Origin of the sequence: Vibrio sp. Vb1166 (assembly GCF_033338695.1) — a bacterium.
Classification (GTDB): domain Bacteria; phylum Pseudomonadota; class Gammaproteobacteria; order Enterobacterales; family Vibrionaceae; genus Vibrio; species Vibrio alginolyticus.
Window position 1 is genome coordinate 57,672 of record NZ_JAWOTE010000005.1, and the last position, 55,405, is coordinate 113,076.

Below are 55,405 nucleotides of genomic sequence, written 5' to 3' on the forward strand. Positions count from 1 at the left end.
TTTGATCACACCTTACATGATCTTGCCTGTTGGTTTCGGCGGTATTTTCTTAAACAACATTCTGTTAAAGAACCTACATGACAACGGTTTGGAAAACGTGGTTGCAAGCCAAGTCCCAACCGCCATGTTACTGCCTGGTGCAGGTATGCTGTTTGGTCTATTACTGGCTATCTTTGTTAGCTATCGTAAACCGCGTGTCTACAAAGAAACTGAGTTGACTGTCGTTGACGAAACCGATCACGTCATTAATAAAAAGCACATCTTAGTTGCGGCACTTGGTATTGTCGCTGCTTTGGGTGTTCAGCTTTACACGGGTTCAATGATTATCGGTGCTCTAGCTGGCTTTATGGTATTCACTTTCGGCGGCGTTATTGCATGGAAAGAGACGCACGACGTATTCACTAAAGGTGTACACATGATGGCAATGATTGGCTTCATCATGATTGCAGCGGCAGGTTTTGCAGCAGTAATGAAGCAAACTGGCGGTGTTGAAACACTAGTACAATCGCTATCAACCAGCATCGGTGACAATAAGCCTCTAGCTGCACTACTGATGCTGATCGTTGGCCTATTAGTAACAATGGGCATTGGTTCATCGTTCTCTACGATTCCAATCCTTGCAACTATCTATGTTCCTCTTGCGCTAGCATTCGGTTTCTCGCCGATGGCAACGATTGCACTGGTAGGTACTGCAGCGGCGTTAGGTGATGCAGGCTCTCCAGCTTCTGACTCTACATTAGGCCCTACATCTGGTCTAAATGCCGACGGTCAACATGAGCACATTTGGGAAACAGTCGTTCCAACCTTTATCCATTACAATATCCCTCTAATCATCTTTGGTTGGATTGCAGCAATGGTGCTTTAATACTATTGTTTGGATGGATATACATTAGTTACGAAAAAGCCGCTCAATGAGCGGCTTTTTGTTATTCATAACTGTGGTTATTGCGCTGGCATATTGTCAATAATACGCTCACGAATCAGCTTCAAGGTTGGCTCTGTCGACAGGTAATCGATGGCAATCGGAAAATAAGCGTCGTTAATTTTAAGAACCAAGCTAGGGTAAGAGCTCACACCTAGGCTCTTTGCAAGGCTCAATTGATCTTCGAACACACCTTCTAAGAAAGAGCCATCCATGTCATTCTTGAATTGCTGAACATTCAAGCCAATTTCTCTCGCTAGTTGCAAGTGAGTGGCTTCTTCATGAGGAGGCATCGCACGTAAGTAATACGCATGCTGAATCGCTTCTAGCATCTGCTCATAAGAGTCTTGAAAGCCTGCTGCAATAACCGCACGACAAGATTGGTAAGTGCTTCTAACTGGCGTACAAAGCTTCCAGAAATCGTAGTTAAACTTAGTGCCTAACTGGCGCTCAATCTGCTTCCAAATACCTTCGAGTTTTTGTTGCATCTCGGGCGGCATCGGTAAATTAGTATCTGGCGCAAGACCACCAACCACATACTCAAACTGAATCACACCTGGCAGTTGCTGTTTTAGTTTATCCAGCGTTGGTTTGTAACCCCAACACCAACTGCACATTGGGTCATGCACGTAGTAAAGCTTTATATCCACTTTAATAATTAAACCTTTAAAATCATTTATTTAAATCAAACAAAAACATTAAGTGGCGATTAAGTGGCGACACATTTAAATCTAATTGCTTGGTTTAGACTTCGAAGTTAACGAACTGTCCGGCAAAGAAGTAGGCTTTGGCTCTTCTCATGCACTTCACACGAAAACAGAGATTTCTTACCGTTAACTTCAAAGTCATTTCAAAATCTCAGAGTAATTATACAGTCTCATAAATTGAAAAACTTATTTATCTTGGCAATTCGCCTTCAAGCCAATCTATGCAAGGCTTCGTAAGCTTCACAATTGATCGTCTCTTTCCTCTTTTGATCGTCTTTATTTATGACGAAAAACACACTCACCCCAACATTTTCAAACACTTACCAATCACCACCTGATCCTTCCAGATCATTAAAATTGCAATTACCTGAAAATCTTTTCAACTTTTGAAATTTCTAAAATGGCTCTAGAAGCGATTCTTAGAGGTCTTGGGGACTCTCGAACCCCGTTATGGCTAAGGCTTCGCTGATATCTACCGTGTTACGTAGACAGCTGAATTTCGATATTTAAGAATTGCGAAAAGACCAGATAGAAAACGTCGCAGGTGGGGAGGAGGAGTGCGGATTACGTGAGAGAAGTCTTCACTTATGTATGACTGTCAATAGAATGAAGGCTCATAATTCTAACGGATCATTATTACTTGACAACAGCTACTTATGACTCATAAGATAAGAAAAATGAATCATAAGACACTTAAATGGTAACATAATGACTAAAGATGAACGTGGTGACCACAATATCGTACGCGGACAGCGAGAGTACGTAAATTTTGCATCCAATTTGCTTCATTACAGAAAAAAGCACTCATTAACGCAACAGGAATTAGCAGAAAAAGCTCAGGTGAGTCAGCGTCAAATTTCTTTATATGAGTCGGGGAAGTCAATCCCCAACGGAGAAACGGCAGAAAAATTGGCAAATGCGCTAACCGTAGATGTAGAACAACTGTTTTTTAGACGCTCTAAGGACACACACGATTACCTAAAGGAGAAAAAACATAGAGCATTTGCCAATAGACCATTAAGGAAAGTGGAGGCTGCTGTTTTAGATTGGGCAGACATACACTCTGTAAATTACAAAAAGAAAAAAGAGACCGAAGAAACAGTTATCGCTTACGCAAAAAACATAGCCAAAGTGTGCGCATATCGAAATCATAAAATATATGCTCCCAGTGCAGGCTATGACATAGCTACCGTAATCGTTGTAGAGCATGGAAATTCAGAGCTAAATCATGGCTCAGAAGTTGTCTTCAAATACAGAGACAGTAGAGAAGTTGGGATCAGAAAAGTGTTCATTGAAGAAGGAGTTCCGGATAGTCCATTTTTATGCGCTCTTGATGAGAATAGCCCTATCCCACCAATTTGTTATGACGAGCTAAACATACAAATAGTGGGAAAAGTAATACAGACTATTAACTACAAACCATAAACAGCTTAGATAACTTGATAGGTACCTGAAGAACTCCCCTTACTTACAGGTACCTCTGCATTACTTGTCATCTCATCCACGACAGCATTGGCGATCGCTTCTGCCATCTTCCCTGCCATAGCGAATTCACCATCAAGAACAAACCCTTGCGCTTTCAGTTCGTTTTCTAGCTTCTGTTTCAGTGATGCTTTGCTCAGTGCCATCTTACTTACCTGCAAATACGGTGGTTGATACGTCTACGTGAGGTTTACCAACGAACGGACAGATGGTTGCACCGGTACAAACTCCTTTGCCCCCGTTCATCTTTATCGTGTCAGCATCCTCGGTGATATTGTTGGCGGTGGTTGCCTTGTTCCCTTTGACGGTTTCCGTATGGTCACCATCAATTTCAGCAATGCGGTTTTCGAGCACTTTGATGCGTTGGGTAAGGCATTCCAGCCGATCTTCTTTATCTGTCTTCCGTTCAAAGTTTCCATCTTGATCTACTAGGTGGTAAACGCCTTGGCGTTGTTGGTACCGGCTTTCCCCTTCTTTGATACCTGGTAACTTAAAGCCAAGCGGAAGCACACAGCGAATAAAAGGTTTGTCCGGTTGGCCGAACATAAAGCCGATTTCTACAATGCTTCCGATTGCCGGTGGCTCAAGTCTGCCGGCGTATTCACCCACCCCTGGTATTGGAAGTGGTACCGCCTGAAGTGGTGATTTGTCTTTGAACTCCACGCCCTTTTCATCAAGCAGCTGAACGTCCACCGCATAATGCGGGTAAAAGCGATCAGACATGTCGCCCTCTTCTGGCAGCTCAGGTAGCGCAACCACCTTACCCCATCGTGGCAAATGCCAGCGTCCGGTCAGTTCTGGAAACAGTCGAAAGATGATCCGCTTAATTGCATTTACGTCCATGTCAGCTTCACCTCTGTTCCTTGGAAATCAACGCCCACCAAGCGCAGGCCATTTACAATCGCACCCGGTCTTAACTTAGGGCTCGCGGGTATTTTCACGGACTTGGCCGCAGTGTGTCCCGTCATTAGGCTATCAGGAATAGTCACCGGCTTATCTGCCCAGTAAGAGTCTTTCCAAGTGCCCACATAGATTTGGCCGTTACCCTGCTGTTGCCAAAACAGGTCTTCAATACCGAAGGCTTGAGACAGCTCGTCCATCACTCGATAGCCATTACCATCACTGTAAAAGCAAGGGATTGATGTTTTACTGTAGGCCGCTTCTGGTACCACAAACTGCAGTCCGGTTTTGTTGGTCACATCGCTGAGTAATTGCATTAACGTTGGGTGGCGAAGCGTGATATCGAGCGGCTTAAACAACAATGCCGCCAACTCGCGACAAAACAGTTCTGACCACCCTTTTTCTGATGCTTGAACCCGTTCGATGTAACCAAGAAATACCCGCGAGATGCTGTCACCCCACCCGATGTCAACCGCAATGATGGTATTTACCTTTGGAGAACCTTCAACGGAAATCGAGCAGCGACCAGGTGTATTAACATCAAAAAGAATGCGATGATTCTTTGCTTTAATCTTTTGACTACCAAGATAGGCTCGACACACAAATTTGTGGTTTGGCTCCATTACCTCCCCCTATGACAATATTTCGTCTAGTGATTTGAGAAACTTCATGATGCCTGTGAGTTCGACACTGGTATCCGGCGGAACGTCTTCACTTTGACCCGTTTCAACCGGAGTGGTTACCCCTTGCACCTGCTGCTGTGTTGCTGGCTTATCTTCCTGACGCTGTTCAACACGCTCAGGGACAGACAAGTGCTCGACTAACTCAAAAGCCACGTTCCATTGTCGGTTGCTCTCTTGCTCATCGGCTCGAATAGTGCCTTGGAACTTCACCTGGCGAATCTTGAGTGCCGCAGCCGTGTTGTTGCTGATGCGGTAAATCTGGCGGGCACTGTTATCTTGCCCGCCTGCCAAGGTGAAAAGGTTGCTTAGGGTTTCACTCTTATTGAATGGGATCACGCCACTTACGGACAACACTTTGCCTTTGTTGCCCGTTTCAGCTTGGTCAGTCGATGAGGACTGGCCGGACATATCTTGTCCGGCGAGCTGTTGGCGAACGCTAATGCGCAGGTTCTTGAGTGAGATTTGAGTGCCGTTTAGGGTTAGCATCTTTAGTCCACTTCCTAGGCAACTGGCTCGAAACGGCTATCTGAAAGATACCCATTAAACATCATGGAAGGCGTAACACTACCTGTTATCACCACATCTTTTTCAACTAGCACTCCTTGAGAGCTGCGTAAATAACTCGCGGTGTATCCTGCATCCGTTTTTAAAATGCTACACCCTCTGAGATGATGCGGACCAAACTCTGGCTTTCCGGTACTATCAACGGGTAATGGCATGATTTGGCAATTGTGAAACCAAGCGATACCGTCTGAAGCAAATGAGCCGGAATATTGATCATAAGCCACACATGATCCACCGTGAACTTCCAAGTAATGGGATACCGTAATTTCAACATCAAACATGGTGCACTGGCTAATCAAAATACGAAGCTTGATTCTATCCGCACCAATGTTTCTTTCATTAGTATTTGGAGCATATTGAACCAGCGTTTCTGCACCAGGAGAATTACCCTCGTTATACCTTGGATTACGGTTCGCATTAAAAATTCGAGAAACAGACCAAACCGCATTGTGCGCCCCATCCGCAGCATCGCCCGCTTCAGCATTCATTTTGACATACAAATCCTTAGGTCCGTTCACGGCAGATATGTAGGCATTAGGGTTTTCTTTTGAGTAGTTGACGTTGTCGATAATGACTCGCGCAGGAAGTCGAGTCCCTGTAGTAATGGCATTGTTTGAGAAATCGACACAAACAACACCAAACGCCTGATAAGTGAGATGAGAGTCCGGAGCTTCAATCACCACGTCTTTGATGATGATATTTCTTGCCCACTCGACGATATGGCTTGCTCCATAGTCGCCATCACAATGGAACTTAACTATCTGCAATCCAATATCACGCGACATGCTGGTATCCACAATCATTCTCAGACCATCAATTTCTATGGTACCTCGCCATTCACTTGCATAGTCAGGACGCAACTGAACTACATCACTAAAACCGTAATCTTTAGAATTAAGCTTGGTCGACTTTCCAAAGAACTTAGAGCAGTTCTTTAGCTTGAGGTAACCGCCTCCAGAACCAACCAATATCCCCCATTCTTTAAAATGGGTGTCTTCTGCTAAGAGGTCCCAAAGACCGAAGTGCCCATCAAATCGGTTGATTTTACAACTCTTCAACGTCACCCCATTGACGAGGTTCATACCCGCGAAACCATAACCACAATAGGCGTTCAGGTTTTCCAGATATAAGTCCACGACGCCCGTTCCGGAAAGGCCATAAGTGCCATCTGTCCCATCCAAACGAGTCGGTGCTTCTGCGTTGACGTCGATGAGACGAACGTCAGCACACATTGAATAGCTCATTGGAGCACGGATATTTTTTTGGTCTGAATTGGTTTTATCTTTGAAACCAACCAGGTGCCAAATCGTATTGTTGCGCGCTATTTCTAAGAAGATATGGCTAGGACTGCCATTTTGGTCGAGGAACCCTCCCTTAATGGTAATGTAGCACTGCTCCATATTACGATACTGAACGGTCAGTGATTCAGATTGCGTGTAATCAAATCGTAAAGGCTTATTCAACTCACCGTTTTTACCCACTCGGTTTGGCTCTCGTTTATTTTCAAACGTAGATGATGATGGGTAACGCTTGATATGAGGCGTATCAGAATCAATGAATATAAACGCGTTATGAAGAGTCGCCAGTGATGGCAACCAACTTGACGATTCGTAGAACTCACTTTTATTCAGCGGCAAAAGGAAGGTTTCCAGCGGGTTTCCTTCCGCTCGAAATAGGACGGGCATGCTCCAAGTCGCCGGGTTACCAACACTTGAATCAATGATGAATTCTGTCATTCCCCAATCCACATTCGTGTTAATAACCACTAAGTGGCTATCATCAATCAGTGCTTTCCCATCTTCATTCTGAACTGGAACCAGCTTTAGATTCGCGCAATCATGACAGTCTTTAATTTGCTGCATTACCGAAGTTTGACCGTCTAATACCGCACCAAACTGGCGATAATTCAAAGGGCTGCTGACAATTTCAAATTCCCTACCCTTCGAATCGTAGACTAACCCAATGTCGAGATGCGACTTACCCGCTTCTTCAAGCTTAACGTTCCCTGTAAATGTAAATTCTGCTGAACCTTTATCGCCTGGCGAATAGTAGCCTCTGGTGATGACATGTTCACAGTCCAAGCTTCTATCAGTGAATGACGTAAAAGTTGGTAATGACATTGTCATCATTTTCGTGCCACCAATGCCTCGCAAATCACTCACTGTTCCATCAGCCAGCACCTTGGCAATTTTGCACACGAAATGCGAGATATCTTTACCAGTCGATGAATCGATGTAATCGTCTTTCTCTTCGGCCGTGATAACGAAATCAAACAGAGTCACCTGCTCACCTGTTGGTGTACCTTCGCGGTGCGCATCGATGTAGATGAACGAGGGCTTATTGGGTACCTGAATACTTCGGTCAAATTCCATGCTCACTCGGTTACCTGATACATAACCGGCACCCGCTTTGATGTTGTATGCACTGCCTGATGGCGTCACCAAGAAACCATCTTCGATAAACCAGTCTTTGCCGTTCTGGTCGATGATGGATTGCGCCACATCACTGTCCATCTTCTTCATTCGATCAGTGGCGTTGTATTGCCAGCTGGATGCATCCACCGTGATGTTGGTGATTTCCGCGATGTCTTTGTATTCAAGTACGACCGAACGCACCAAGGTATTACCCGCAACACCTGGTTCATCTGCCGTCTTTGGTGTTAGCGCGTGATGGTCAATCGTGACTAATACGCCATATTCAGAGCAGTATGCGCCTGTCCAGTTGAACTCAAACGGACCAACATCGCTGGTCAAGGTGGTGCTGTAAATCACCGAGTCAGCAGAAAGTCGGCCGCGTTGCTCAACCTGCTCTTGATGAACAATGTCGTCAGTTGGTACCACATCATCTGGCTGTGGGAGATCTGGGCGGTTGGGAATATTCGCAAATATCATTTTGTCGATGATAAGCGGCTTTTCTTCAGCGTTGAGCTGTGCCAACAGTGCTTTACCTGCGGCAGTTAAAATTGACTTGTCAGTGGTATTTGCCATGTTTAGTAATTCCTTAACCCTTCACTGTGGCTTGGTAATATTCGCAGTCGACGTTCAGCACACTTGGAAGCATGCCAACGTTGAGCCTGGTCTTAACGTGAGACGTGGTGTATTGCGCTTCGACGTTCTTGCTTCGAGCGGCCAACGGCATTTCAACATAACTGGTGTATTGATATCGGCGGCAAGTGCGCCCGTACTGTCTAATGACGGTATCTAACAACTTAGGGACATTGGTTAGGTCACCGTCGCGGATTTTTACGCTGATCACATCCCAATCCACATTAGCCAAACGCTCATCTTGTCCAATGTGCGGATAACCCAACTTGGCAAACATATCTTCCCAGCCTGCTATCGTGCCCGCGTCACGTGCGAAGCCATAAGCGTGAGCCACACGGGTTCGAAATAACGCTTCCGGCTCTTGGCCTAGGCGTTCTATATCGCGTTGCCAGGCAAGGATATTCACCAGTGCTATTGGTGCAGTAAGTGGGTCATGCTGCTGCAATGGCATTTCGAATGCCGACCTCACATGTTCCCAGTAGTTACGCATGGCTCGGGCGAACTTAGCCAGTTCGCCACGTCCCATCCAGTAACGCAGATTAATCTCAGGAATTTTCAACGGTCACCCCCAGAGAATTAATGCGCGGTACCGTCAAGTTATTGATGATGTCGGCATTATCGAATTCGAGCGATTCAATCTCCGAAAACTGCTCATGCAGCTCTTGCCCTAATCTTGAGAAACTGAATCGAAGCACCGGACTAGTAACTGTTGGCGAGTAATCGGTGTTCTCACGGAAAGCCGCACTAATAAACTGCTCCACTTTCATTTTCAACGCATCTCGGTCTTCCATCGTTAATGAACGAAGTGGCCAAACCCGGCAGACAATATCGTGGGTTGTTTCTGGCATGGCGAGGACTTGCAGATCATCACCATGTCCGTGCTGACCTTCGACACGGATGTACTCATTCAAATCCGCCAACATTTCTGCCGATGGTTCCCCCGTATCTAAAAGGATGAACGCGTTGGCGGTACCTGGACCACGCGGAGCGTTGTGCTCAAAATAGACATTATCGTCATTGATACCTGCGCGACTGGTGAGCAGTGAACGGTAAGCTGCGTCAATGTGCCATCTTGCTACTGCGCTCCATTGGTTACGAATACGTAGGCGGAGTTCGTCATTACTCTCTTTGTCTGCCCCAGCTTCATTCAACCATTCAGCAGGGTTGGTCACTGCGCCAATGCCCGGAATGGCTGTTGGTAAAATGTGGTAATACCCTTCACCTAGGTTGTAAGCCGCGCCCTCGTTCTCTGCCTCGACTTCTGCCATCACCATGGTGTCGTTCTCAGGCATCGTGGTATCAGCAAGCACCTTCACCCGGTAAATCGTGCCGTTAATCGGTTCGGTCTGTACCCACGTATCTTTGGGGATCACCAACGCAGGGCCTTTAACCGCAGAACGTTGAAAAGCGATCATTCCTTTGGCTTTGGTTGCCCCTTTTCGGGTGAGTTTGCATTGCCACGCCAACAAGTCGAGCCATTGGTCTACAGCGGTCGCAACAAACATATTCGGCAAGACATAGCCAACCAATAAGGTATTGATGAGCCACATCGTGACTTTCACTACGGTGGCTTCAATGAGTCGCCAAAATGGAGAAAACGGCGAGTCGTTTGAGATGATGGAACCTTCTTTATCCATCTCCTCTTTGAGTACTTTCTTCCACCCTGCTTCATCGGTTGGGATACCGGATTGCTTCACCAGTTCGGAATAATCCGGTTTTGGAATATCAGTCATTAACGCTCTCCGTTATTCACTATCTCTAATTTCAACTCGCCAAAGTCCATGGTGTCGGCAAACACGTAAATCGTGCCCTCAGTCGGTTCATCCAAACGCACGGTACCCGGTACCAATCGAACATCTTCTTCAACCAGCAATTCCAGCTTGGTGCGGATATCGGCTTTCTTGGATGGGCTTCGCTCAGCGATTAAATCCACCGCTAAGTTACTCTCGATGATGGCGTGTTTGATGTCTTGGGCAATAACCGCTCGGTCTTGAATCAAGATTGGGTTGCGGCCTGCATCGAGCACCACATCCCCGTTCTCAATCAAAATGTCTTGGTATTTGTAATCCGCCATTAGCCTGCCGCCATTTCTATTTCACTCGCCATGTCTTGCGGGCTGTTCATGTAGGTTGGATAAATCGCCACACCACCGTAGTTCGTCGAACTGGTTTGATAGCTGGCAATGTTCTTGGCTGCGCCCCCAGGTTGAATTTGTGCACGAGGCGTAGCGCTTTGAACGGACTTCGATTTCACTTGAGTCGCTTCATCATCACCGCCCAAACCTGGTATCCAATCAATGAGTCCTTTCACGGAATCCCAAATTCCCGCTAGGCTCTGAGAAATCCAATTGAACACTCCGGAAAAAACGTCCTTAATTGAGTTGGCCATATCACCGATAAAGGCAAATCCACTAGTGTCGGTAAAGCCGCTCATGACCCATTGCCAACCTGCCTTGATGAACTCAAACATGGCTCTGAATGGAAGTGTGATTAAAGTGATTGCCCCTTCTAGTACTTGGAACCAGGTTGTGTCACCCAACGAGGCTTTCAGATCATCCCAGTAGAAGATCAGCGCACCCACTGCGGCGATTGCGGCAACGAGAGCACCAGTAATGAATCCTATTGGGTTCGCCATCATTGCGATGTTTACCGCTAGCATTGCAACGCGAAGCGCTGCCATTCCTTTGGTTAGTAAAAAGTTCACCCCTGTAAACATCTTCATGGTGAGCATATAAGTCGCCATGACTTGTTTACCGACACCCATCATTAAGGTAAAAACACCACCTGCTGCTGCTGCACCTAAAATCGCCATGGCAGCAAAACCAATGTACTTGGTCAGGTTCGGGAACATCTCTGTCCATTCGATGATTTCTATCGCACCATCAGCCAAGCTTGAAATCACAGGCAAGAGAGAAGGCAACAACGCGGCACCAAAAGCAGTGCGAACTGCAAACACGCCTTGTTCGAGTCGTTCCCATTGGTCGGTCATCGCTCCGGCCATGTTAATTGCCGTATTTAAGTTACTAGCATCATTTAGGTCTTTGACGCTGGATTGCAGCTCATTCGTTTTGCCTATCAAGTCAGTGATAAGCAGCACGGCTTCATCCGAGCCGAAAGCTTGCTTAATCTGATCAATTTCCAGTGAATCTAACTCACCGAATTGGTTGCGTAGTTTCGACATAATGTCGAACATGGGCAGCATTTTTCCGTTACTGTCAGTAAACGACATACCAAGCTTGTCTTGTGCTTTGACAACACCATTCATAAAAGCTTTGTAACGAGTCCCCGCTTCACTACCAGTCATAGAGCCTTGTAGTAGGCCAAGCACGGCCATTTGCTCTTGAATGGCTACGCCGTGAGTTTTACCTAATGCGCCAACACCTTTAAACGCATCCGACATGCCTTGACCCGTGGTTTTGAACCTCTCGACAGATTTTGCGGTCATACCTGCAACTTGTTCAGCCCAGTTGTCTTTACCAATCCGATCGGCTTGGTCTTTAAAAACCGAGTACATGGTGCCCATGTAGTTGGTAATGGTGGCTGTATCTGCTTTAGTCGCAGCGGCTAAAATAGCCGAGCTTCTTGTGACACCCGCCAGTTCATCACCTGTCATATCTCCCATAGCAGATTTGATATCATACGAAGCCGCCACAAATTCAGTGGCCGACTTACCATATTCAACCGAAAACTTCATTGCGGTTTGGGTAAGGGTTTTTAGTTGGTCATCGGCAACACCAAGTGATTTCACTTCACCTAATGCCCTGTCCATCTCAATTGCTGGCATCAAGGCTTGTTGCAATGCAAAGCCAGCACCCACCATGCCTGCCGCGCCAGCCATCATGGTATGAGTACCCTGACGGTAGGTATTGGTGACATCATGCAAATTGCGTTGAATATTGCCCAGAGGTTTAGAAATCTGGTCAATCAATCCAACTTGAAATCTGAGTGCTTCTGGTAACATCGTGTTCCTTATCAGCTAAACGCCCTGGCAACCCCATTGGCGGTGGCAGCTTGCATGTTTTCCCAATACTGACGCTCTAACCAAATTGCCCTTGCAAGGTTCTCTTCGCTGTCTGTCTCACCCGGCAACCACTTACGGCGCCAGGTAAGCATTTGTTCGAGCTCGTTGGAGTCCATAGCCCGAACAAGGGCATCTATTTTTTTACTTTGATCTGTAGCTTCGGCGTGTATTCCTTGAGAACTTCACCCACAACCTGAATCGCTGCTCCTGGGTTATCGTTCGTCAATTCACGGAAGGCTTCTTTGCTTTCTTCTGTAACGGTGTTCATCAGAAAGTTATGCGCAGAGTTTACGATTTCACCCTGTGCCAAGGCGTTCATGTAGTCGTTGTAATCTGCTTCTGTTGGGACGAACGTGATATCTGCGTCACCAACCGTTAGTACAATTTGCTTGCTCATGCTACATCTCTCTCTTTATCTAGCTTGGTTTCCAAACGGTCGAACCGTCCGTTAATTGAATCTTTCAAATCATCTACGGCTTCCCGTAGTTCGTGCTTGGTGGCGTACTTTTCAGCGACATCACCACGCAGTCGCTCAGTGGCTAGCTCATTGGCATGGATACGACGATCATGATCTCGGGCGGTGTTCTGCCCTTTATCCGTTCTGCCGAAAACCACATTGATGATGGCGATAAGCAGCGCTATCGTTGCCACAATCGCCGATATCCATGATGAATCCATCGCTATTCCTTCTGTGGCACTTCTTTTAAGCGTTTGCCTTGTAAAGCGTTGATGATGTCATCCACGGTTTCTTGCAGAACATCGTTTGTGCTCAGGCCTTTCAAGGTTTCCAAGCCCCATACCACAAGACGTGTGGCGAAGCGTTCAAGGATGATTGACCAACTGATTTGAAAGAACAGACCTTTCAGTACTTCCAACAATGTCTTGCCAACGATTCCAGTTATGAAACTCATGCTGCTTCTCCGATTAGCGATTGATATGCTTGCAGGTAATCTTCTGCGGTTGCTTTCCCTGCGCTCGTGTTCCAGTACTTCTTCGCGTACCGAGCCAAGCCTTCTAGGTCATCGGCTTCAGGCAAGGCTTCCGGGAACCGAATTAAATTGAGTCGTGCGGTTGCCACTGCGAACTCGGGTGAAATCACCATGTAACGAGGGTCTAAGTGCTCAACGGGGCAAAACATCGACAATGCATCCAACAAGTGAGGGCGGCTGTTACCTAACCACTCGACAAGCCAGTTGAAGGTGGCTGGCTCCATTTGGGTAAAGCCCAATGCAGGACCACGCACTTGTTTTGAGTAAGTAAACTTTCCAGACTCATGGGCAATAATCATCAGGATCAGATTAATGGCCGCTTGAGTGTTCATTGTGCCTTTACCACCGGATGCCATGTCTAAGTGGTCAAGGACTGGCTTCATGATTTTCTCAACAAAGAGCTTTGCTAAATTCATCGGGTCATTCGCTCCAATTCGCTTTGACACTGGGTGCAGTAGATGCAACCTGGTACTTTTTGGCGGCGTTTTTCTGGGATTGGGTCGCCACATTCGCCGCATTCATGTGCGCTTTCCCGTTTTTCAATTTGCTTAGCCCTTGCCAGTTGGTTGGCAAGCGCCACTTCTGTGAATTGGGTTTCAATACCGCAGGCATGGTCGATAACATCTGCCATCATGCCTCCTTGTTATTGAACCAAGTCTTCGGTTTCATCCGGACGTAGGTACGGCACACCGTTGATGCTGACAAAGTCTGGGCTTGTCACCTCGAATGGCAGCTTGTGAACTAATGCACTACCGCCATTCGAATCGGCATCAAGTAGGTCAGAGATTTTGATACGACATCCGAAGGCTTCAATTTTGAGCTCATCTTTATCAATCTTGCCGTAGAACAGCGCATCAAAATCAGGCATTCCTCGCCAAGAGCCGGCTTGTTTCGCTGCTTTGCTTAGTAGGTTAAATTGCTGCGTGGTCAGCTCCATCTCACCGCTAGCCTCAACATCTCCGTCGACGTAACCATCTGGCACACCAGAGGTTTTATTGACGGCGGAATTATCGGTGATGGATAACGAGACTTTTTGTGCTTTGAGCTTGTAGTCACCCAAAGAGAAATGCATGTTCTTGCCAGAAATTCTCATGGATTACGCCTCCAAATCTGCAGGGTTAGTAAGATCAAGCGCGATGTTGACCACGATGTATTTCGGGCAGTTATGAGGACGAACCATCAAACCTATCGACACTTTGGTTTTGGTTACCCACTGAATGGTGACGTCACCATCTTCTGGCGGCATGATTTCACCAGGGAAGGTAATGCCGCCAACTTCTGTCGTTTTCGACATATCACGCATATCTTTGCGAAAGTAAGTGCGGTTCAGCTCAATGCTTGCAGGCGTTGAGTTAAGAATGCGGTCGGCAATACGTCGAATCGCTTTGATACGCACACGGCGGTTAAGCTTGTGCACCGGGCGAACGTATTCGAGGTACTGATAATCACCGCCTTTGGCTTCCAATGTGGTTGCGTCCGACCAGTACACCCCTTCTAAATCGGCGTACCATTGCGGCAGTGAGTAACGTGCGTCGGCTAGCGTTGCGATGGTGCTCATCTCTAATGCTTTGCCTGCGCTGTCCGTTGGCATGTCACCCAAGCTCAATACTGAGCCTGTTGCGACACGCATTGGGCTGTCTGCTACCGTGACGTTTCGATCACATAAACGACCAGCCAGTACACCCACGTTATTGCCGTTAAGCTGAGGAACGGGCGTCACGAGGTTTGCAGAAACATCTTTCACCAGGTCAAGCATGGCGGTTTCGTACTCTGCCCACGTTTGGCCTGTATCAGAGGTTGAATCAATGCCCGCACAAGCGGCGAGGAAGAACACCCAACGACCAAGTTTGCTGGTCAGCTCGGTTGCTTTCGACTGCATGTCATCAAACTGAGTTTTGACCGTGACTGGGTCACAAATGGCAATGCCTTCGAATGAGTCAGTCCGGTTCGCCAGATCAACAGCGTCTTGCCACGTATCGTCTGCACCTAAGCCGACAATCGCACCCGTCCAGTTTTGTTTGCCGTTAAGTTGGGCGGCTTTCACGTTCAGACCAAGCGCATCATCGGCAACAACTTCGTCAAGGTTGGTCATGTTATTAATGCGGGTCACTTTGCCTTGCAGTTCTGCCTTGTCAGTACGCCCGATGAAAAGCACGTGACGTTCTATCTCAGGGATACCGCCTTGTGCCAAATTGAGATTGTTAACCTCTACCTTTCCGGTTGCCATTGGTTATTTCCTCTGTTTTGCCTGCTCAAATATCTTGATGAGCTGGCGGTTCACTTCACGTTCTTTACTACCGAGAATCTGACGCTCTGCTAATGGAATATCCCAACTGGTGATATTTGGCTGATTAGAGAGTTCTCGAATAAGCTGTCCTGCTTGTCCGTGGGTGATGGTTGCCATCAACTCACGTAAACTGGGTTTCTTTCGTCCTTTACCGCTTTTTCTCGGTACCGTGTAACCCAGTTCTCTTAGCTTTCTCGCTTGCCCTTTGGTACAAGGTGCTGAGTAATCTGGTTTACCCCATCGCTTTTGCATTTGGCGCTTGGTCATTTTTTGCTTTTGACCAAGGTGGTGCCTTGCTGCGATTTTTGCGGTTAACTTGTTACTCCAAGTCAAATCAAGCTGGTTAGCGTTTCTCACATAAGGCGTTAAGCCCTTTGCCATCCGCTTTAAAACCTTGCCTTTCTTCTTTCCTTTCTTTGGTTGCAGAGCGCGTCCGTTAACGTCTTTTTGGGAGCGAATGCGCTTTCTGGTATTGGTCGTTTCCCAACGGCCAAGGGTTTTCAGTATCCAGACTCGCTTTTTAGGTGGCAGAGCCAGCATGGCCAGCTTTTCCTGCATGTTGAGCACATCGCGCTCATTGACCTTAATTTGTGGCTTCATTCACCAACTCCGCTTCTTCTGCGGTGTAGATTTCAACGGCCTGTACTCGGTAGGTTTCCCCTCGCCAAGTGATCATTCCCGCAGGGTCAGGGATCAGCTCAATCGGCTCCATCATTTCCAGTTCAATGGCAACATCGGCTACTTCACTGCTGATCACATCAACCGAAAGGTCTGGGTCACCTAACTCATCTTCATTACGCGTGGTGTCGTAATCGCTCAGCCAACAGGCAACCAAAGCAAGTAAGCAGCGAGGGTCCAAAAGTCGGTGTGGAAACTCTTCAATACTGACCACTGCGTTGTACTTCCAGTAACACGCGATATAACCGCCGTTCCCTCTGTCTTCACCGTTTGGCACAATGGAGCCGTTTTCCTGCCAGGCATCGATTTTGTTATCGAGCACATTGGAGTTCAGGTGACTGACGATGTAATCCGTCAGGTGCTCAAGCTTGGTTTTGTTGTAAGTGGTTTCGCTCATATCGAGTCAATCCCATTCGCACTGCGACCAAGGAGTGCGCGCACATCTTTGTTACTCTGGGCGAGAAAACGTGCCTCTTGTTCCGGTTCATCCGTTGCCACGCTTTCACCTTCTTTTCGGCGGTCTTGAGTCGCAAACTCTTTCAGCAGCTCGGCGTGAGCCCGACCATAAACCGCACGTTTGTAGAGCATGATTTTCGGATTGCTCAGCACTGGTTTTTCGCCACCGACAATCAGGCTTTCTAATCGTTCTTGAATATTCAGCGCGGCAATGGTCACCGCGTAGTTCAAAGAGTCGTTATCAAACGTATGGGGAACACGGCGTAAACTGCGAAATTCAGCCGTAGATAAATCCGGCCATCCTTCACCTGGTATAGCGATATCGACTGCGCTGTTAACATTTCCGCCAAAGCTCATAACGGTCCCTTGATTAGTTAAATTAGGGCGCCTCTAGCCACTGGGTCGACGGTATCGAGTTAGCCGGTTAGCTTCTCTTACCTCACCAGCCGAGGCGCGGTGGCGTAGGAGTCTTTACAGATTCTTGCCTTCGTTAATGGCGCGAATACGGGCTTCAATCTTCTTAATTTGGGTACCCACCCCCACTTTGCTGTTCTTATCGTGCGCGTGTTGAAGCAGAGCCAAGGCTTTTTCTAGCGTTTCTACGTTGCCAACCGCTGTGGCTTGCGGCTGGCCTTCTTCATTTCGGATTAGGTATAAACCCGCGAACTTGTACCACTTGGCGTGAACCTTCTCGTGCAAGCGCCACTCTTTCTCGACCTTGTCGAACACCTGGGAGAAATAAGGCTCAATGGAATGACCACGTTCGGATTCTTTCTCCGCCCATGCCAACACTTCGTCAGCACAGAACGTCGGCCAGTCACGGCGGAAGTTTTCTGGCGTAGGCAAATCTAGCTCAATGGCTTTCATGCACCACTCAATCGCGGCATCCAGCTCTTTAATGTCGAATAGCCAAACCACCATGTTGGTAAAAATTGGGTTTTCGAACGCTTCGCCACTTTCTAAGTAGGCCTGAACATACGGCTTGTATTTCGGTACCAGCACTTCACGCTTGTGCTTAATTCGATCAGCGATGGCGTTAAATGAGCGCAAATACTTTCGGTCTTCTTCAAACTCAATCAGCTTGATGTGCAGGCTGTCGGTATCTGCACCGGAAACGACTTCCGGTGCAGACTGGTTAGCTTGCTGTTCAATGAGCTTTCGACGCTGTTTTGCTAATGGGCTAACCATAAATCACCCCACCTATACCGCTGGTTCAACAACGGTCACCGCTTCAATCGCAGCGAACTTGTTCAGGTTGCCGATGGCGTAACCTTCCATACGGATATGGTTTTGTTTGAAGCGAAGCGTATCTTCATCGTTCTTTTGCTTACGCCACTGCGTACCTTCCTGCGTGAGTACTTGCAGGTTTTTGGTGTTGGTTACCCAAACCTGATCGGCTGGGAAGAACGGCGCTTGATAGGCTTTCTTACCTGCAATGGTTTTTGCCAGTTGTTGAGCAGCTTTGTGCTCGGTAGGCGTGTTTGCCGCTTCCAGTAAACGGTGCTGCTCTGCTGCGACCAGGTTTGAACCGACGAGAACCACAAGATCAGGGTCTTGGCGGTGCTCTGGCGCAATCGTGGTATTGATCAGGTCTTGAACTAACGAATCTAGGTTTTTGTATGAGTCCGTGGCTGCACCTGTTGGGTCGAGTTGGGCAGAAGCCAGGACTTGGCTCGCTTTCTTCTCTTTCGCGATAGTCAGCCAACCTTTGTTGACATCCTGACCAAGTGGATTTGCGACTGGGTCTGTTACCGTTGCAGCCGATGTACCATTGAAACCAACACGTAGAATATCGAGAGCAAAACGGCGTGAGATGGCATTTTGCATCATCTTCAACCATTCATTTTTAGAGCCTGAGTTCGCCCATTGCGTCATGGTTTCCCAAAGAATGTGCGCACCAGAATCAGTTTTAACCAACTCGTAGGTGTTACCACTTTGGCCTACTTCTACGCTAAAGCGCTCATTGTTGCCGCGGCCTGTTGATAGACCATCGTTACCAACATCAACAACCTGACCTTTGATTTGCTGTACAGGCAGCATCGCGATCATGCCCAAGAAGGCATCTGACTGCATAATTGCCTGACGCAGCTTAGTTTCCATTGGCGGCGTAAGGTTAAACATGGTTTGACCTGCTGACGCGCCTGCACTTGTCAACATTGTTGAAGAGAACTCTTGCAGGTATTGAGTTGAAATTGCGTTCAGCATTAAAACATCTCCTTAGCTGAGAATTTATCGTCAGCGCCAGAACCATCTGGTTCTTGACCCGGAACTTCTTTTGAAAGTTCAGCGAATTGGTTTTCGAGACCGTTCACTTTCTCGATTAACGGTTTTAGTTTTTCGTCCAGAGTGGCAGAGAACAGATCAACGCTTGTTCCCTTCTCTTCTGGCTCTGGCGTTTCTGTTTCGTCTTGCAAGTTGAACTCTTCTTTCAGTTCTTGCTTGAACTCGCCTTTGAATGCAGAAAACTGCTCTTGCAGTGCTGCTTTAAGTTGATCTTCGGTCACGTCGGTGTCCTCTACTTTTGATGGAGTTTCTGGCCCTTCATCGCCAGAAGAGAAAAATTCATTGAATGCCGCGAAAAAGCGGTCTTTGCGCGTGAAACACTCAGAAAAATCGACTTCTTCCAATGCGCTGCACTCTAATTCGGTGGTTTCACCTGATTTGCGAGAGAATTGAAGGAGCGAGGTACCTGTGGAGGCTGGGGAGTCAGTCGCAGCTAGGCCCATTAAATAGCAACGCCCTTCGCCCTTGTAATCGGGATTTGGTTCGATGGATGTAAACAGCTTTTGCTTTTTGCGGTTAGCTTCCAGCAAGTATTCGTTTGGCTCCAGCTTCGCGAACAGACGTAATTTGCCGCCTTCCTCTTCCGCTTTAAGCTCAACAACATTGCCCCAGTTTTCACCGTAACCATAAAATCGACGGTGTTCTGGCCAGATTAGTGCGGTGTACTCTTTTGGGTCATAGCTTGCCGCCATTTGCTCAATCCAATCACGGGTAATTTTGCGCCCGTCTACGGTTGGCCCCTCAGTAGCAATGATTTTCCAGTCACTAATCTTTGGCATTTTGGTACTCAAACTTGTCATTCACATATCGGTGTGAGCAAACAATACGCCTTTGAATAACGGCTTTCAGCCACTTCAATTCCTACCAATTCGGATTTTGCCAAAACTAGAATTTTCAGGAATTTATCTAGGTCATCTGCAAGTTTTCGGCGCGTATGATGCAGCTATGGCATATTCAGATGAAATAAGAGAAGCCGCGAAAAAGCTTTATTTACGCGGTGTTCCTCCGAAAGAAATTGCAGCGCAACTGAACCTTAATAGTGAGCGCATCATTTATACCTGGGCGGAGAAATTCGGCTGGGCTTTGTTGCTTAATGAACTTTCTGTTGAGGAAATGATTAATCGTCGTTTGGCGGTGTTGATAGATAAGGATGAGAAAACCGATCAGCAGCTCAAGGAAATGGACAAGCTTATCGATCACCACGTTAAGCTGTTAAAAGCTCACGCTGATGCAAAAGCCAAAGTAGAGCGGCACCTTTCGCAAGGCAGTTCACCAAAGAGTGATGGTGACTCATCAAAACAAAGCAGCAGTAATGGCAACCGTAAAAAAAACCGTAAGAAAAACAGCATTGAGCACCTGACAGAAGATGACTTTAAAGGCTGGCACGAATCTCTGTTCAAATACCAGCACACGATGCGTAACAACATCAAACAGCGTATTCGTAATATTCTGAAGTCTCGCCAGATAGGCGCTACCTACTATTTCAGTGGTGAAGCCTTAGAAGATGCGATTCTGACTGGTGACAACCAAATTTTTCTTTCTGCATCACGCGCACAGGCTGAAGTTTTCCGCAGCTACATCATTGCGATTGGTAAAGAGTTCTTAGACATTGAGTTAACCGGCAACCCTATTATTCTCTCCAACGGTGCCGAACTGCGCTTTTTGTCCACCAACAGCAAAACAGCACAGAGTTATCACGGCCACGTTTATGTCGATGAATATTTCTGGATACCTAAGTTCGATGAGCTGAACAAACTTGCTTCGGCAATGGCAACGCATAAGAAGTGGCGCAAAACCTACTTTTCTACGCCATCGTCTAAGATGCACCAGGCTTATCCGTTCTGGACTGGTGACCAGTGGCGGAAAGGTAAAGACTCACGCGCCCACGTCGAATTCCCGACCTTTGATGAATTCCGAGACGGCGGGCGACTCTGCCCCGACAAACAGTGGCGTTATGCTGTCACCATTGAAGATGCGGCAAACGGTGGTTGTGACCTGTTTGACATTGAAGAACTGCGCGAAGAATACAGTGATGATGACTTCAAAAACCTGTTTATGTGTGTGTTTGTCGACGGTTCGCTGTCTGTCTTCAAATTCTCTGACCTCGAAAAAGGCATGGTGGATGCCGCCCACTGGCAGGACTTCAAGCCAAATAACAAACGTCCTTTTGCCAATCGGGAAGTTTGGTTAGGTTACGACCCAAGCCGAACCCGTGACAATGCCTGTTTGGTGGTTGTCGCACCGCCTGTAGTCGCGGGTGAACGTTTCCGTGTATTAGAAAAACACTATTGGAAAGGGCTTAACTTCCAATATCACGTTTCAGAAATAGAGAAAGTCTTTCAGCGCTACAAAGTGACTTACATCGGAGTCGACACCACTGGTATTGGCGGCGGTGTTTGGGACTTAATTTCTAAGAAATACCCACGTGAAGCTCACGCCATCCACTACAGCAACGAAAATAAGAACCGCTTGGTAATGAAGATGATTGACGTCGTAGAAGCCAAACGCCTGCAGTTCGATGCGCAGCACAAAGACATTGCCATGGCGTTTATGGCGATTAAGCGCGTCCCAACGGCCAGCGGTAACGCCATGACCTTTAAAGCAGAACGCAGCGAAACGACCGGACACGCCGATGCATTCTGGGCAATCTCTCACGCCATCATTAACGAACCGTTAGATCACTCAACACCAACTAAATCAACCTGGGCCACTGCAGCATGACCGAGCAAATGAACACTTTAGTCAAACAAGAAGAACACGCGCCAGAGTCGGTCTATCACATCGACTCCTCACCAGAGTCCATCGACTCAAACAGTTGGATGACCACCTATTCAGATTTGTTCTACAACGATGCCGATAACTATTGGGAACCACCGATTTCACGCAGCGGCTTAGCAGATATTGCTCGTGCCAACGCCTATCATGGCTCATTGTTGATTGCTCGGGCAAACTACGTAGCCGGACGCTTCCTAAATGGAGGCGCGACCCGCCGCCGACATATTCAAGCTTTTTGCCGTGATTACTTCACCTTTGGCGATGCTGCCTTTCTTAAAATCCGCGATGGTTTCAAACGTGTTGTTCGCTTGCATCCATTACCTGGCATGTACCTTCGCAGACGCAAAAACGGCAATTTCGTCATTCTGGAACGCGACAACCAGCAACGCGAATATAAAAAGGAAGATGTTATTTTCTTGCCTCAGTATGACCCGCAGCAACAAATCTACGGTTTGGCGGATTACTTGGGCAGCATTCAGAGCAGCTTGCTGAATAAAGACGCGACTTTGTTCCGCCGTCGCTACTATAAGAACGGCGCACACATGGGCTTTATCTTCTACGCCACCGACCCAAACCTTAGTGAAGAAGATGAAGAGATGTTGAAGCAGAAGATCGCCAGCTCTAAAGGCGTGGGTAACTTCCGCAGTATGTTTGTGAATATTCCGAACGGCAAAGAGAAAGGGATTCAGCTGATTCCGGTTGGTGATATCGCCACCAAAGATGAATTCGAACGCATTAAGAATATTACCGCGCAGGACATTCTTGTCGGCCACCGATTCCCTGTTGGTAAAGCTGGCATTATTCCTCAAGGCACAACCAGTTTAGGCGATCCAACGAAGATAGGCAGTGAATACGCCAAGGATGAGATCATTCCTGTTTGTGAGTTGATTATGGATGAGGTGAACTCAGACCCAGAGGTACCTAAGCATTTGCGGCTTAATTTCAATCTAATACATGGAGATACTGCCTAACCACCCTCCAAAACTGTATAAAAACACAGCCTTTTGACGTATGATTATTAAGTCAGTCAATAAGCTAGGTGTTTTATATGAGAGTGTTGTGCCCGGAGTGTGGAAGCAAAAGCCGTATCCAAAAATCCAACCGCTTAACCAACAGTCATTCAGATTTGTATTGCAGCTGCAGTGACCCAGAATGTGGACATACATTTGTGATGAATTTGTCTTACAGCCATACGTTGAGCCCATCAGCAAAAACGACAAGCCAACTGGCATTCAACTTGTGTAAGGCGTTGCCGCCAGAGGCACGGCAACAGCTCAAACACCAACTATCTATGTTGTAAATTACTTCGACATAAAAGCAGTACTCTCCGTTTCACAAGCCATCTCGATAATACTCAAGATGGCTTTTTGTTTTTTGGAGTCCAACTGCCCTTTCGCATCCGCCAGTATTAAACCTGCTATGTATGCACCTGCCGCTCGAGTTCGCTCTGTCGCCTCACTATTTGCTACACCATCAATGACGATCTCTAAAGCAGACAACATGATATCGTTTTGATTTTTATCCGACATATCAACACCCTTACTAATCACCACTGAAATATACTGTATATCTATACAGGTTTCCACAGTGGTTTTTTTGACATTCCTTTGTCTTCAAAAATTTTCTTTCGTTTCTGTGAAGTAGGAATAACCTAGCCACTTCTCTACTTGAACCACCTATAACTGGGCTCCTTACTCAAGACGACCGCAGCTTATTGAAGCTTATAAAAGACGACGTACGTAGTAACAAAAGCGCGTATTATTTGACGAAACAGCCAAAATGATGGAGACTTAGCACATGTAAAGTGTTTTATGAAAGCTCTTTACTATCGAAACAACCACTTACCAAAAGTGGAGCTGAGCAAGGACTGCAGGCTACTGTTTCAAATCTAATTTCCCCTTTTTTATTTACTCCCAAATTTATACAACTACTGTTGTACGGAGAAGTGTAGACATGAGCACAAGTGTAGCTGCGAGAGCAAATGCCGCCATGATGAGCGGTAAAAAACTTTCATCTTACGACTTGCCAAAAGAAGTAAAGCGCCAGATAGCTCAACGACGTTATTCTCAAAAAGAGATTAATGAGCGTTTCAAAGCCTACCGAGCATCAAAAGTGGTCTAAGTGCAATGTGGAAGCACAATACTTTTGGCGACATTATAGAAGAAGAGGGCGATTTTGTAGGTTATGTTGCCTACGCCCTCTACAAAGAACAAAAAGTAAAATGGATTCACGCATATAAGGATAAAACGGGTGAATACCCAACACCTACCCAAATAGAAGTCTATTTCAACACATTCCACTCTTCCCAAGACTGCATAAATAAATTCAGAGCAGATGCAGAGCGTATGCTGAACGAATATATTGACTTTTCATTCTCTGAAGAACTAGAAGCTTATCAGGAAGTGGTCAAAGAAGAAGAAATTGTTCAAGCAGTACACAAACCTTTCAAAGTTGCAGTCTGGGAAAACTTAACAGCTGCGTTAATTGCTTCAGCAATCATAGCTGTTGGTTCCGTAATGTACTGGCAAAACTTCGAGCGCGAAGCGATGGAAAGCAAGATAAAAATTTTGGAGAATACTCAGCAAGAGCTACTAACGGAGATTTCTTCTAGACCTCTAGACAAATCGCTTTCAGACTAGCATCACATCAACGGCCAATCATCTTCCACCTCTGGGAAGAACGACAGGTCTGGTTGTTGATACTCTTGCTTTTCTGGTTGGGCTAATGCCTGGTCCCAACCTTCAAAATTCATCCAACGATTGTTTTCTGCAGGTGGGCGGGTAACTTCAACCAGCTGAGCTAGACGAACGTTGCCGTACTCATCGACCTCCGCTGCGCGGATTTGGATACTAGTCTTATCATCAATGCGTAAAGTACTGCCTTTTAGCAGTGCGGCCAGTGCCGTTTCATCAATATTTGGTGGTGAAGTCACCCTATCCTTCATTGGTTCAAGTATTCGGGATAGCTGCTCGCTAACCTGTGACTCGCGATGCTCCGTACAGTTATTGACAGAACTCCGAGAATTAAACCCTAGGTTTCTAATATTGAATATAAGCAGAGCTCTCGCTCTGCTTTCTTTGCGGAAGGGTTGTTTAAAATCAGGTTATTCGTTAACTGAATGGATCTGTCAGATTAGAAGAGAATACGAGCCCATTAAGCTGGTTTTGTTCACACATAGCCTTGAGCCTCTCTGTACAATATAAGTTGCTAGCCCCTTCTAATCTTGATTTAAAGATCACTTTATCTTTCACATCATCATCAATGAATGCAAGAACCTCTAACCCATCAGGGCTTCCATATGAGATCTTCTCTACACACTTTTGTCTATCTTCTTTTCCAAAAGTCAGCGATGTATATAAATACCATTGTTCACCTTGATAGTTGACAGGTAAAAAATCCCCGCTTTCAGATAAGCAACTATTTAGAGCTTCATATGCCCTCGGAGATAAAACAAGATATGTTCGTAACCATAAGCTAATATCAGGCAATACAGAGTTATCGGTTAATACATCTTCAAACTCGACCTCCGCAGGCTTCCAAATATCTTTCAGAGATTTATTTTCAACAGCCTGCAATAAGATTCTCTCAAAATAGTCGAAATCCCCCAACTGGGTAGCGATTTCATCTGGGCCAGAACATACCGACTGAAACTTAGTTAAATCATCTGTAATTTTATAAACCGTCATCATCCTTTCCAAACTTCATTCTTAGCTTCCAAGACCTCTTTAGGGTAGGTGCCACTCTTTAACTCCATTTTGACCCGAAGTAAGTTAGCCTCAAAGTGCTGTTTACTCAGAATACCCTTCGAAAATTTGGAACTAATCCAAGTTTCATAATTAAATGTATGGATCGAACGGTGAGCCGGAGACTTAGGTGCTTCCCAGTTAAAGTCCGTATGCTTCGCATAATTTGTTAACCAAACACCATTTACGGGCGCATTTATGCCAATTTTATGCATGTGCAAATTTAATCTTGCGGCTCTCATTTCTGCTTTTCTAAACCTTCCCGAGCCAGGAATGATATGGTGAGGCTCATGGTTTTTAGTTGGTTTAGGCTCTCCTGCAGCGGTTAGATTATTAGCTAGTTTCGTCGTCGGATGATGCTTTTCAACGAACAACTCTTTCGCATTTTTTTTTAAGTTTTCTGCAGAGTACGATTGCAACTTAGCTTGCATATCTTCAACTCGAGCATGAGCAATGAGTTCAATCCTCATTTTTTTCAAAAACCTCAAGTCTTGTGCTTCAAACTGCAATCGTTTTGCTCTTTGCTGTTCAGTTTCACCCGCAGGTGGAGCCACACGATACTTGCTATAGAAATCGTCGACTAACGCATCAAAACGATCTAAGGCCAACTCAGCTGCAGTTGGATTACTAGGACGATTGGTTTTTCGTCTAACTATACTCAAATTATGCTTCATACTCGTATCCCTCGAACAAACAAAGCCGTTGGATAACATTCACATAACTGACGAGCAAATAATCAATAGCCTTTATGTGGCCTACAGCTCAGATTTTTATGCAAACAATAGCACTTTAAATCAACTTTAAGAAATAGCGGTTCACTACTCTAACCTTTAAGTTCTTATGACGACACAAACCGGACTAACTCAATATTGGAAAAAGCCGCCCCTCAAGATAATCTGCCGTAATGCTATGCCAATAAGAAAGCTCACTTTCATCAACTTCCATGTGTGGTATAGATTCATGTAATAGTGATTGCCAATAGGACTGATTCTCCTTAAATCGCTGATATTCAGATTGATAGAAGTGACTCGCGTCTTGTTTTATATCGCTCAGGTCCAAATCCCTGCAGTTCAATGACCACCCTCTTGCACCAGCAGCCCAAACCATAAACTTGTCTACTTTATCCTTAGCCAGTTCTCCCTCAAACGTAATGCAGAAGCGATTGCTCGTATTCACGTGTACTCCCCTGCTATGCAAGTTCTGACTCAGCTTTTCGGCCTGCTTTTCCAAACGGATGATTCTCTGATAAAGCTTGTTCTGATACTCCTCAGATTTCTGCTGCTTTTTGGCGATCGCTTTGGCCTTGATGGTTTGCTCTTTGGCATTTCGTAGCTTGCGGATTTGCCGCTTAATTGGCTTTTTCCACTGCTCAAGTTTGTAGCCCAACTCCTTAATTATTGCGGTCATATTGCCAGCTTCAAACGAAGCAAGAGTTTCCCAGGCAGGAGCTCTTGAGCACTTCGCGATATTGTATCTATTTCCCTTGATTAGCCCTTGATCAGCATTTTCACCTTTCGCGGCATAGCCAACAGCCTTGATAATGTAGGAACCGGCGGCTTTTGGCTTTTTGATTCGCTCTAGTTTCGCAAATCCATGTCCCCATATTTTTTCAAGTCGCTTAGCCCAAGGGCTAAAGAGATGCTCTGGTACCGTCCAGCGTAGCAAAATATGAACGTGCGGATTAGGCTCTCCATCTTCATTAGCTGGACACTCGGCTACCCATATGTAATGGAAATCAGCAGGCAAGTAAGTCGGGCCAACATCGCCGGGCTGAACATGTTTAGCAACTTTCTCCTGAGATAAGTCGCAGTACTTTCGTCCACTATCTTTATCAACTTGGATGGTATGGTCCGCAACCCAGCCGCGTTGATACATTTTCTTTGCGCCATCAAGAAAACGAGAGACTTCTTTACCTATTGTTGTCTCTAAAGTTTTTTCCATCGAGAACTCTTGCTTGGGCTTTTGTTTAAGGTCGCAATATGGGCCGACTATGACATTGCCCTGGTTCATAGCTTTAACACGCTTACTATCTGAGGTTGGAAACAGCCAGTATTCTCCACCAATATCCGTGATTGGTTGGTCAACTTTCTTTTCGCCACGCTTGGGATGTATTGTCACCATGTTGCGCTTATAGATTATTGGGTGATGCGATCCCATACTGACACACTCACTTCCATCCAACATTCCACCGAATATGGCCATCCGTTGTGCCTTGGTGAAAGTCAGCGTCAGAAAAGTAGAGAAACCACCATGGCAAGCTGCAGTGTAAGCCCCTGCCTCAAAGATTTTAGAAACAGAACGGGACGTCAGCTTTTCCGAGAACCTGTCACCACTGTTTTCCGCAGGCGCAGCACTAGATGGCGTTTCGGTTACCGCCTGAAACTTATAAGTTTCATTCCAAGACCGGTGCATTAGCTGCATTGAAATAGGAATCTTTTTAGGTTCGCCTTGTCCTCGTTTTCCATTCTGATTGAGAATGGCAGGTTTGGAGCGCTCGTTCGTTTCATACAAAGCATCATGGCTAAAGTTGGCGTCGGCATTGCTGATGATACTTTTAGGGCGTAGAGACTTGCTCAGACTCATCAACTGCTTAATTTGCTTGTCTTTTCTGTGGCGAAATTTCTCTGTCGGACTTTTGCGCCCTTTGACTAGCCTATACTCTTCGGCGATTCTCGCCGCCGCTTCGCGGTCGTGTTCCGAGAGGTAATTTACAGATTTATAGAAGTCAGTTCGCTCTTGAAGATCTCGCTCACGCTTAGACTTTCGATTGGGAACGCGGTCATATATCGCTATTTTTTTGACCATTCCGCTATTCAGAAGCGCTTGTTCTTGGTCTGAGTAAATTTTGGAACCTAAAAAACCAGCATTATAGCTGGCGTCATTATTTTTGATTCGGTCCAGGGGCATCACTGCCCCACCGATATAGAGAAGGTCAGATTGGTTCATACTCTATCCCTAATTTTTCTTTCGAAAACTTAACGAATAGTGTCTGTGTATCAGGAGACTTCAGAAAATCTTCGACCTCTTCTAGTCGAATAGTCATCGTTATGCCCCATCCTTCCGGCCCAGCAAAATATGCAATAGCACACTTTTCATATGTCTTTGTTCGTCCTTCCAAAATTTGAATGGCATCATCACCGACACTAACTGAAGTGATCCTTTTATTTTTCATACCGCCTCCAGTTCTTGGGTCGTTACCAACATAAAGCCGCCTTTCCCATTGCCTTTGCTCAAAACGCCTTTGGTTAAATGAGTGCAACTGAGGGATACACACGCTTGTTCGATCGCTTGATCTAGCGAGTCGAAGTCGCCAACCATTACATTGGCAACTTCTTGAGTGTCTTCATGGCGGATAACACCGCCAGCTGGACAAAGCGTTATTGCGGCGTATTGCATAAGACAGGCTCCAGCTCTTTCTCATCGCGACGAACGGCAACGCGTTCAATCAGGTAATCTTCAATGTTCAGTAGCTCTTCAAGCGCACGCTCTTTATCAACCAATACAACGTTGTGAGCGTGATTCGTTGTGTTTTCGTCGAACACAATCACGTTGAGAAGGCTCATTTTTGATGAGTACTCGATACGAATACTGATGACGTCTGAGCTATCCAACGCCAAAGCGAACAGACTATTGATGGTTGTTTGGATAGCGAGTTTGTTTGCAACTTCATTTAGATTCATCTTTTATGCTCCTACGCTAAGACGAAAAAAGCCCCCTGTTACAGGGGCAAAGGCTTGGAGAATTAATGGGTACTACTGAATTGGTAATGCTTGAGGCGTCGAACGTCACCAAGATTGCGATCGAACAACGTAGCGATTTCTTTAATCTGTTGCATGCCGCTACGGATTTTTTGAAGCTCCAAATCATTAAAGCTTTCAAACTCTCGCACATGCTCCGAGGCTTTCAGATCACCGGCGACTAAAACCATACCGCGAAAGCGTGGTGGCATAGCGTCCCACAATTTTTTCAACTTGCCGCGTGTAGCGGAACCATTGAACAAAGCTTTACAAGCGGCGATGCTCTCGCTGGCGTTGGGTATTTGCTTTTGTTGTTCTTGTTGAATAGCTAGCTGACTCATTGGTTCTCCTTAGGCTAAGCCTGGAAGTGACGCACCGTTGACTAGGAAATCTGTGCCCATTTGCATGAGTGGCTGAAAGCCGGTGGTGCGGTTTTCTAAATCGTTGACGAACAAAACCAAGTTGCCGATGGCCGCTTGAACCTTGGCAATGGTTTTGCGCTTTTGACTGCGAGGTAAACGGTCTGCACTGCACATGTGCATTGCATCGCTAGACAGCTCACCTGAATATTGGTTGTTAAGTAACGTGCGCTCTAAAAGGTTCTTCTCTTCCCCGTCTTGAGGTAAATGAACCGTCACGACACCTAGGTCAGCAAAGAGTGTGTTCACAATGGTGTAATCGCCGGATTCTTTGCTCAGCAATGCCAAATCCACTGGGTCCAGCTTGTGCGGCTGTTCTGGGTTTAGCTTGTTACGCAGCATTCTCCCAGTTAGGCCGATGCGTGGAGCCAGCTTTTCCATATTATGATTGATAGCGAAGTCGCAGCATGCAGCGTTAAAAGATTGCTGTTTGCGTTCGCGGAATCCGCACATAGCGATATTTGCGTCCATGATCCACACTCTTACATGAAAGGCGGTACGAGAATGACAACCAACGAGAACTCATTTAGCCACATTGGGCAGTGCGTTTTAGTTGGAATAAGAAAGGAAAAGCCCATTACTTACCCAAGTGCAGCAATGGCTTCACGAGCCGCCATTTCGTGCATAGCAACCATGTTAATCAGCGGCTTATCGCGGCGTTTGTCTTTGGGCTTGATGATGACGCGACCTTCAGTCACGTATTGTTTGATGGTGCCCATAGGTAAACCAGTAAGGCGAGAGTATTCTTCGTAAGTCACATATGGACTTAGTGGAGGTATCTTGTACGTTAACATAGTGATATCCTTGCTTTTATGTCTATCTTCTTCGGCTGTCTCTTGCTTTGGTCGGCGCGACTTCCGAAATACACAAGAATTATTGATCGTCATTCTCGAACTTTCAACAAAAAATGACAAATTAATTCGAAAACGAGAACTTTAAGTCATGAACATTCGTAAAATAGAACCTTTCGATTATTTGAAAGGCACTGATTTCACAGAAAATTTGAAGAATCTGACAGGATGTAAGAACTTTCAAGAAATGGCGTTCGTATATGGCGTACCCAAAAGTACTTTCAGCACTTGGAATACTCATAATCGAACTTCCCATGAACTCATGGTTAGAGCTCATTTAGCTTTGGGAATCCCAATGGTGGATTTGGCGTTAAAGCCAGAAGACCGGTTTAAGGCTCACTCAGCGATAAAAAATACTGCCGAAGAAGCAAGCGCCACAGCTTCACCTCAACACAACTCAGTACAGATCAAAAGCTATTGCTTAACCAATGGGGAGCTTTTAGATACTGGTGAACTGCCCTACGCTATCCGTAGAATTAACAGCTTCAACCTAAATACTGACGCGACGATTGAAGTTGAAACTAATGAAGCTTTATATCTCGTTGACAAAAGCTCTACGAACCCAGCTTCGGGCAAATATTTAATAGATATTGACGGTACTTTGTCGATCAACCATATCCAACGCTTACCGGGCAAAAAGCTGGCTGTTGTGTTTGGTGACAGCACCGTTGAAGTTTCAGAAAAAGATATAAAAGTAATTGGCCGTGTGGCGGTAACGTTAAGAACAGAATAATTATTTAAATTGGTTGTCTAGAAAAATGAACATTACAAATGACTTGGTTTTTTACGACTGTAATGCAGTTTTAAGCCATCAAAAGCTTGAAAGTCTATCAGAAACTGGTGAAGTATCGGAGGCTATGTGATGAAAACGAGTGAAAAACTAAATCTTAAGGTCACCCAGCCTATAATCAAACGCATTGAATCAGCAGTAGAAACATTGGATCGCTACTCTGGCCGCAAAGGTACTTCAGTTAACCAGTTTATATCATATTTAAAAGAGGCACTCTCAAAAATCGTGTCTCAAAACGAAGGCCAAGAATATCTCGAAGATGAAAAAAATATAAGCGGGGCTAATATTTTACCGTACAAAATAATTTCGAGATATGAGTTCGAAAACGTACATATCTTATTGATACAATTAAAACATGAAGCAGAAATTGGGAATGCTGGTTCACTGACTTATGCAATTTCGAATGGCATATACGAAATTTGGCAAGAAATAGCAGAATTCAATAATATTTCGTTGGAATCATCAGAATTTGAATTAAAGAAGATGACACTCCAATTATATGCTAGACAAAATGAGTTAAATATCAGACATCAAGAAGTGCTTAAAGAGTTGGAAGAGCGCTCGAAGTCCGCATCTACTGATATTACTCAATTAGCTAAGAAGTATGTCACTCAGACACACAGAGACCTTGAAGATATAACAGAAGAGCGCAAAGAAGTCCTTCATCAATTTATCGTCGATAACCAGAATCAACTCAACAATGCAATCAGAAAAACTTCATCAGAGGCAATACTAGAAATTCAAAAGTCACAGACAAGTGCACAACAGTCTTTTGACGAGCATATAAGTGAAATTATCGGTTCAATAAACAAAAGGGTTGATGAAAAAATTTCTAGCTATGACGAGCAAAAATCTCAAATGGAGATTGCTTTCAAGCAAAAAATTGAAGCTGTAGAGAGTCTGATTTCTATCGTTACATCAGGAGTTATGGCGGATCAACATATAAAACAGGCAAACACTGAACGCAATGTTTATTGGGCTCTTCAGGTATTTGGCTTTTTATTCATGATCGCTGCTATATATTCTGGTTCTGTATTTTTCAGCGAGATAACAAATATTCGTCTTCCATTTTTGCCAAAACCTGACTTGGTGATCCACGTGGATGGTGCGATTGGGTCGGGACAGAACCCTACAACTCTCATGTTCATGCGTTTATCGATGATTATCTTGCTAACTGCACCAGCTATCTATTTATTAAAAGAAGCGGCAGTTCATAGACACAAAGAAAACCTATATCGTCAGCGTGGTATTCAGTTAGCAACAATCTCTCCATATCTAGAAGAGTTAGAAAAAGAAGAACGTGCAGCTATCAAAAAAGAACTTGTGGCTTCTTTCTTTCAGTTCCATGACGGCAAAGCAGACACTCAAAATGTTCCTGACTTTATAAGGGACATGCGTGAGATGGTAGGGATCGCAAAGTCCATAAACGGACAGAAGAAAACTATGCGTGAAAGGCTTGGTAGAAAATAAAATATACGGTCACTTTCACCTAACAAATAACTAAGCGAGTGACCTAACTTAAGAACAAATAATTATTAATTGGTTGTCTAGGAGCAAACGTTATGGATACAGGTACTGTAATCGCCCTCATTATTTTCTTTTTACCGATATTGCTACTCACTATCAGTATCAGAAGAGCTAAAAAGAACAAGAAAACATTCGAAGAGAAGCTTGCCGATACAAATAGGCAACTCGAATACGCAAATGGAAAAGTTGCTCGCCTTGAAGAAGAGCGAAGAGACTTGAAAACTAAGTATGGGCCAATCATAGATATAGAAGGTCATGCAGCCAAATTACTCGATGAAGCAGAAGAAGATGCAGCATCTAAACGAGATCAATCTTTAAAGTTGCTAGCTGAAGCCGAAGCAAACGCGGACGAAATTCGCCAGGAAGCGAAGTCTATCAGGTCAGAAGCGACTCAACGATTGAAAGATTCGAAAGAAAAAGCCGAAGTAATTAAGAGTGAGGCTAGAGCCGAAGCTGAGAAAGTTATCAGCTTTGCTGAGGCTCAAGCGAAGAAAATTGCAGGCGATGCATACGAAGCTAAAGCAAAAGCAGACTCGTATGATAAAGCTATTCGTGCAATGCGAAACACCATTGAAGGCTACAAGGATGACTACATTATCCCGAACCACTCTGTGTTAGACGATTTAGCTGATGAGTTTGGTCATAAAGAAGCAGGTGAAGAACTCAAAGCGGCAAGGAAGAGAGTTAGAGATATGGTTAAGGATGGTTATGCTGGCGCCTGTGATTATGCAGAAGTTCACCGCAAAACCTATGCCATTCATTTTGCTGTCGATGCATTTAACGGGAAAGTAGACAGCGCACTAGCGAAAGTTAAACATGATAATTACGGGAAAATTAAACAAGAAATCATCGACGCTTTTGCTCTCGTTAATCACAACGGCACCCCTTTCAGAAATGCACGCATCAATCAAGAGTACCTAGATGCAAGACTCAATGAGCTTAAATGGGCAGTAGCCACTTTTGAGCTCAAAAAAATCGAAAGAGAAGAACAAGCCGAAATCAAAGCGCAAATTCGAGAAGAAGAACGAGCTATTAGAGAAATGGAAAAAGCTCGTAAAGAAGCAGAGAAAGAAGAACGTATGCTTCAAAAAGCGCTTGAGAAAGCTCGATCTGAACTTGCGGTAGCCAATGATGAACAGAGAGCTCAATATGAAGCACAGCTCGCAGAACTAGAAGTTAAACTTCAAGAAGCGGAAGAAAAAGGCCAACGAGCTCTTTCTATGGCTCAGCAAACACGAAGAGGTCACGTTTACGTTATTAGTAACATCGGCAGCTTTGGTGAAGAAGTCTTTAAAATTGGCATGACCCGCAGACTAGAACCAATGGATCGAGTCAAAGAATTAGGAGACGCTTCCGTTCCGTTCTCATTTGATGTTCACGCAATGATTTACAGTGAAGACGCCCCAGCCCTAGAAAAAGAACTTCACAGAAGATTTGATTTGGATTCTGTTAACAAAGTTAACCCACGAAAAGAGTTCTTTAGAACTTCAGTAGCGGAAATTAAACAAGCTGTTGAACACCAGGGGGTTACCGATGTCCATTGGACGCTTAAAGCCGAAGCAGCAGAGTACCGTGAGAGCCTAGCTATAGAGAAAGAACAACAAGCGGAAGCTGTGGCGTAGGTAAGATGAAACTAACAAATCATATTAATAAAATTGCGTTTACTGAGAGCAATCGAGATCCCATGACTTGGGATCTTACATCTGTAAAGCAAATTAATTTTTTTATTGGTCCCAATAACTCGGGAAAAAGCCGAAAAGTACGACAGTTCTTTTTGTTGAAAAAAGATAAAATAATTTTTGATACTGACTTATTTTCAGTTCAGCAATGCCTAGACCATTGGAAAAGTGCCTTTACACCTGATCAAAAGACAAGCATCATCCATCATACTAGAAGACATCTCATTGATTTTATTTCTGCTATCGAATCCATAATTGAAAGCAATCGTCCTATCGGTATATATCAACTTAATCAAGCGATTCTTGAGAACGTATATGGCTCTAATCATAATAGAGTTAACTCAATAGAAAATCATTTAATAGAACCAGTCAAAAGGTCAAATAAATCGGGGCATGTGGTTTTAGATAAAATTAATCAAATAAGAAATTGGCACTCGGTTTATATTCCAACTCTAAGAAGCCTTCGCAATATTCATGATACTGACGCATTTCATCAGAGAACAACTACTGATTACTTTTCTAACTTGCCTTTAAAAGAAATGATTTTTACAGGCCATACTCTATATGATGATGTCAAAGCTCACCTACTAGGCTCACACGAGGAGAGAGAGAAGGTCCGTAAATATGAGAAATACCTTTCTAAAAATTTCTTCTTTGGCCAAGATATAGCATTAGTCCCAAGGATAGATACCGATGTTGTTTACTTTAAAGAAGGCGACAAAGAGGAGCGCCCTATCTATGATTTGGGTGATGGTATTCAGTCTATCATAATGCTAACTTACCCCATCTTTATGGCGACTAAACCTACGATGTTTTTTATCGAAGAGCCCGAGCTTTACTTGCATGCGGGATTGCAGAGAACTCTTGTCGAGACCTATGCGAATCATAAAGAACATATGTTCTACATTACGACACATTCAAATCATTTTTTAGATATCGCACAAGAGCGTGACGACGTCTCAATTCAAAAAGTACGCCAGAATGAAGATGGTGAAACGGAGGTTACTCCCGCTGCAGAGTTTGAAGAACTCCTTACTGAGCTGGGTGTTCGCGCATCATCTGTTCTCCTGGCAAACTGCTCTATCTGGGTGGAAGGAATAACCGACAAGTTGTATCTCCGTACCTATCTCAACAAGTATATAGAAGAACTGCGGGAAAAAGGCTACGAACAAAAAGCTAATCAACTTTCTAGTTATCACGAAAACTTGCATTTTGTGTTTACAGAGTATCAGGGCAGTAACATTACACACTGGTACTTTGGTGAATCAAATTCAGGTGAACACATCAACAGCACACCAGCAAGAAAGCTTAACCACAAAATATTGCTCATCGCCGATGCTGACATAGATGGTAAAGGTGACCGTGTAGAAATGTTAAAACAGGATCTGGGTGACTCATTTATCCTTCTAGACTGGAAAGAAATCGAAAACTATATACCTCAAGAGATAATCATAAAAACAGCCGAAGCTCGTTGGAACACTTTTAATGGAATTGGCGAAAGTACAAACTCTTTTCAGAATATACCCAAGAACCGCTTTGAAAAAAAAGACGAAGGCATTGGAACCATTCTTGAACGGTTTGTACAAAAGAAGTCGCTTCAGGATCCTGAGCGAAAATTATATTCAGAAAAATCCGGAACTATAAAAGACAAAGTAAAGTTCTGTCATACCGCCATCGAGATTATGAACTCTGACGATACAGACTGGAAGTTAACCCCAAAGCTAACCAAATTATGTGAGCGAATTTGGGCTCATGTCATTGACAGCAATAAGTAGCGTTTTCGTGTATTAAAAAGCCCCTTACAAAGGGGCTTATTTATCCAAACGGAGTGATACTTCAACCTACGAACTTCTTACGATAAGCGTCACCAAATCTTGTCCACCACGCTGTGATTTCGGTAAGAAGCACAACCATCAAAGTATCTTCAGTTAAGCTTCACAGCATGCTTGGTCCCGCCATTCAATCCATCATAATGCGTCATAAACGTTGCCTTCCAAGCTATCACTAAATCCAGATAACCAATTAATAACTAAATGGATCATCCTTATCAGTTTATTGGCACTAGATTAGTACCATCGTAGGATTAAGGGTGTATATAAAGTCGGCCATAAATTTCCTCCCCAATATGCAACCCAACATCAAGACGTTAGATTAGCCCAGACTATTTTGCTTGTAAACTTTTCTGTTACCAACTTTAAATGGATCTTCTTCGTGCTTGTTCGTTCACTATCAACTTAAACATTGCAAAATCTGCAACATAAAAATACTGTATATAAAAACAGATACATTTGCATTCTAATGACTATACGAAACCTTAAAGACGGCAGTAAAAAACCTTGGCTTTGTGAGTGCTATCCACAAGGTCGAGCTGGTAAACGTGTCCGTAAGCGCTTCACAACCAAAGGCGAAGCTACCGCTTTTGAGTTGCATCTAATGAAAGAGGTAGATGACAAACCATGGTTAGGGAGTAAACCCGATCACCGTCGATTATCTACCTTGGTGGAACTTTGGTACATGCTCCACGGAAAGAACCTAAAATCTGGCGAGCATACTCGTCTACGCTTAGAGAATATGGTTGAAGACTTAAGCGACCCGCTCGCTGCTCAACTAAATTCGAAACATCTCGCGACTTACCGAGCAACCCGCATGAACAAGGGGCGTGGCCAAGAACACAAAGATCTCTCTATTGCATCCAACAATGTAGACTTTGGGTTGCTAAAAGCGATGTTCAACAAGTTAATAAAGCTTGGAGAGTGGAAGCAACCTAATCCGGTTGATGGGATTGAGGCGATCAAAAAGCCGGAATCTGAACTGGCGTTTCTGACCGAACAAGAGATGCATCAGCTATTTGAAGTAGCTCAACAAAGCCCGATTGGTGATGAGCTGACGAAGATATATAAAGTTTGCTTGGCGACTGGTGCGCGTATCAGGGAAGCAATTTATTTGAAGGGATCTAACCTGACGAAATACCGCATTACCTACAATAACACCAAAGGCAAACGGAACAGAACGGTACCAATTTCTGAAGAGTTGTATAACCAAATTTATAAACCAACCAATGACCGCCTTTTTACTTGCGGTTACGGCGTAGCATACAAGTGGTTAACTAAAGCCCTTCCCCATTTACCTGCAGGACAAGCAACTCACGTTTTACGTCATACCTTCGCGAGTCACTTCATGACGAATGGCGGTAACATTCTTGTACTGAAGGAAATCCTAGGCCATCAGCATATCGACCACACGATGATTTACGCCCACTTTTCACCAAACCATTTAAGTGATGCGGTGAGATTTAATCCGCTTACAGCTCTCAATATCTAACCGCCACTAATGGCGACAAAATGGCGACAAAGGTCAGCTTTTATCGTTATTTATAGGTCACAGTCAGATTGATGAATTACTTATACTCTATGTATAGCAAGGGATAGCAAGGGATAGCAACGATTAAGAAGGTTAGGCAAGGTGGCGACACATAATAAAGCTTTATGTTCATTCCACTAACCTAAAAAGAAAAAGGAGCCAGTACGGCTCCTTCGTATTCTATCGCTAAATGTGAGTATTTACGAATTACTCAGCTTGATCTTCAGCGCGCGCTGCTGCTTCTTTGATTAGAGGCTGCAGTTCACCTTTTTGGAACATTTCTAGAATAATGTCACAACCGCCGATAAGCTCGCCTTCAACCCATAGTTGAGGGAAAGTTGGCCATTGCGCGTACTTTGGTAACTCAGCACGGATATCTGGGTTTTGCAGAATGTCTACGTAAGCGAACTTCTCACCACATGCCATTAGTGCCTGTGACGCTTGAGAAGAGAAACCACAGCTAGGTAGTTTCGGTGATCCTTTCATGTACAGCAGGATTGAGTTTTCAGAGATCTGCTGTTTGATTTTGTCGATAGTTTCCATCGCTTCCTCATTCATGGGTTTGAACTTTATTTATTTGCCACATTCTACTCAATAACGACAGAATAAAAACCATATAATTAATAAGGCTTAATTTTAGGTTGCTCATTGGCGAGCAATGCAGCACTTCACCACTGCTAACCTCTTAAAATATTTTCATATCGGGGTTTTAATAAAGTAAAAACTTGCTAAAATACTTAGCAAGTCAGCCTTAAAGGCGACATAGCTATAAAAAAACACTGGAAGCAATCGAAAGGTCATCCTTTCAAATCAATGGAGAATCGAGTAATGGCATTTGAACTACCAGCTCTTCCTTACGCGAAAGACGCACTAGAACCACACATCTCAGCAGAGACTCTAGACTACCACCACGGTAAGCACCACAACACTTACGTTGTTAAGCTTAACGGTCTTATCCCTGGTACTGAGTTCGAAGGCAAAACTCTAGAAGAGATCATCAAGACTTCTACTGGTGGCGTATTCAACAACGCAGCGCAAATCTGGAACCACACGTTCTACTGGCACTGTCTTGCTCCAAATGCGGGCGGCGAGCCAACTGGCGCAGTTGCAGACGCAATCAACGCAGCATTCGGTTCTTTTGAAGAATTCAAAGCGAAGTTTACTGATTCAGCAATCAACAACTTCGGTTCTTCATGGACTTGGCTGGTTAAGAAAGCTGATGGCTCTCTAGAGATCGTTAACACTTCTAACGCTGCTACTCCTCTAACAGAAGAAGGTACAACACCACTTCTAACTGTTGACCTATGGGAACACGCGTACTACATCGATTACCGCAACGTACGTCCTGATTACATGAACGGCTTCTGGGCTCTAGTAAACTGGGACTTCGTAGCTGAGAACCTAGCGAAGTAATATACTTCCCCCTAAGTTCAATTTAGTCTTATTCAAAAGCTCGCTATTTAGCGGGCTTTTTTGTTTCGCCTTCCCTAGCACCTTTAAATAATTCCCTCTTTTACTAAAGTTCTTCTTATCCACGCCGTTAAAAGAGCATCGAGCGAGGAACATCATGCAAATTCATACGTTAGACAAAGCTGCAATTATCAACGAACTTCAGTTCGGTAATGGTATTAACCATGCCGTACACGAAGGTCGTCGTGCGGATTTCTCGCTGATTCTGTCTATGTTCTCTAATGATGTTCGCGATGTGGTCCCAGTTGAAGAGGTCCAGGAAGTCATCACCAGTGACAGTATTCTTCGCCAACAATTGGGTTTATCGCAACCTCAAGCTCTTCGTTCTGATAGCAGCAGCTATGAACTCGCAGCTGAACAAGCGAAACAGTTTCACGATGCAGGATTGCCTTCCGCAAAGCTGAGCCATTACCTAAAACCAGATGCGCTGACTTACCTGCCTGAAGACACATTCAACCTACCAGAGGAGGTTTATCACAACCTATCTGGTCATGAGCGACGCAGATTGGGCGAACGCAACAAACAACTGATCCCAGATGCTGGGCTATATAATCAGCTAGTGACGGCTCAACGTCAGCATCAAATTCAAGCTAAAGCATAGAGATCCGCTTTTTATCCAATAGCTTGCAATACCTACACGTCAGAAATGTGACATCTTACAAATTACCGCACAATAGTCCTCACTCGAAAGCGTTAGTTTGAAGCCTTTCACACTGAGCCCAACGAATTTCAACCATGCTATTAGCACAAACCACTGGTGTATTGTTTTTCACATATGGATACAGTGAAGGTGCTATGGATATCAAAGAATCAATTATTCTCGTCACGTCTGCAGGTTCGGTTATAGGAAGAACCTGTGCAAATCACTTTGCTCACCTTGGAGCAACGTTGATTCTTTGTGACCAAAATTCTAGCGCTTTGAGAGCGAGCTATGAGCAAATCAGCGCTTTCACTGACAAAGTGTATGCTATGAATGTGTGTAGTGATAACACAACGTCCATTAACTTATTGTTTGACCAGATAGAATCACAGCTACGTGCGACACCAGATGTGATTGTTAATTGCTGGACCAGCTCTCCTATGCCTGGTTTAATGGCGCCAGAACCAATGAGTACTTACATTGATCACTTGTCGTCTGCGGCACGCTTCCTTTATACCTACGGCCAAGTAGGAGCAGAGCGCTTTCGAGCCAGAAACAAGAAAGGCGTCATTGTTAACGTCATTTCTCATGACAACCATGAAGACTTTACGGGAGTTGAAAGCATGGCGGCGTTGGTGTCAGGTTTTACTCACAGCTGGGCAAAAGAACTCACACCATTCAACATTCGAGTGGGCGGCGTTATTCCCTCGGTAAATCACACAAAAGAAGAGCTCAACGAGAGGCACTGGGCTGAGATCCAAGACGAACTAGTCCGCAACACAGCATACATCGTCGCGAATGAATACTTCAGTGGCCGAGTAGTTGCGACCGAAGTGTAAGCATACACAGCAACTCTGTTTTCCCAAGCCAGATGTAACTCCTGCACCAAAATAAAAAAAAGCCCCAGTCATTTGACTGGGGCTTTAACCTTTTCCCGATTAAGGTTCCGTGCTAGCGAAAACCTTGCTCACTCGATTTTTTAATTACGCGTCAGCTTTTTCTTTCTTTGCTTTAGGTGCTGCTTTTGCTGCTTCTTGGTCTGCTTTCTTCTTGATAACAGTTGTACCTTCGAAAGTTTCGCCTTCAACAAATGCTTTACCGTAGTAAGAAGCCATCAACACATCTTTAAGTTCGCTGATTAGAGGGTAACGTGGGTTCGCACCAGTACATTGGTCATCGAACGCTTCTACCGCTAGCTCATCCAGTTTCGCTACGAAATCTGATTCAGCAACACCTGCCGCTTGGATAGACATTGGGATGTCTAGGTTAACTTTTAGTTCATCCAACCATGCTAGTAGACGTTCAATCTTCTGAGCAGTGCGGTCACCTTCTTGGCTTAGGCCTAGGTGGTCAGCAACTTCAGCGTAACGACGACGTGCTTGTGGACGGTCGTATTGAGAGAACGCAGTTTGTTTAGTTGGATTGTCGTTCGCGTTGTAACGTACCACGTTAGAGATAAGTAGTGCGTTAGCTAGGCCGTGTGGCAAGTGGAACTCAGCACCCAGTTTGTGAGCCATTGAGTGACAAACACCTAGGAATGCGTTCGCAAATGCAACACCAGCGATAGTAGCTGCGTTGTGTACTTTCTCACGAGCGATTGGGTCATTTGCACCGTTCGCATAGCTTGATGGTAGGTACTCTTTTAGCATCTTAAGTGCTTGAAGAGCTTGGCCATCTGAGTATTCGTTAGCAAGAACAGAAACGTAAGCTTCTAGAGCGTGAGTTACTGCATCGTAACCACCAAATGCTGTTAGAGACTTAGGCATGTTCATTACTAGGTTCGCATCAACGATTGCCATGTTTGGCGTGATTTCGTAGTCAGCTAGTGGGTATTTAGCACCAGTCTTGTCGTCAGTAACAACCGCGAATGGAGTAACTTCTGAACCAGTACCTGAAGTTGTAGTGATACATACAAGCTCAGCTTTTTTACCCATTTTAGGGAACTTGTAGATACGTTTACGGATGTCCATAAAGCGCATTGCTAGTTCTTCAAAGTGAGTTTCTGGGTGCTCGTACATTACCCACATGATTTTCGCTGCATCCATTGGTGAACCACCGCCTAGCGCTAGGATAACGTCAGGTTGGTAGCTAGCCATTTGAGCCGCACCTTTTTCTACTACAGACAGTGTTGGGTCAGCTTCAACATCGAAGAATGTTTGAACTTCCATGCCTTGAGCTTTTAGTAGGCTTACTACGTCATCTGCGTAACCGTTGTTGAATAGGAAACGGTCAGTTACTAGGAATGCACGTTTCTTACCTTCTAGATCGCCCAGTGCGATTGGAAGGCTACCACGACGGAAGTAGATTGACTTAGGTAGTTTATGCCACAACATGTTTTCAGCTCGCTTCGCTACAGTTTTCTTGTTGATTAGGTGTTTAGGACCTACGTTCTCAGAGATAGAGTTACCACCCCAAGAACCACAACCTAGCGTTAGAGATGGCGCAACGTTGAAGTTGTACAAGTCACCGATACCGCCGTGAGTAGTCGGGATGTTGATTAGGATACGAGCTGTCTTCATCTTGTCACCGAAGTAACGGATACGATCAGCGTTAGTATCTTGGTTAGTGTAAAGACCAGATGTGTGGCCGATACCACCAATCTCAACCATAGTTACCGCTTGAGCAACCGCGTCTTCGAAGTTGTCAGCACGGAATAGACCTAGAGTTGGAGATAGTTTCTCGTGAGCGAATGCGTCATCGTGAGATACTTTGCCCAGACCTTCACCAACAAGAACTTTAGTGTCTGCTGGAACTTTAACGCCTGCCATTTCAGCGATTGCTGCTGCTGGCTGACCTACGATTTTCGCGTTTAGCGCGCCATCGATAAGAAGCACTTTACGAACTTTATCAGCTTCTGCTTTGCTTAGGACATAAGCTTTGTGAGAAGCAAAACGCTCTTTCACTTCGTCGTATACTTCATCAACTACGATTGCAGCTTGCTCAGAAGCACATACTACACCGTTGTCGAAAGTCTTAGACATAAGGATAGAAGCAACAGCACGTTTGATGTCTGCTGTTTCATCGATAACAACCGGAACGTTACCTGCACCTACACCGATTGCTGGCTTACCAGAAGAGTAAGCGGCTTTAACCATGCCAGGACCACCAGTTGCAAGGATAAGCGCGATGTCATCGTGTTTCATTAGAGCGTTTGAAAGCTCAACAGAAGGCTGGTCGATCCAACCGATGATGTCTTTTGGTGCGCCTGCTGCTACTGCTGCATCTAGAACGAGTTTAGCTGCATCGTTAGTTGAGTTTTTCGCACGTGGGTGTGGTGAGAAGATGATACCGTTACGAGTCTTCAAAGAGATTAGAGATTTGAAGATCGCTGTAGAAGTTGGGTTAGTCGTTGGTACGATACCGCAGATGATGCCTACAGGCTCAGCGATAGTCATAGTACCTAGGTTGTCATCCTCTTCTAAGATGCCACACGTTTGTTCGTCTTTGTATTTGTTGTAGATAAACTCAGAAGCGAAGTGGTTCTTGATTACTTTATCTTCAACAATACCCATACCAGATTCTTCTACCGCTTGTTGAGCTAGCGGGATACGGGCCTGGTTAGCTGCAAGCGATGCTGCACGAAAGATTTTATCTACTTGCTCTTGAGAGTAAGTAGCGAACTCTTCTTGCGCTTTCTTAACGCGAGCAACCATTGCATCTAGTTCAGCCATATTAGTTACAGGCATAGGGAATCTCCTAAAATTAACAAATATTAAAAACTTTTTACTAAGGCTATTACTTATCGTTTTTACTGTTTATCAGTCACTTAGAAAACAAACGTCTTAGTAAATTGCTTTCAGGACTGAGTATAATATTTCAGAGTGTGAAAAAAATTGACTTGGATCAGTTCTCACCACCTAAATACTACCAAAGTGGTGCCTCATCACACCAAAATGACATAATTCACTGATAAACAAATAAATTAACTTTCATTTTTTATTGAGTAAAAAAGAAGCAAATGGACAAATAAATAAAAGAAACTACAACAACCTGTAAAAAAGTTTCATTTTTGACCAACAAAATTACATGTAGGCCCAATTCTTTGTGCTACTGAGAGTATATCGAACCGAATACATCTCTCTACAAACCACCTTGGTTTTTATCAAAAATGTGCGAATGTTAACGTTTATGTAAAACAGTGCAATTTATCAGCAACTTTATAGGTAACATTTCCTTTCCAGATTAGATACAGTTTATTAAAGAATTAGTTTTTCTCACTTAAATGGCAGGGAATGCGTTAGTTTTTTTCATTTCTTACAACCTAACTTTTGCCTTACATTACGCCCAAATTACCCCTTCTCCTTTTCACTAATGTGAACTTTGATGAGTAAGCAACATGCAAACTTTTGAACTTGCTATCTTCTTGCAGTTTTTTCTCGGTTTGGTCGCCGCAGTAAACCCTGTTGGTATCATGCCTGTGTTTGTGTCACTAACCGGGCATATGACACCCGACGAAAAGCGCAATACGGCAACAACAGCAAATGTGGCTGTTGCGATCATCCTGATCATTTCGCTTTTTGCTGGTCAGTTACTGTTAGACATGTTCAGTATTTCTCTGGATTCGTTTCGTGTCGCTGGCGGGTTGCTATTACTTAGCATCGCATTCTCGATGATGAGCGGTAAACTGGGGGAAGATAAGCAGAACAAACAAGAGAAAACGGAATACGTCAGTCGTGAACAGATTGGTGTGGTCCCTCTTGCAATGCCTTTAATGGCAGGTCCTGGTGCAATCAGTTCGACTATTGTTTATGGTGCACGCTACCCAAGCATGTTCGATACCGTGGGCATTAGTATTACGATTGGTTTGTTCTGCCTTTGTTCATGGCTATTATTCCGTTCTGCCCCATTGATCGTACGATTTCTAGGTCAAACTGGAATCAACGTCATTACTCGTATCATGGGTTTGATATTGGGCGCGCTTGGCATAGAGTTCATTGCGAATGGCTTACGCAACTTATTTCCAGGATTAGCCTGAGTTTCTATAAAATTGTATGATAGAGCGATTCAACAATGGATCGCTTTGTCATGACGACTGACTCTCTTAAACATACTCTATATGTCACCATTTTTGGTACTCATACCAAAGCTGGTAAAACGTTCGATATTGCTCTCATTATCGCGATCATCAGTTCGTTAATCGTACTGGTGTTAGATTCGATACCCTCCGTTCGGGCCGAGTGGGAAAAAGAGCTGAAGTTTATTGAATACACATTTACTGGCCTATTCACGATTGAATACCTTCTAAGGCTTTATTGCTCCCCCAAACCTGCCGCCTACGCAAAGAGTTTTTATGGTGTCGTCGATTTACTTGCGATTTTGCCCACTTATTTAGCACTCTTCTTCCCATCCGCTTCGTTTATGGGTGTGATCAGGGCGCTGCGAGTGATGCGAATATTCCGCATACTCAAGTTAGTCCGATACCTCCAAGAGTCCAATATCCTCTTACGTTCACTGCTTATGGCGCGCAGAAAGATTTTTATCTTCTTTAGTTCCGTCGCCATTATGGTAACGATTTTCGGCTCGTTGATTTTTATCATTGAAGGACCTGAAAACGGATTTACTAGCATTCCTAAGAGTATTTATTGGGCGATCGTGACCATCACAACGGTTGGGTATGGTGACTTGGTCCCTCAAACAGACCTAGGTAAAGGGCTTGCATCACTCACCATGTTACTGGGTTATTCCATTTTGGCGGTACCTACAGGTATTTTCACTGCCGAACTGCACCAAGAGATGCAATCGCACAAAGTATTGGTGAAATGCCCAAACTGCTCCCACGCAGGGCACGACTCTGACGCAATTTACTGTAAACATTGTGGTAGTGAACTAGCCGATCCAGACAAAAGAGTCGTTCGAACGGAAGACGACGCATGAAAAAAGAGCTCCCTAAGGAGCTCTTTTATTTTGTCATCAAATAAAGGATGATGTGATTATGCTTTCTCAGACAGAATAATTCTCAGAGTACGACGCAATGGCTCCGCAGCACCCCAAAGCAGTTGGTCACCAACAGTGAAAGCATTTAGGAAATCATCACCCATTGCCATCTTACGTAGACGACCCACTGGTACAGACATTGTGCCCGTAACTTTTGCCGGCGTTAGCTCTTGAGCAGTGATGTCACGGTCGTTAGGAATCACTTTCACCCAATCGTTATGAGTGGCGATGATTTCTTCGATTTCGTCCATTGGTACATTTTGTTTAAGCTTGATAGTAAGTGCTTGAGAGTGACAACGCATCGCGCCAATACGCACACAAGTACCGTCAATTGGAACAGGTGAACTTTGAGAACCCAAAATTTTATTCGCCTCAGCGCCCGCTTTCCACTCTTCTTTACTCTGACCATTATCGCGCTTCACATCGATCCATGGGATCAACGAACCAGCTAGTGGCACACCGAATTTATCGGTAGGGAAAGAGCCGCTGCGCATTGTATCCGCAACTTTCTTATCAATATCTAGGATAGAGCTTGATGGGTTTGCAAGTTCAGAGCTAACTGAGTCATTGATAACGCCCATTTGCGAGATCAATTCACGCATATTTTGCGCACCAGCACCAGATGCGGCTTGGTAAGTCATTGCGCTTGTCCACTCAACAAGGCCTTTCTCAAATAGACCACCTAGACCCATTAGCATTAAACTAACCGTACAGTTACCACCGACAAATGTGTTCGTGCCACCTTGGATGCCTTGTTGGATTTGCTTTAAGTTCACTGGATCAAGTGTGATGATCGAATCTTCAGCCATACGTAGCGTGGAGGCCGCGTCAATCCAGTAGCCTTTCCAACCAGCCTGACGAAGTGCAGGGAAAACTTTTTCTGTGTAGCTACCACCTTGACAGGTGATTACCGCATCAAGCTGTTTTAAGCTTTCAATATCATACGCGTCTTGCAGTAAGCCTGCGTCTTTTCCTAAGTTAGGAGCAGGAATACCAACTTGAGAAGTACTGTAGAATACTGGTTCGATTAGGTCGAAGTCTTTCTCTTCAACCATACGCTGCATAAGGACTGAACCAACCATACCGCGCCAACCAACTAAACCAACTCTCATCGTATTAACTCTCCATGTATTAAAAAACCTACCCCATAGTTAATTTTTCACAGCAAAATCTCAACCCCTATTTTGTAAATAAGCGCGTTTTTTAACCTTTTCCTCTGAAAAACCGGGTTACACGAGATTTTTTAGTGTTTGGTTTGCGGTTTTAACCATTTTTCAAGTAGGGAAAGCACTTTAGCCCCCTAATTGGTCTTACCACTCAATGAGAAAATAACACATGAAGCACAATAATTTCACATTACACAACATTTAAAACCAAAAAAGTTAAAACAAACTAACAGTTAATTTCACAAGCAAACGTTTTTACCGACGAACATCAAGATAAAACACCAAATGTTCGAAATATAATTTTTGTTAATGTATGTTATGCGCGATTACAACAAGGAGCGCCTTCCTCTATTGCTCCAAGATTGACAGAGGCACATATGAAGCAAGTCACACCACGCCTACCAAGCTTGATACAGGTATTTATCTCGCTCGGTTTATTTCTCCTGCTGGCATTTTCGTTCACAGCCAAGCTAGACCTACCGATTCAGCTAGCGCTATACATCGGTTGGTTCATTGTCATGATATTGGGCATAAAGCTTGGCCATCAGTATAAAGATCTGGAAAAAGCAGCACTAAATGGCATTTCCAATGGACTTGGAGCCGTTTTAATCCTTTTGGCCGTTGGCGCGCTTGTAGGTACTTGGATCTCTGGTGGTATTGTTCCAACCATTATTTACTACGGCCTTAAAGCAATCCACCCTTCCATCTTTTTGCTCGCGACCATGATCATCTGTTCATTGACTGCGCTAGCGACTGGCACATCTTGGGGTGCGGCTGGCACGGCAGGTATTGCAATGATGGGCATCGGTCAAGGTCTTGGTGTTCCTGCGCCAATCACTGCAGGTGCCGTACTTTCAGGCTGTTACTTTGGTGACAAAATGTCGCCTCTATCGGATTCAGTAATCCTTGCTTCATCTATGTCTAACGTTGAAGTGATGGAACATATTAAAGGCATGTTGCCGATAGCACTCATTAGCTACATTATTACAGGCATTATGTTTACTGCATTTGGCTTCCACTACGCAGGTCAAGTTGACATGAGCCAGGTAGACTCTGTCATTAAGGCGATGGAACAGCAGTTCTACATCACCCCTTACTCATTTGTTCCTGTGGTCATCGTATTGTCACTTCTAGCGATGCGTATGCCTTCATTCCCAGTGATCAGTTTTGGTTCTCTGCTAGGTATTATTTGGGCAGTGATGATCCAAGATGTCGATTTCCTAACCGCGTTCAACACGGCTTGGGCTCCGTTTGCAATCTCATCTGGCGTAGATTTCATTGACTCAATCCTTAACCGTGGCGGCATGTCTTCAATGCTTGGGTCGGTAGCGGTTATCGTATTCGGCCTTGGTTTTGGCGGTCTACTAGATAAAGTAGGCGTGCTAGAGACTATCGCGAAGCTGTTTGAAAAACGCGTTCAAAGTGCAGGTTCATTGGCAACAAGCACAATTGGTACGGCCTTTATGGGCAACATATTTGGTTCAGCGATGTACGTTTCACTTATTCTGACCCCAAAAATCTGTGCGAAGAACTATGACCGTCTAGGCTACAAACGTAAGAATTTGTCTCGTAACGCAGAATTTGGCGGCACGCTAACCTCAGGTATGGTCCCTTGGAGTGACAACGGTATCTACATGGCCAGTATTTTGGGTGTTGCTACACTGTCTTATGCCCCGTTCATGTGGCTGAGTTTTGTATGTATCATCGTAACGATCTTCACTTCTTACATGGGTTGGTTTGTTGATAAGTGCGAACCAACAGCAGAAGCAGTTGAAGAAGCTGAAGGCGAATTAAAGCAGCAAACCGCTTAACTTCGCAGAGATAGGAAGAACCTCCCTTCCGAATTCAATACTAAAAAAGAGCGCTTTAAAGCGCTCTTTTTTTATTTCCAAAACAAATCGTTAGCTTTGTTTTACTGGCGTTTTTACGGCTGCACGCTTCCCAAACCAATAGCCCAAGCCAAGCGGTGCAAAGAATATAACGGCAATGAACAGAATAAAGTAGATGATGGTACTTTTGACAAGTTCAATCAGCTTAGTCATGGCGAGATTCACAACCTCTTGCGACACTCGATCCATATCTTGAGCAAACTTCTCGCGCTCATGGGTAATGATCTGTGCGATTTCTTGACGTTCTCTGGCAACCATCAGCTCTATAGCTTGGCGTTCTTCACCCAACTGAGATAAACGCGCCTCCGTCCTTTGATCGATATCGTCAACCAAAGGTTGTAACTCCAGCGCCATTTGTTCTGCCAAATAACGCATGTACTCTGGGTTGTTATCGATAAAATCCCTCATCGAATCAGCGGTAACTTGCAAACTATTGAGCGCCGCATTGACTTTTTCGATACTGGCAGAGCTATTCAAGGCCAACAACTGCGCTTTCCACGTCATAATTTTTGGTGTCTGTTCTGATACCAGACTTAGACGATCAGAGACATCCCCAAGTGCTTCTGGCATCGTGCCTAGCGTTGTAACGGCTTCCTCTTCGCTAATTTGGTTTGCATCTAACCACCCACGGTAAGCCGGAGTCCTAATCATGCTTAAATCAGCGAATGGATGCTGCTTGGCGAACTCTGCAACAAACGTTTGTGTCTTGATGTATGCTTCTTTCTTCAATAAAGATTGAGCCAGTTTATCTACCTCTTTCGCTAAATAAACGGAAACTAACTTGGCCTCACCGGACGCAAAGAGCTCATTACCAGAAGCGGTAGTAAAGAACTGTTCCATTTGTAGCGTGAAAGTCCATGTATCAATCAGTGCAGCCATTGGGGACACTTGATACGCAGAAGCTTGGATGCCCTCTTCAGCATTTATCTTCCAAAGTAAAATATAAGATTGATGAACTTTATCATGAGGATCATATTGTTCGTGTAGTGCATCTGCTGCTTGCTCAACCTGAGCAAAAAACTGCTGCGCATACTCACGAGTCAAAAGACGCATATTGAGCTCTTGTTTGGTAAGAGGGACGGTTTGACTCTCGATCTTGACTTCGAGCAGGGAGCACCCTGAAAGCATCATAACCAGCCCTATCAACATCATTGAAGACATTCGGCGAACGGACATGAAAACACCTTTAACAAATTGTATAGAACAGGAATAAAGCGAACTAAGTCATATAGTTCGAGCCTTTATTACCTCAACTCTTATGACATTAAGTCAGAGCAATATCAATCTGTTAGCGCTTCTGTTATCTTTTCACTATTGAGAACATTATTAGCAAAAAGTATGGTTTGTTTTAGGACATCATCTAAACATGCCAACTTCTCTTCCGGCACTTTTTGCCCTTGTTTAATCAACAGTTCAATATCACCCGAAATACAGTGCAATGGCATTGCACCTAAACTCCCTGAGACCCCTTTAAGACTGTGTGCGGCTCTTTGCGCTTGCTCTTTATCCTCTTCTAACAGCTGATACATTTTAGTGCCATCGCCAGAGTGATCCTGAATAAAGACCTCCAGTAACATCCGCACAGCGCCCTCGTCACCAGACAGAGAATCTAACATTTTATTGATATCTATGTACGGCTCACGTTCCACTACTTCCACTTGTGATGAATTCACCTCATTACAACTTTCTTCGTTCATTTGGACGTTTTGAAAATTTTCTGACTGAGCTGAGGGAACAGCGTTAGCTCCATTTTTATCATCGCCAACTTGCTCTGACTTTTTATCATCGGTTCTGGGTAGTGGTATCGGTTGAATCGTTTTTGGGGAGAAGGCTCCCCATGAAATGAGGAAAAGGAGCAAACCACTGATTACAGACAACCAAACAATAAAAGTCATTAGCTTCTGTTCCAACTGATCATTTATCGAAGTTAACTGGTTCGGGAAATCTGGATTAAGCAGGTGATTGGATAAATAACTGCCCTGTGCCTGAGCAGATAGTGCGCTTGAGGTTTGAGCAAGCTGGCGCTGAAGAGCGCTTCGCTCTTCGGGAGAGAGCGTCTCTGATTCAATAAAAAGTCGGTCTAAGTCACGGTAAGTATCGCTATTCGTTGCAGAGTCACTAAAGACAGACTCAAAAACAAGCGCACCTAAGCGATAGTACATTGCCTGAATTTGCTCAGAGTTTTCTGTTCGAGCACGGCTGCTTCGTAACTGTTCTGCTAACGAAACCAATTCACTGTCACTTCTCACAAAAGCTCGAGCACTTTCTAAAAATCGGTCGGTCGTATAAAGCAATTGAGTGATATCTGGTGTGATTTTCCCTTCAGAAAACTCACTTTCAAGCTGTAAGCGAACTGCATAAGCCAACTGAAGTTTCAGTGAAATTTGGTCGACGTGTTTAACACGGTAAGGCAGATCGAAGTTAAAAAAGTGCCTGACTTCTTCAACTTTACTTCCTAACTCATTTACAGTCGAAATCGTTTGAATCGTTTGTTTGGCTTGCAGCCAAATGCCAAGTGCTAAAACACACCACAAAACGAACCAGAACCAAACAAACCGCCGTATTCCTTCTTTTAGCTTCAGCAACACTTGCCCCTCGCATATCTCCATTAATTACAAGCATATACTATGGATGTTTCTTATTCACATAAAAAAAGAGAGCCGTTTGCTCTCTTTATTTAACGATATGATTTTAGTTGCGACTTAACTGATCTTTTAGATTTGGAGGCGTCCCTTTAATCGTTAAGGTATCCGTCTCTGGATCATAAAAAATACGCTCGCCAAGTAAGAGACTATCGAAGCTAATATTCAAACCACCACCAGCTCCAACAAATTTAGTCAGTTTGCGAACCGTCGCACGATCACCTGGGAAAGACTCTTCAAGTTCGTACCCTTGCTCTTTGGTGAAATCCATAAAGCTCGTGCCATCTTGGCTTTGAGGAAGCTCTCCGGAAAGCTCTGAGATTTGAACTTCATCACCGGATTTAATTTGCTCATTGCAGTAGTCGTAAACTTGTTTCTTGTACTCGTTCACTTCTTGCTTTTCTAGCTTCGAGTCAGCACAAAAATCATCCACCGCCTGCATCAACACTAAGTTTTGTTGTTTAGTATCTAAGCCAATATCCGCTTGCAGAAAATCTAGGAAGAAGTCCGCCACTTTACGGCCAACGCGTCCTTTAATGTATTGCAGATAACGATTGGATTCCTTGTCGGTCTCGTAGCTCGACAGGTCGATGCGTGCGGCAATATCCATTTTGGTGATATCTAAGTAATCTGTCGCACTGATGTCCAAACCTTCGGTCACTTTTAAACTCTGATTCATTGGTAAGATACCGATGAACAAGTAGTCCGTTGCTAAACTCTGATACTCTGCGAAAACCAAGATACCTTCATCCGCAAATGGGTACTTAATCAACTCTTCTTTCAAGCGATTTGCACTAATTTGTGAGAAGTCGTAAAAATCTCGCTCTCCTTTGCGCATTTCTTGAAGCCAAAATTGAAATTCGCTGTCTGACTGGAAAGCGCCAAAACCTTTACCAGCTTTAGAATGGAATACTCGGTGAAGCTCAGCGACTAAGTTTTCTGTAGATGCATCGTTCTCTAATGATGCTGGACGAAAGTTTACAACCAGCTCGTCCTGATCGTTTTTGCACAGTTGATGCAGAATAACGTTTGAAAGATGAAGACTCATAGTGATTTTATCTTGCTACAAGGTTTTAGTTGATGGGCATTGTAGGTTATCATAAGCCGCTTTTACTATCATTATTAGAGTCTTTATGCCGATTACATCTAAATATACTGACGAGCAAGTAGAAAAAATTCTTGCTGAAGTAGCAACAGTTCTTGAAAAACATGCTGCTTCTCCTGAGTTGACGCTAATGATTGCCGGAAATATCGCAACCAATGTCTTAAATCAACGTGTTGCTGCTTCACAACGCAAAGCGATTGCTGAAAAATTTGCTCAGGCGCTGATGTCTTCTTTAGAAACACCAAAAACACACTAATCACGGACAATAGAACACATACATGGTAGACAGCGGAAACTCATACGGCGAACGTGTATCTCGACTAGTTGGTTGGGGTCACTGGTTTGCATTCTTCAATATCGTTGCGTCGATGTTGATAGGCACACGCTACATTGTTCAGTCTCCTTGGCCCGAGACGTTACTTGGTCAGTTTTATCTGGCGGTTTCTTGGGTTGGTCACTTTGGCTTTCTAGTTTTCGCACTTTACTTGCTTGTTCTATTCCCGTTGACGTTTATCCTGCCATCGCGGAAATTGTTCCGTTTGGTGGCAGTGATTTTCGCAACCGTTGGGCAAACCATATTATTAATTGATACCCAAGCGTATCAGTCGATCAATTTGCACTTAACTCCCGTTGTCTGGGAGTTACTATTCAGCGAAGACAAAAGTGCGCTCAGCACTGACCTACAACATTTATTTGTTGTGATGCCGCTGATCTTCCTTATTCAACTCGCACTATCCGAATGGGTATGGCGAAAACAGCGCAAACTATCTCATAAGCACGTAGGACGCCCTCTCGCGGCCGTCTTTTTCCTCAGCTTTATGACCAGCCATTTGGTTTACATTTGGGCAGATGCGTATTTTTACAACCCAATTACTAGCCAGCGTTCAAACTTCCCTTTGTCTTACCCGATGACGGCGAAGAGTTTTATGGAAAAACATGGTCTACTTGACCGTGAGGAATACCTAAAACGTTTAGCAGAAAACGAAGGCAACGTAGAGTTAGTCAACTACCCTCTTGAAAAGCTTGAGTTTAACCGCCGAGTTAATAAGCTCAATGTGTTGATGATCAGCATAAACAATTTACGAGCGGATGCGCTTAACCAAGAAGAGATGCCTAACCTCTATGAGTTTGCTGAAAACAATCAGAACTTCCGTAATCATTACAGCTCAAGTAATGATACATACGGGGCCTTTGGTTTGTTCTATGGCTTACCGACCAGTTATGCATCAAGCATCAAGGCGCAAGGTGCTTCCCCAGTATTGCTCGATGTACTGAAAGATCAGGGCTACAACTTTGGTTTATTCAGTGGCAGTGGGTTTGAAGATGATCTCTACTCAGAAATTATTTTCCGCGACTTGAACTTAGCGGAAGACCTAGATGGCACGCAAGCTCATACCGATAAACAATCTATCGCAAACTGGAATACATGGTTAGCAGAGAAAGCAAGTCAGCCATGGTTTAGTTACATCGAAGTCACCACCGTTGATAATTTTGAATCGATTCCTTCAAATAATGACGAAGAAATGCCCGCAAGTGAGCGATTCAAAAAAGCTTATGAATATGCAGTGAAGTCGGCGGATAGAGCTATCGCCGGTATTATTGATGAACTAGAAACGACGGGACAACTGACAAACACCATCGTAATCATCACTTCTAATCACGGTAGTGAATTTAACGAAACCAATACGAACAGCTGGGGAGCAAACAGCAACTACAGCCGTTATCAATTACAAGTTCCGATGGTGATCCATTGGCCTGGAATGCTGGCTGGCGAGTTTAATCACAGCACAAGCCACTTGGACCTCTCGGTTACACTGTTGCAAGATATGCTCGGCGTATCTTCCAACCCATATGATTACAGTAGTGGTCGCAACCTATTCGATGAAAGCCGTCGTCGCTGGATCTTGGCGGGCGATACTCGCGAGCTTGCCTTAATTACTAGCTCGCAAACCACAGTGATCGATAAGTTTGGCAACTACAAGCTGTATGACAAAAACTACAAACGACTTAGAGATGATGCACCGAAGTTGCCAGTTTTGATGCAAGGTTTAACTGAGTTACAGCGTTTTTATTCTAAAAACGATTAATACCTAGCAATCCATATACTATTCAAACTCCCCTTTTTGGGGAGTTTTTGTTTATTTAAACAACACAAACCACAAATTTGCGCAGTAAACATCCAATCAGTTCAACTAGGGGTTTACAACATTTTCAAAGCCTTATATTATGCGCCTCAACAACGGAGAGATGGCTGAGTGGTTGAAAGCACCGGTCTTGAAAACCGGCATACGTTAATAGCGTATCTAGGGTTCAAATCCCTATCTCTCCGCCACTTTTAGAAAAAGCCCGCTAAGAAATTAGCGGGCTTTTTTGCATCTCCAGACTTAAAAGATTTGTACAAATCACTTATCACTTCTTGAACGCAACTAAGCACTCCGCCACCCTCCGAAAGAACCCACAAAAAATTAATGCCCTTTTCGTTCGTTCCAGTGTTGAATCAATTTGATATTTACATCTAGTTGTATCTACTCATCAATAAAGACTTCTTTAGCGGCATTGATAAGCTGCAAATGAATTGGGACGAGGTCAGCATGATTCGTTCGATATCCACCTCCAACGACAGCTGCGACAGGGATACCTCGAGATTTCACTGTTTGCATTAA

Annotated in this window: 62 protein-coding genes and 1 tRNA gene (2 of these 63 only partly in view); 21 read left to right on the plus strand and 42 right to left on the minus strand. The window is 44.5% G+C overall.

Annotation, left to right across the window (positions count from 1 at the left end; all coding sequences use genetic code 11):
• Window positions 1–865, plus strand: partial view of a Na+/H+ antiporter family protein gene (locus R7E51_RS07575; protein WP_017821192.1) — the 3' portion only. 461 nt of this gene lie to the left of the window's left edge; only the last 865 of its 1,326 coding nucleotides appear in the window; its start codon lies beyond the left edge, outside the window; the stop codon is at window positions 863–865.
• A 77-nt stretch (window positions 866–942) separates the two neighbouring features.
• Here the strand turns inward: R7E51_RS07575 and R7E51_RS07580 are convergent, their stop codons facing one another.
• A complete protein-coding gene (locus tag R7E51_RS07580) occupies window positions 943–1,572 on the minus strand; it encodes a DsbA family protein (RefSeq protein ID WP_017821191.1) in 630 nt (209 codons plus the stop codon).
• Window positions 1,573–2,337: 765 nt separating this feature from the next.
• On the opposite strand from R7E51_RS07580, the gene R7E51_RS07585 reads away from it, so the two are divergent.
• Window positions 2,338–3,054 (plus strand): helix-turn-helix domain-containing protein, encoded by a 717-nt coding sequence (locus tag R7E51_RS07585; RefSeq protein WP_206958087.1) that lies wholly within the window; start codon window positions 2,338–2,340, stop codon window positions 3,052–3,054.
• Between the two features lie 5 nt (window positions 3,055–3,059).
• Here R7E51_RS07585 and R7E51_RS07590 read toward each other — a convergent pair whose 3' ends face one another.
• From R7E51_RS07590 to R7E51_RS07700, 23 genes are all read right to left on the minus strand, one after another.
• Window positions 3,060–3,257 (minus strand): hypothetical protein, encoded by a 198-nt coding sequence (locus R7E51_RS07590; RefSeq protein WP_109168529.1) that lies wholly within the window; start codon window positions 3,255–3,257, stop codon window positions 3,060–3,062.
• Between the two features lies 1 nt (window position 3,258).
• A complete protein-coding gene (locus tag R7E51_RS07595; RefSeq protein ID WP_206958088.1) occupies window positions 3,259–3,954 on the minus strand; it encodes a hypothetical protein in 696 nt (231 codons plus the stop codon).
• Window positions 3,945–4,634: a hypothetical protein gene (locus tag R7E51_RS07600; protein WP_206958089.1), complete on the minus strand. Its 690-nt coding sequence runs from the start codon at window positions 4,632–4,634 to the stop codon at window positions 3,945–3,947. The genes R7E51_RS07595 and R7E51_RS07600 overlap by 10 nt, the downstream gene beginning before the upstream one ends.
• Window positions 4,635–4,643: 9 nt before the next feature.
• Complete coding sequence (locus R7E51_RS07605) at window positions 4,644–5,180, minus strand: baseplate complex protein (RefSeq protein WP_206958090.1); 537 nt, start codon at window positions 5,178–5,180, stop codon at window positions 4,644–4,646.
• Window positions 5,181–5,194: 14 nt separating this feature from the next.
• A complete protein-coding gene (locus R7E51_RS07610; RefSeq protein WP_242531415.1) occupies window positions 5,195–8,245 on the minus strand; it encodes a phage tail-collar fiber domain-containing protein in 3,051 nt (1,016 codons plus the stop codon).
• A gap of 13 nt (window positions 8,246–8,258) precedes the next feature.
• Window positions 8,259–8,861, minus strand: a complete 603-nt coding sequence (locus tag R7E51_RS07615) for a phage tail protein (protein WP_085342824.1) — start codon at window positions 8,859–8,861, stop codon at window positions 8,259–8,261.
• Window positions 8,848–10,035, minus strand: coding sequence for a baseplate J/gp47 family protein (locus R7E51_RS07620; protein ID WP_085342825.1), 1,188 nt, complete (start codon window positions 10,033–10,035; stop codon window positions 8,848–8,850). The genes R7E51_RS07615 and R7E51_RS07620 overlap by 14 nt, the downstream gene beginning before the upstream one ends.
• Window positions 10,035–10,376, minus strand: a complete 342-nt coding sequence (locus tag R7E51_RS07625; RefSeq protein ID WP_065302671.1) for a DUF2590 family protein — start codon at window positions 10,374–10,376, stop codon at window positions 10,035–10,037. The genes R7E51_RS07620 and R7E51_RS07625 overlap by 1 nt, the downstream gene beginning before the upstream one ends.
• Window positions 10,376–12,262 (minus strand): phage tail tape measure protein, encoded by a 1,887-nt coding sequence (locus R7E51_RS07630; protein WP_206958091.1) that lies wholly within the window; start codon window positions 12,260–12,262, stop codon window positions 10,376–10,378. Before R7E51_RS07630 ends, R7E51_RS07625 begins: the two co-directional genes overlap by 1 nt.
• An 11-nt stretch (window positions 12,263–12,273) precedes the next feature.
• The gene (locus R7E51_RS07635; protein ID WP_164673212.1) at window positions 12,274–12,414 is read right to left on the minus strand and encodes a DUF6890 family protein; all 141 of its coding nucleotides are present in this window, start codon (window positions 12,412–12,414) and stop codon (window positions 12,274–12,276) included.
• A gap of 41 nt (window positions 12,415–12,455) precedes the next feature.
• Window positions 12,456–12,719: a putative phage tail assembly chaperone gene (locus R7E51_RS07640; protein WP_047508669.1), complete on the minus strand. Its 264-nt coding sequence runs from the start codon at window positions 12,717–12,719 to the stop codon at window positions 12,456–12,458.
• Complete coding sequence (locus R7E51_RS07645) at window positions 12,716–13,000, minus strand: hypothetical protein (protein WP_025517570.1); 285 nt, start codon at window positions 12,998–13,000, stop codon at window positions 12,716–12,718. Before R7E51_RS07645 ends, R7E51_RS07640 begins: the two co-directional genes overlap by 4 nt.
• Window positions 13,001–13,002: 2 nt before the next feature.
• Window positions 13,003–13,233 (minus strand): hypothetical protein, encoded by a 231-nt coding sequence (locus R7E51_RS07650; RefSeq protein WP_025517568.1) that lies wholly within the window; start codon window positions 13,231–13,233, stop codon window positions 13,003–13,005.
• Entirely contained in the window at window positions 13,230–13,727 is a 498-nt protein-coding gene (locus tag R7E51_RS07655; protein ID WP_065302674.1) for a hypothetical protein, read from the minus strand. Before R7E51_RS07655 ends, R7E51_RS07650 begins: the two co-directional genes overlap by 4 nt.
• On the minus strand, window positions 13,724–13,942 hold the full coding sequence (locus tag R7E51_RS07660; protein WP_085342828.1) for a TraR/DksA C4-type zinc finger protein: 219 nt from the start codon (window positions 13,940–13,942) through the stop codon (window positions 13,724–13,726). The genes R7E51_RS07655 and R7E51_RS07660 overlap by 4 nt, the downstream gene beginning before the upstream one ends.
• Window positions 13,943–13,954: 12 nt before the next feature.
• Window positions 13,955–14,404: a phage protein gene (locus R7E51_RS07665; protein ID WP_025605246.1), complete on the minus strand. Its 450-nt coding sequence runs from the start codon at window positions 14,402–14,404 to the stop codon at window positions 13,955–13,957.
• Between the two features lie 3 nt (window positions 14,405–14,407).
• Window positions 14,408–15,538, minus strand: a complete 1,131-nt coding sequence (locus R7E51_RS07670; RefSeq protein ID WP_206958092.1) for a DUF2586 domain-containing protein — start codon at window positions 15,536–15,538, stop codon at window positions 14,408–14,410.
• A 3-nt stretch (window positions 15,539–15,541) separates the two neighbouring features.
• Window positions 15,542–16,198 (minus strand): virion morphogenesis protein, encoded by a 657-nt coding sequence (locus R7E51_RS07675; protein WP_085342830.1) that lies wholly within the window; start codon window positions 16,196–16,198, stop codon window positions 15,542–15,544.
• A complete protein-coding gene (locus R7E51_RS07680) occupies window positions 16,182–16,673 on the minus strand; it encodes a phage tail protein (RefSeq protein WP_025589358.1) in 492 nt (163 codons plus the stop codon). Before R7E51_RS07680 ends, R7E51_RS07675 begins: the two co-directional genes overlap by 17 nt.
• Window positions 16,670–17,089, minus strand: coding sequence for a head completion/stabilization protein (locus R7E51_RS07685; RefSeq protein ID WP_025517552.1), 420 nt, complete (start codon window positions 17,087–17,089; stop codon window positions 16,670–16,672). Before R7E51_RS07685 ends, R7E51_RS07680 begins: the two co-directional genes overlap by 4 nt.
• Window positions 17,090–17,203: 114 nt before the next feature.
• Entirely contained in the window at window positions 17,204–17,920 is a 717-nt protein-coding gene (gene gpM, locus R7E51_RS07690; RefSeq protein ID WP_025517551.1) for a phage terminase small subunit, read from the minus strand.
• A gap of 12 nt (window positions 17,921–17,932) precedes the next feature.
• Window positions 17,933–18,937, minus strand: a complete 1,005-nt coding sequence (locus tag R7E51_RS07695) for a phage major capsid protein, P2 family (RefSeq protein WP_206958093.1) — start codon at window positions 18,935–18,937, stop codon at window positions 17,933–17,935.
• Window positions 18,937–19,794 (minus strand): GPO family capsid scaffolding protein, encoded by an 858-nt coding sequence (locus tag R7E51_RS07700; protein ID WP_206958094.1) that lies wholly within the window; start codon window positions 19,792–19,794, stop codon window positions 18,937–18,939. The genes R7E51_RS07695 and R7E51_RS07700 overlap by 1 nt, the downstream gene beginning before the upstream one ends.
• 166 nt (window positions 19,795–19,960) lie before the next feature.
• On the opposite strand from R7E51_RS07700, the gene R7E51_RS07705 reads away from it, so the two are divergent.
• The 3 genes from R7E51_RS07705 to R7E51_RS07715 all read left to right on the plus strand — a co-directional run bounded on the left by R7E51_RS07705 (window position 19,961) and on the right by R7E51_RS07715 (window position 23,090).
• Entirely contained in the window at window positions 19,961–21,736 is a 1,776-nt protein-coding gene (locus R7E51_RS07705) for a terminase large subunit domain-containing protein (RefSeq protein ID WP_085342833.1), read from the plus strand.
• Window positions 21,733–22,761: a phage portal protein gene (locus R7E51_RS07710; RefSeq protein ID WP_206958097.1), complete on the plus strand. Its 1,029-nt coding sequence runs from the start codon at window positions 21,733–21,735 to the stop codon at window positions 22,759–22,761. Before R7E51_RS07705 ends, R7E51_RS07710 begins: the two co-directional genes overlap by 4 nt.
• A gap of 77 nt (window positions 22,762–22,838) precedes the next feature.
• Window positions 22,839–23,090 carry an ogr/Delta-like zinc finger family protein gene (locus R7E51_RS07715; protein ID WP_079765352.1) on the plus strand — a complete coding sequence of 84 codons (252 nt, stop codon included), beginning with the start codon at window positions 22,839–22,841 and terminating at the stop codon, window positions 23,088–23,090.
• 1 nt (window position 23,091) lies between these two features.
• Here R7E51_RS07715 and R7E51_RS07720 read toward each other — a convergent pair whose 3' ends face one another.
• Window positions 23,092–23,319 carry a hypothetical protein gene (locus R7E51_RS07720; RefSeq protein WP_180921059.1) on the minus strand — a complete coding sequence of 76 codons (228 nt, stop codon included), beginning with the start codon at window positions 23,317–23,319 and terminating at the stop codon, window positions 23,092–23,094.
• 424 nt (window positions 23,320–23,743) lie between these two features.
• On the opposite strand from R7E51_RS07720, the gene R7E51_RS07725 reads away from it, so the two are divergent.
• Window positions 23,744–23,911: a hypothetical protein gene (locus R7E51_RS07725; RefSeq protein WP_180902841.1), complete on the plus strand. Its 168-nt coding sequence runs from the start codon at window positions 23,744–23,746 to the stop codon at window positions 23,909–23,911.
• Window positions 23,912–23,916: 5 nt separating this feature from the next.
• Window positions 23,917–24,429 carry a hypothetical protein gene (locus R7E51_RS07730; protein WP_206958099.1) on the plus strand — a complete coding sequence of 171 codons (513 nt, stop codon included), beginning with the start codon at window positions 23,917–23,919 and terminating at the stop codon, window positions 24,427–24,429.
• 2 nt (window positions 24,430–24,431) lie between these two features.
• Here the strand turns inward: R7E51_RS07730 and R7E51_RS07735 are convergent, their stop codons facing one another.
• The 10 genes from R7E51_RS07735 to R7E51_RS07780 form a co-directional block, all read right to left on the minus strand.
• Window positions 24,432–24,722: a hypothetical protein gene (locus tag R7E51_RS07735; protein WP_318118728.1), complete on the minus strand. Its 291-nt coding sequence runs from the start codon at window positions 24,720–24,722 to the stop codon at window positions 24,432–24,434.
• A 178-nt stretch (window positions 24,723–24,900) separates the two neighbouring features.
• Window positions 24,901–25,476, minus strand: coding sequence for a hypothetical protein (locus R7E51_RS07740; protein ID WP_025605273.1), 576 nt, complete (start codon window positions 25,474–25,476; stop codon window positions 24,901–24,903).
• On the minus strand, window positions 25,476–26,207 hold the full coding sequence (locus tag R7E51_RS07745; RefSeq protein WP_206958100.1) for an AHH domain-containing protein: 732 nt from the start codon (window positions 26,205–26,207) through the stop codon (window positions 25,476–25,478). The genes R7E51_RS07740 and R7E51_RS07745 overlap by 1 nt, the downstream gene beginning before the upstream one ends.
• Window positions 26,208–26,391: 184 nt before the next feature.
• On the minus strand, window positions 26,392–28,479 hold the full coding sequence (locus R7E51_RS07750; protein ID WP_206958101.1) for a rolling circle replication-associated protein: 2,088 nt from the start codon (window positions 28,477–28,479) through the stop codon (window positions 26,392–26,394).
• On the minus strand, window positions 28,466–28,705 hold the full coding sequence (locus R7E51_RS07755; protein WP_206958102.1) for a hypothetical protein: 240 nt from the start codon (window positions 28,703–28,705) through the stop codon (window positions 28,466–28,468). The genes R7E51_RS07750 and R7E51_RS07755 overlap by 14 nt, the downstream gene beginning before the upstream one ends.
• Window positions 28,702–28,929, minus strand: a complete 228-nt coding sequence (locus R7E51_RS07760; protein ID WP_206958103.1) for a hypothetical protein — start codon at window positions 28,927–28,929, stop codon at window positions 28,702–28,704. Before R7E51_RS07760 ends, R7E51_RS07755 begins: the two co-directional genes overlap by 4 nt.
• Window positions 28,911–29,213 carry a hypothetical protein gene (locus tag R7E51_RS07765; RefSeq protein ID WP_206958104.1) on the minus strand — a complete coding sequence of 101 codons (303 nt, stop codon included), beginning with the start codon at window positions 29,211–29,213 and terminating at the stop codon, window positions 28,911–28,913. Before R7E51_RS07765 ends, R7E51_RS07760 begins: the two co-directional genes overlap by 19 nt.
• 62 nt (window positions 29,214–29,275) lie before the next feature.
• Window positions 29,276–29,611: a hypothetical protein gene (locus tag R7E51_RS07770; protein ID WP_206958106.1), complete on the minus strand. Its 336-nt coding sequence runs from the start codon at window positions 29,609–29,611 to the stop codon at window positions 29,276–29,278.
• A gap of 9 nt (window positions 29,612–29,620) precedes the next feature.
• Entirely contained in the window at window positions 29,621–30,160 is a 540-nt protein-coding gene (locus R7E51_RS07775; RefSeq protein WP_149150497.1) for a phage regulatory CII family protein, read from the minus strand.
• A 110-nt stretch (window positions 30,161–30,270) separates the two neighbouring features.
• Window positions 30,271–30,483 (minus strand): hypothetical protein, encoded by a 213-nt coding sequence (locus R7E51_RS07780; protein ID WP_017821157.1) that lies wholly within the window; start codon window positions 30,481–30,483, stop codon window positions 30,271–30,273.
• A gap of 148 nt (window positions 30,484–30,631) precedes the next feature.
• Between R7E51_RS07780 and R7E51_RS07785 the strand changes: the two genes are divergently transcribed.
• The 5 genes from R7E51_RS07785 to R7E51_RS07805 all read left to right on the plus strand — a co-directional run bounded on the left by R7E51_RS07785 (window position 30,632) and on the right by R7E51_RS07805 (window position 37,857).
• Window positions 30,632–31,273: a phage repressor protein CI gene (locus tag R7E51_RS07785; RefSeq protein ID WP_206958108.1), complete on the plus strand. Its 642-nt coding sequence runs from the start codon at window positions 30,632–30,634 to the stop codon at window positions 31,271–31,273.
• A 129-nt stretch (window positions 31,274–31,402) separates the two neighbouring features.
• A complete protein-coding gene (locus tag R7E51_RS07790) occupies window positions 31,403–32,800 on the plus strand; it encodes a hypothetical protein (protein ID WP_206958110.1) in 1,398 nt (465 codons plus the stop codon).
• A 92-nt stretch (window positions 32,801–32,892) separates the two neighbouring features.
• A complete protein-coding gene (locus tag R7E51_RS07795) occupies window positions 32,893–34,479 on the plus strand; it encodes a DUF4041 domain-containing protein (RefSeq protein ID WP_206958112.1) in 1,587 nt (528 codons plus the stop codon).
• A 5-nt stretch (window positions 34,480–34,484) separates the two neighbouring features.
• Window positions 34,485–36,311 (plus strand): AAA family ATPase, encoded by a 1,827-nt coding sequence (locus R7E51_RS07800; RefSeq protein WP_206958115.1) that lies wholly within the window; start codon window positions 34,485–34,487, stop codon window positions 36,309–36,311.
• 523 nt (window positions 36,312–36,834) lie between these two features.
• Window positions 36,835–37,857, plus strand: a complete 1,023-nt coding sequence (locus tag R7E51_RS07805) for a phage integrase (RefSeq protein ID WP_206958117.1) — start codon at window positions 36,835–36,837, stop codon at window positions 37,855–37,857.
• A 246-nt stretch (window positions 37,858–38,103) separates the two neighbouring features.
• Here R7E51_RS07805 and R7E51_RS07810 read toward each other — a convergent pair whose 3' ends face one another.
• Entirely contained in the window at window positions 38,104–38,439 is a 336-nt protein-coding gene (locus R7E51_RS07810; protein WP_017635833.1) for a Grx4 family monothiol glutaredoxin, read from the minus strand.
• 285 nt (window positions 38,440–38,724) lie between these two features.
• Here R7E51_RS07810 and sodB point away from each other — a divergent pair, with 285 nt between their 5' ends.
• From sodB to R7E51_RS07825, 3 genes are all read left to right on the plus strand, one after another.
• Window positions 38,725–39,309, plus strand: a complete 585-nt coding sequence (gene sodB / locus R7E51_RS07815; RefSeq protein WP_005396533.1) for a superoxide dismutase [Fe] — start codon at window positions 38,725–38,727, stop codon at window positions 39,307–39,309.
• 154 nt (window positions 39,310–39,463) lie between these two features.
• Window positions 39,464–39,967 carry a VC2046/SO_2500 family protein gene (locus R7E51_RS07820; RefSeq protein WP_033907342.1) on the plus strand — a complete coding sequence of 168 codons (504 nt, stop codon included), beginning with the start codon at window positions 39,464–39,466 and terminating at the stop codon, window positions 39,965–39,967.
• 134 nt (window positions 39,968–40,101) lie between these two features.
• Window positions 40,102–40,845 carry an SDR family oxidoreductase gene (locus tag R7E51_RS07825; protein WP_005380732.1) on the plus strand — a complete coding sequence of 248 codons (744 nt, stop codon included), beginning with the start codon at window positions 40,102–40,104 and terminating at the stop codon, window positions 40,843–40,845.
• A 144-nt stretch (window positions 40,846–40,989) separates the two neighbouring features.
• Here the strand turns inward: R7E51_RS07825 and adhE are convergent, their stop codons facing one another.
• Window positions 40,990–43,692: a bifunctional acetaldehyde-CoA/alcohol dehydrogenase gene (gene adhE / locus R7E51_RS07830; RefSeq protein ID WP_005380731.1), complete on the minus strand. Its 2,703-nt coding sequence runs from the start codon at window positions 43,690–43,692 to the stop codon at window positions 40,990–40,992.
• A 650-nt stretch (window positions 43,693–44,342) separates the two neighbouring features.
• Here adhE and R7E51_RS07835 point away from each other — a divergent pair.
• Window positions 44,343–44,981, plus strand: coding sequence for a YchE family NAAT transporter (locus tag R7E51_RS07835; protein WP_005380729.1), 639 nt, complete (start codon window positions 44,343–44,345; stop codon window positions 44,979–44,981).
• 35 nt (window positions 44,982–45,016) lie between these two features.
• The gene (locus tag R7E51_RS07840) at window positions 45,017–45,880 is read left to right on the plus strand and encodes an ion transporter (protein WP_005380728.1); all 864 of its coding nucleotides are present in this window, start codon (window positions 45,017–45,019) and stop codon (window positions 45,878–45,880) included.
• 56 nt (window positions 45,881–45,936) lie between these two features.
• Here the strand turns inward: R7E51_RS07840 and asd are convergent, their stop codons facing one another.
• Window positions 45,937–47,052: an aspartate-semialdehyde dehydrogenase gene (asd, locus tag R7E51_RS07845; RefSeq protein ID WP_206958119.1), complete on the minus strand. Its 1,116-nt coding sequence runs from the start codon at window positions 47,050–47,052 to the stop codon at window positions 45,937–45,939.
• Between the two features lie 431 nt (window positions 47,053–47,483).
• Between asd and nhaC the strand changes: the two genes are divergently transcribed.
• Window positions 47,484–48,917 (plus strand): Na+/H+ antiporter NhaC, encoded by a 1,434-nt coding sequence (gene nhaC, locus R7E51_RS07850; protein ID WP_206958121.1) that lies wholly within the window; start codon window positions 47,484–47,486, stop codon window positions 48,915–48,917.
• Window positions 48,918–49,007: 90 nt separating this feature from the next.
• Here the strand turns inward: nhaC and R7E51_RS07855 are convergent, their stop codons facing one another.
• The 3 genes from R7E51_RS07855 to yejK form a co-directional block, all read right to left on the minus strand.
• Window positions 49,008–50,171: a chemotaxis protein gene (locus R7E51_RS07855; protein WP_104975507.1), complete on the minus strand. Its 1,164-nt coding sequence runs from the start codon at window positions 50,169–50,171 to the stop codon at window positions 49,008–49,010.
• Window positions 50,172–50,275: 104 nt separating this feature from the next.
• A complete protein-coding gene (locus tag R7E51_RS07860) occupies window positions 50,276–51,604 on the minus strand; it encodes an Hpt domain-containing protein (protein ID WP_081008332.1) in 1,329 nt (442 codons plus the stop codon).
• Between the two features lie 82 nt (window positions 51,605–51,686).
• Complete coding sequence (gene yejK, locus R7E51_RS07865) at window positions 51,687–52,685, minus strand: nucleoid-associated protein YejK (RefSeq protein ID WP_005380723.1); 999 nt, start codon at window positions 52,683–52,685, stop codon at window positions 51,687–51,689.
• 85 nt (window positions 52,686–52,770) lie between these two features.
• Here yejK and R7E51_RS07870 point away from each other — a divergent pair, with 85 nt between their 5' ends.
• The 3 genes from R7E51_RS07870 (at window position 52,771) to R7E51_RS07880 (ending at window position 55,074) form a co-directional block, all read left to right on the plus strand.
• The gene (locus tag R7E51_RS07870) at window positions 52,771–52,998 is read left to right on the plus strand and encodes a YejL family protein (protein ID WP_005380722.1); all 228 of its coding nucleotides are present in this window, start codon (window positions 52,771–52,773) and stop codon (window positions 52,996–52,998) included.
• 22 nt (window positions 52,999–53,020) lie between these two features.
• Window positions 53,021–54,829 carry a DUF3413 domain-containing protein gene (locus R7E51_RS07875; protein ID WP_206958123.1) on the plus strand — a complete coding sequence of 603 codons (1,809 nt, stop codon included), beginning with the start codon at window positions 53,021–53,023 and terminating at the stop codon, window positions 54,827–54,829.
• A gap of 154 nt (window positions 54,830–54,983) precedes the next feature.
• Window positions 54,984–55,074: transfer RNA gene (locus R7E51_RS07880), tRNA-Ser, on the plus strand.
• A gap of 193 nt (window positions 55,075–55,267) precedes the next feature.
• Here the strand turns inward: R7E51_RS07880 and R7E51_RS07885 are convergent.
• Window positions 55,268–55,405, minus strand: partial view of a histone deacetylase family protein gene (locus R7E51_RS07885; RefSeq protein WP_206958126.1) — the 3' portion only. Its footprint extends 786 nt past the window's final position; 138 of the gene's 924 nt are visible here — the last part of the coding sequence; its start codon lies off the right edge, out of view; its stop codon occupies window positions 55,268–55,270.

What these genes read in the sequence shown, in the direction of transcription:
- R7E51_RS07675 (WP_085342830.1), bottom strand. Translation starts at nt 16,198, where the DNA reads ATGAAGCCACAAATTAAGGTCAATGAGCGCGATGTGCTCAACATGCAG.
- R7E51_RS07700 (WP_206958094.1), bottom strand. Translation starts at nt 19,794, where the DNA reads ATGCCAAAGATTAGTGACTGGAAAATCATTGCTACTGAGGGGCCAACC.
- R7E51_RS07705 (WP_085342833.1), top strand. Translation starts at nt 19,961, where the DNA reads ATGGCATATTCAGATGAAATAAGAGAAGCCGCGAAAAAGCTTTATTTA.
- R7E51_RS07870 (WP_005380722.1), top strand. Translation starts at nt 52,771, where the DNA reads ATGCCGATTACATCTAAATATACTGACGAGCAAGTAGAAAAAATTCTT.
- R7E51_RS07665 (WP_025605246.1), bottom strand. Translation starts at nt 14,404, where the DNA reads ATGAGAATTTCTGGCAAGAACATGCATTTCTCTTTGGGTGACTACAAG.
- R7E51_RS07685 (WP_025517552.1), bottom strand. Translation starts at nt 17,089, where the DNA reads ATGAGCTTTGGCGGAAATGTTAACAGCGCAGTCGATATCGCTATACCA.
- asd (WP_206958119.1), bottom strand. Translation starts at nt 47,052, where the DNA reads ATGAGAGTTGGTTTAGTTGGTTGGCGCGGTATGGTTGGTTCAGTCCTT.
- R7E51_RS07745 (WP_206958100.1), bottom strand. Translation starts at nt 26,207, where the DNA reads ATGAAGCATAATTTGAGTATAGTTAGACGAAAAACCAATCGTCCTAGT.
- nhaC (WP_206958121.1), top strand. Translation starts at nt 47,484, where the DNA reads ATGAAGCAAGTCACACCACGCCTACCAAGCTTGATACAGGTATTTATC.
- gpM (WP_025517551.1), bottom strand. Translation starts at nt 17,920, where the DNA reads ATGGTTAGCCCATTAGCAAAACAGCGTCGAAAGCTCATTGAACAGCAA.
- adhE (WP_005380731.1), bottom strand. Translation starts at nt 43,692, where the DNA reads ATGCCTGTAACTAATATGGCTGAACTAGATGCAATGGTTGCTCGCGTT.
- R7E51_RS07770 (WP_206958106.1), bottom strand. Translation starts at nt 29,611, where the DNA reads ATGAGTCAGCTAGCTATTCAACAAGAACAACAAAAGCAAATACCCAAC.
- R7E51_RS07715 (WP_079765352.1), top strand. Translation starts at nt 22,839, where the DNA reads ATGAGAGTGTTGTGCCCGGAGTGTGGAAGCAAAAGCCGTATCCAAAAA.
- R7E51_RS07765 (WP_206958104.1), bottom strand. Translation starts at nt 29,213, where the DNA reads ATGAATCTAAATGAAGTTGCAAACAAACTCGCTATCCAAACAACCATC.
- R7E51_RS07605 (WP_206958090.1), bottom strand. Translation starts at nt 5,180, where the DNA reads ATGCTAACCCTAAACGGCACTCAAATCTCACTCAAGAACCTGCGCATT.
- R7E51_RS07720 (WP_180921059.1), bottom strand. Translation starts at nt 23,319, where the DNA reads ATGTCGGATAAAAATCAAAACGATATCATGTTGTCTGCTTTAGAGATC.
- yejK (WP_005380723.1), bottom strand. Translation starts at nt 52,685, where the DNA reads ATGAGTCTTCATCTTTCAAACGTTATTCTGCATCAACTGTGCAAAAAC.
- R7E51_RS07800 (WP_206958115.1), top strand. Translation starts at nt 34,485, where the DNA reads ATGAAACTAACAAATCATATTAATAAAATTGCGTTTACTGAGAGCAAT.
- R7E51_RS07655 (WP_065302674.1), bottom strand. Translation starts at nt 13,727, where the DNA reads ATGAATTTAGCAAAGCTCTTTGTTGAGAAAATCATGAAGCCAGTCCTT.
- R7E51_RS07710 (WP_206958097.1), top strand. Translation starts at nt 21,733, where the DNA reads ATGACCGAGCAAATGAACACTTTAGTCAAACAAGAAGAACACGCGCCA.
- R7E51_RS07790 (WP_206958110.1), top strand. Translation starts at nt 31,403, where the DNA reads ATGAAAACGAGTGAAAAACTAAATCTTAAGGTCACCCAGCCTATAATC.
- R7E51_RS07635 (WP_164673212.1), bottom strand. Translation starts at nt 12,414, where the DNA reads ATGCTTACCTGGCGCCGTAAGTGGTTGCCGGGTGAGACAGACAGCGAA.
- R7E51_RS07855 (WP_104975507.1), bottom strand. Translation starts at nt 50,171, where the DNA reads ATGTCCGTTCGCCGAATGTCTTCAATGATGTTGATAGGGCTGGTTATG.
- R7E51_RS07840 (WP_005380728.1), top strand. Translation starts at nt 45,017, where the DNA reads ATGGATCGCTTTGTCATGACGACTGACTCTCTTAAACATACTCTATAT.
- R7E51_RS07805 (WP_206958117.1), top strand. Translation starts at nt 36,835, where the DNA reads ATGACTATACGAAACCTTAAAGACGGCAGTAAAAAACCTTGGCTTTGT.
- R7E51_RS07630 (WP_206958091.1), bottom strand. Translation starts at nt 12,262, where the DNA reads ATGTTACCAGAAGCACTCAGATTTCAAGTTGGATTGATTGACCAGATT.
- R7E51_RS07590 (WP_109168529.1), bottom strand. Translation starts at nt 3,257, where the DNA reads ATGGCACTGAGCAAAGCATCACTGAAACAGAAGCTAGAAAACGAACTG.
- R7E51_RS07600 (WP_206958089.1), bottom strand. Translation starts at nt 4,634, where the DNA reads ATGGAGCCAAACCACAAATTTGTGTGTCGAGCCTATCTTGGTAGTCAA.
- R7E51_RS07585 (WP_206958087.1), top strand. Translation starts at nt 2,338, where the DNA reads ATGACTAAAGATGAACGTGGTGACCACAATATCGTACGCGGACAGCGA.
- R7E51_RS07625 (WP_065302671.1), bottom strand. Translation starts at nt 10,376, where the DNA reads ATGGCGGATTACAAATACCAAGACATTTTGATTGAGAACGGGGATGTG.
- R7E51_RS07795 (WP_206958112.1), top strand. Translation starts at nt 32,893, where the DNA reads ATGGATACAGGTACTGTAATCGCCCTCATTATTTTCTTTTTACCGATA.
- R7E51_RS07725 (WP_180902841.1), top strand. Translation starts at nt 23,744, where the DNA reads ATGAGCACAAGTGTAGCTGCGAGAGCAAATGCCGCCATGATGAGCGGT.
- R7E51_RS07595 (WP_206958088.1), bottom strand. Translation starts at nt 3,954, where the DNA reads ATGGACGTAAATGCAATTAAGCGGATCATCTTTCGACTGTTTCCAGAA.
- R7E51_RS07660 (WP_085342828.1), bottom strand. Translation starts at nt 13,942, where the DNA reads ATGGCAGATGTTATCGACCATGCCTGCGGTATTGAAACCCAATTCACA.
- R7E51_RS07755 (WP_206958102.1), bottom strand. Translation starts at nt 28,705, where the DNA reads ATGAAAAATAAAAGGATCACTTCAGTTAGTGTCGGTGATGATGCCATT.
- R7E51_RS07695 (WP_206958093.1), bottom strand. Translation starts at nt 18,937, where the DNA reads ATGCTGAACGCAATTTCAACTCAATACCTGCAAGAGTTCTCTTCAACA.
- R7E51_RS07760 (WP_206958103.1), bottom strand. Translation starts at nt 28,929, where the DNA reads ATGCAATACGCCGCAATAACGCTTTGTCCAGCTGGCGGTGTTATCCGC.
- R7E51_RS07750 (WP_206958101.1), bottom strand. Translation starts at nt 28,479, where the DNA reads ATGAACCAATCTGACCTTCTCTATATCGGTGGGGCAGTGATGCCCCTG.
- R7E51_RS07680 (WP_025589358.1), bottom strand. Translation starts at nt 16,673, where the DNA reads ATGAGCGAAACCACTTACAACAAAACCAAGCTTGAGCACCTGACGGAT.
- R7E51_RS07785 (WP_206958108.1), top strand. Translation starts at nt 30,632, where the DNA reads ATGAACATTCGTAAAATAGAACCTTTCGATTATTTGAAAGGCACTGAT.
- R7E51_RS07860 (WP_081008332.1), bottom strand. Translation starts at nt 51,604, where the DNA reads ATGGAGATATGCGAGGGGCAAGTGTTGCTGAAGCTAAAAGAAGGAATA.
- R7E51_RS07740 (WP_025605273.1), bottom strand. Translation starts at nt 25,476, where the DNA reads ATGACGGTTTATAAAATTACAGATGATTTAACTAAGTTTCAGTCGGTA.
- R7E51_RS07650 (WP_025517568.1), bottom strand. Translation starts at nt 13,233, where the DNA reads ATGAGTTTCATAACTGGAATCGTTGGCAAGACATTGTTGGAAGTACTG.
- R7E51_RS07780 (WP_017821157.1), bottom strand. Translation starts at nt 30,483, where the DNA reads ATGTTAACGTACAAGATACCTCCACTAAGTCCATATGTGACTTACGAA.
- R7E51_RS07820 (WP_033907342.1), top strand. Translation starts at nt 39,464, where the DNA reads ATGCAAATTCATACGTTAGACAAAGCTGCAATTATCAACGAACTTCAG.
- R7E51_RS07835 (WP_005380729.1), top strand. Translation starts at nt 44,343, where the DNA reads ATGCAAACTTTTGAACTTGCTATCTTCTTGCAGTTTTTTCTCGGTTTG.
- R7E51_RS07620 (WP_085342825.1), bottom strand. Translation starts at nt 10,035, where the DNA reads ATGACTGATATTCCAAAACCGGATTATTCCGAACTGGTGAAGCAATCC.
- R7E51_RS07640 (WP_047508669.1), bottom strand. Translation starts at nt 12,719, where the DNA reads ATGAGCAAGCAAATTGTACTAACGGTTGGTGACGCAGATATCACGTTC.
- R7E51_RS07825 (WP_005380732.1), top strand. Translation starts at nt 40,102, where the DNA reads ATGCTATTAGCACAAACCACTGGTGTATTGTTTTTCACATATGGATAC.
- R7E51_RS07610 (WP_242531415.1), bottom strand. Translation starts at nt 8,245, where the DNA reads ATGGCAAATACCACTGACAAGTCAATTTTAACTGCCGCAGGTAAAGCA.
- sodB (WP_005396533.1), top strand. Translation starts at nt 38,725, where the DNA reads ATGGCATTTGAACTACCAGCTCTTCCTTACGCGAAAGACGCACTAGAA.
- R7E51_RS07875 (WP_206958123.1), top strand. Translation starts at nt 53,021, where the DNA reads ATGGTAGACAGCGGAAACTCATACGGCGAACGTGTATCTCGACTAGTT.
- R7E51_RS07645 (WP_025517570.1), bottom strand. Translation starts at nt 13,000, where the DNA reads ATGGATTCATCATGGATATCGGCGATTGTGGCAACGATAGCGCTGCTT.
- R7E51_RS07670 (WP_206958092.1), bottom strand. Translation starts at nt 15,538, where the DNA reads ATGGCAACCGGAAAGGTAGAGGTTAACAATCTCAATTTGGCACAAGGC.
- R7E51_RS07810 (WP_017635833.1), bottom strand. Translation starts at nt 38,439, where the DNA reads ATGGAAACTATCGACAAAATCAAACAGCAGATCTCTGAAAACTCAATC.
- R7E51_RS07775 (WP_149150497.1), bottom strand. Translation starts at nt 30,160, where the DNA reads ATGGACGCAAATATCGCTATGTGCGGATTCCGCGAACGCAAACAGCAA.
- R7E51_RS07730 (WP_206958099.1), top strand. Translation starts at nt 23,917, where the DNA reads ATGTGGAAGCACAATACTTTTGGCGACATTATAGAAGAAGAGGGCGAT.